This window comes from Streptomyces sp. JJ36 (assembly GCF_021696945.1).
Classification (GTDB): Bacteria; Actinomycetota; Actinomycetes; order Streptomycetales; family Streptomycetaceae; genus Streptomyces.
In genome coordinates, this window is sequence record NZ_JACYHE010000031.1 from 1 (window position 1) to 57,671 (window position 57,671).

Annotated in this window: 38 protein-coding genes, 1 tRNA gene and 1 pseudogene; 22 read left to right on the plus strand and 18 right to left on the minus strand. The window is 74.3% G+C overall.

From position 1 onward, the window contains the following. Positions 1–47: 47 nt before the first annotated feature. Entirely contained in the window at positions 48–1,124 is a 1,077-nt protein-coding gene (locus HOY81_RS14220; protein ID WP_237320717.1) for an iron ABC transporter permease, read from the minus strand. 304 nt (positions 1,125–1,428) lie between these two features. Here HOY81_RS14220 and HOY81_RS14225 point away from each other — a divergent pair, with 304 nt between their 5' ends. Continuing rightward, the gene (locus tag HOY81_RS14225; protein WP_237320718.1) at positions 1,429–3,255 is read left to right on the plus strand and encodes an ABC transporter ATP-binding protein; all 1,827 of its coding nucleotides are present in this window, start codon (positions 1,429–1,431) and stop codon (positions 3,253–3,255) included. Positions 3,256–3,428: 173 nt separating this feature from the next. Further along, on the plus strand, positions 3,429–5,249 hold the full coding sequence (locus HOY81_RS14230; RefSeq protein WP_237320719.1) for an ABC transporter ATP-binding protein: 1,821 nt from the start codon (positions 3,429–3,431) through the stop codon (positions 5,247–5,249). 263 nt (positions 5,250–5,512) lie between these two features. Here the strand turns inward: HOY81_RS14230 and HOY81_RS14235 are convergent, their stop codons facing one another. The 4 genes from HOY81_RS14235 to HOY81_RS14250 form a co-directional block, all read right to left on the minus strand. Continuing rightward, positions 5,513–5,722 carry an MbtH family protein gene (locus HOY81_RS14235; RefSeq protein WP_237320720.1) on the minus strand — a complete coding sequence of 70 codons (210 nt, stop codon included), beginning with the start codon at positions 5,720–5,722 and terminating at the stop codon, positions 5,513–5,515. 5 nt (positions 5,723–5,727) lie between these two features. Then, positions 5,728–21,030 carry a non-ribosomal peptide synthetase gene (locus HOY81_RS14240; RefSeq protein WP_237320721.1) on the minus strand — a complete coding sequence of 5,101 codons (15,303 nt, stop codon included), beginning with the start codon at positions 21,028–21,030 and terminating at the stop codon, positions 5,728–5,730. A 179-nt stretch (positions 21,031–21,209) separates the two neighbouring features. Continuing rightward, the gene (locus HOY81_RS14245; RefSeq protein WP_237320722.1) at positions 21,210–22,259 is read right to left on the minus strand and encodes an iron-siderophore ABC transporter substrate-binding protein; all 1,050 of its coding nucleotides are present in this window, start codon (positions 22,257–22,259) and stop codon (positions 21,210–21,212) included. 259 nt (positions 22,260–22,518) lie between these two features. Then, positions 22,519–23,871 (minus strand): lysine N(6)-hydroxylase/L-ornithine N(5)-oxygenase family protein, encoded by a 1,353-nt coding sequence (locus tag HOY81_RS14250; protein ID WP_237320723.1) that lies wholly within the window; start codon positions 23,869–23,871, stop codon positions 22,519–22,521. A gap of 249 nt (positions 23,872–24,120) precedes the next feature. Here HOY81_RS14250 and HOY81_RS14255 point away from each other — a divergent pair, with 249 nt between their 5' ends. From HOY81_RS14255 to HOY81_RS14265, 3 genes are all read left to right on the plus strand, one after another. Continuing rightward, on the plus strand, positions 24,121–25,068 hold the full coding sequence (locus tag HOY81_RS14255) for a methionyl-tRNA formyltransferase (RefSeq protein WP_237320724.1): 948 nt from the start codon (positions 24,121–24,123) through the stop codon (positions 25,066–25,068). Positions 25,069–25,610: 542 nt separating this feature from the next. Continuing rightward, a tRNA-Arg gene (locus HOY81_RS14260) sits at positions 25,611–25,686 on the plus strand. 278 nt (positions 25,687–25,964) lie between these two features. After that, positions 25,965–26,531, plus strand: coding sequence for a Uma2 family endonuclease (locus HOY81_RS14265; protein ID WP_237320725.1), 567 nt, complete (start codon positions 25,965–25,967; stop codon positions 26,529–26,531). A 258-nt stretch (positions 26,532–26,789) separates the two neighbouring features. Here the strand turns inward: HOY81_RS14265 and HOY81_RS27575 are convergent, their stop codons facing one another. After that, positions 26,790–29,384 (minus strand): helicase-associated domain-containing protein, encoded by a 2,595-nt coding sequence (locus HOY81_RS27575; RefSeq protein ID WP_237320726.1) that lies wholly within the window; start codon positions 29,382–29,384, stop codon positions 26,790–26,792. A gap of 319 nt (positions 29,385–29,703) precedes the next feature. On the opposite strand from HOY81_RS27575, the gene HOY81_RS14275 reads away from it, so the two are divergent. The 10 genes from HOY81_RS14275 to HOY81_RS14320 all read left to right on the plus strand — a co-directional run bounded on the left by HOY81_RS14275 (position 29,704) and on the right by HOY81_RS14320 (position 39,569). Then, the gene (locus HOY81_RS14275) at positions 29,704–30,591 is read left to right on the plus strand and encodes a DUF4231 domain-containing protein (protein ID WP_237320727.1); all 888 of its coding nucleotides are present in this window, start codon (positions 29,704–29,706) and stop codon (positions 30,589–30,591) included. Between the two features lie 19 nt (positions 30,592–30,610). Further along, positions 30,611–32,170, plus strand: a complete 1,560-nt coding sequence (locus HOY81_RS14280) for a PfkB family carbohydrate kinase (protein WP_237320728.1) — start codon at positions 30,611–30,613, stop codon at positions 32,168–32,170. Between the two features lie 196 nt (positions 32,171–32,366). After that, positions 32,367–33,767: a PfkB family carbohydrate kinase gene (locus HOY81_RS14285; protein WP_237320729.1), complete on the plus strand. Its 1,401-nt coding sequence runs from the start codon at positions 32,367–32,369 to the stop codon at positions 33,765–33,767. Positions 33,768–34,241: 474 nt separating this feature from the next. After that, positions 34,242–35,030 carry a hypothetical protein gene (locus tag HOY81_RS14290; protein ID WP_237320730.1) on the plus strand — a complete coding sequence of 263 codons (789 nt, stop codon included), beginning with the start codon at positions 34,242–34,244 and terminating at the stop codon, positions 35,028–35,030. 174 nt (positions 35,031–35,204) lie between these two features. Continuing rightward, a complete protein-coding gene (locus tag HOY81_RS14295) occupies positions 35,205–35,492 on the plus strand; it encodes a hypothetical protein (RefSeq protein WP_237320731.1) in 288 nt (95 codons plus the stop codon). An 87-nt stretch (positions 35,493–35,579) separates the two neighbouring features. Further along, the gene (locus tag HOY81_RS14300) at positions 35,580–35,984 is read left to right on the plus strand and encodes a VOC family protein (RefSeq protein ID WP_237320732.1); all 405 of its coding nucleotides are present in this window, start codon (positions 35,580–35,582) and stop codon (positions 35,982–35,984) included. Between the two features lie 219 nt (positions 35,985–36,203). Then, complete coding sequence (locus HOY81_RS14305; protein ID WP_308341030.1) at positions 36,204–36,482, plus strand: metal-sensitive transcriptional regulator; 279 nt, start codon at positions 36,204–36,206, stop codon at positions 36,480–36,482. Between the two features lie 237 nt (positions 36,483–36,719). Continuing rightward, a complete protein-coding gene (locus tag HOY81_RS14310; RefSeq protein WP_237320733.1) occupies positions 36,720–38,123 on the plus strand; it encodes an MBL fold metallo-hydrolase in 1,404 nt (467 codons plus the stop codon). Beyond that, positions 38,120–38,704 (plus strand): rhodanese-like domain-containing protein, encoded by a 585-nt coding sequence (locus HOY81_RS14315; protein ID WP_237320734.1) that lies wholly within the window; start codon positions 38,120–38,122, stop codon positions 38,702–38,704. Before HOY81_RS14310 ends, HOY81_RS14315 begins: the two co-directional genes overlap by 4 nt. 4 nt (positions 38,705–38,708) lie before the next feature. After that, positions 38,709–39,569: a sulfite exporter TauE/SafE family protein gene (locus HOY81_RS14320; protein ID WP_237320735.1), complete on the plus strand. Its 861-nt coding sequence runs from the start codon at positions 38,709–38,711 to the stop codon at positions 39,567–39,569. 111 nt (positions 39,570–39,680) lie between these two features. Here the strand turns inward: HOY81_RS14320 and HOY81_RS14325 are convergent, their stop codons facing one another. Next, positions 39,681–40,652 (minus strand): DMT family transporter, encoded by a 972-nt coding sequence (locus tag HOY81_RS14325; protein ID WP_237320736.1) that lies wholly within the window; start codon positions 40,650–40,652, stop codon positions 39,681–39,683. Between the two features lie 74 nt (positions 40,653–40,726). Between HOY81_RS14325 and HOY81_RS14330 the strand changes: the two genes are divergently transcribed. Then, the gene (locus HOY81_RS14330) at positions 40,727–41,629 is read left to right on the plus strand and encodes a LysR family transcriptional regulator (protein WP_237320737.1); all 903 of its coding nucleotides are present in this window, start codon (positions 40,727–40,729) and stop codon (positions 41,627–41,629) included. A 127-nt stretch (positions 41,630–41,756) separates the two neighbouring features. Here the strand turns inward: HOY81_RS14330 and HOY81_RS14335 are convergent, their stop codons facing one another. The 3 genes from HOY81_RS14335 to HOY81_RS14345 form a co-directional block, all read right to left on the minus strand. Further along, entirely contained in the window at positions 41,757–42,881 is a 1,125-nt protein-coding gene (locus HOY81_RS14335; protein WP_237320738.1) for a hypothetical protein, read from the minus strand. A gap of 112 nt (positions 42,882–42,993) precedes the next feature. Next, positions 42,994–43,485: a hypothetical protein gene (locus HOY81_RS14340; protein ID WP_237320739.1), complete on the minus strand. Its 492-nt coding sequence runs from the start codon at positions 43,483–43,485 to the stop codon at positions 42,994–42,996. A 279-nt stretch (positions 43,486–43,764) separates the two neighbouring features. Next, positions 43,765–44,193, minus strand: coding sequence for an ATP-binding protein (locus tag HOY81_RS14345; RefSeq protein WP_237320740.1), 429 nt, complete (start codon positions 44,191–44,193; stop codon positions 43,765–43,767). A gap of 147 nt (positions 44,194–44,340) precedes the next feature. Here HOY81_RS14345 and HOY81_RS14350 point away from each other — a divergent pair, with 147 nt between their 5' ends. Together HOY81_RS14350 and HOY81_RS14355 are read left to right on the plus strand one after the other, a co-directional pair. Beyond that, on the plus strand, positions 44,341–45,204 hold the full coding sequence (locus HOY81_RS14350) for a helix-turn-helix transcriptional regulator (RefSeq protein ID WP_237320741.1): 864 nt from the start codon (positions 44,341–44,343) through the stop codon (positions 45,202–45,204). Further along, the gene (locus HOY81_RS14355) at positions 45,201–45,398 is read left to right on the plus strand and encodes a DUF397 domain-containing protein (RefSeq protein ID WP_237320742.1); all 198 of its coding nucleotides are present in this window, start codon (positions 45,201–45,203) and stop codon (positions 45,396–45,398) included. The genes HOY81_RS14350 and HOY81_RS14355 overlap by 4 nt, the downstream gene beginning before the upstream one ends. A 24-nt stretch (positions 45,399–45,422) precedes the next feature. Here the strand turns inward: HOY81_RS14355 and HOY81_RS14360 are convergent, their stop codons facing one another. Then, complete coding sequence (locus HOY81_RS14360; protein WP_237320743.1) at positions 45,423–46,073, minus strand: GNAT family N-acetyltransferase; 651 nt, start codon at positions 46,071–46,073, stop codon at positions 45,423–45,425. 149 nt (positions 46,074–46,222) lie between these two features. Further along, entirely contained in the window at positions 46,223–46,552 is a 330-nt protein-coding gene (locus HOY81_RS14365) for a putative quinol monooxygenase (protein ID WP_237320744.1), read from the minus strand. Positions 46,553–47,104: 552 nt separating this feature from the next. Here HOY81_RS14365 and HOY81_RS14370 point away from each other — a divergent pair. Continuing rightward, the gene (locus HOY81_RS14370) at positions 47,105–49,156 is read left to right on the plus strand and encodes an acyltransferase family protein (protein ID WP_237320745.1); all 2,052 of its coding nucleotides are present in this window, start codon (positions 47,105–47,107) and stop codon (positions 49,154–49,156) included. A 102-nt stretch (positions 49,157–49,258) separates the two neighbouring features. On the opposite strand, the gene HOY81_RS14375 is transcribed toward HOY81_RS14370, so the two are convergent. After that, positions 49,259–49,492 (minus strand): hypothetical protein, encoded by a 234-nt coding sequence (locus HOY81_RS14375; protein WP_237320746.1) that lies wholly within the window; start codon positions 49,490–49,492, stop codon positions 49,259–49,261. Positions 49,493–49,703: 211 nt separating this feature from the next. Continuing rightward, the gene (locus HOY81_RS14380; RefSeq protein WP_308341031.1) at positions 49,704–50,633 is read right to left on the minus strand and encodes a helix-turn-helix transcriptional regulator; all 930 of its coding nucleotides are present in this window, start codon (positions 50,631–50,633) and stop codon (positions 49,704–49,706) included. A 515-nt stretch (positions 50,634–51,148) separates the two neighbouring features. Here HOY81_RS14380 and HOY81_RS14385 point away from each other — a divergent pair. Beyond that, positions 51,149–51,328 (plus strand): hypothetical protein, encoded by a 180-nt coding sequence (locus tag HOY81_RS14385; protein ID WP_237320747.1) that lies wholly within the window; start codon positions 51,149–51,151, stop codon positions 51,326–51,328. A 408-nt stretch (positions 51,329–51,736) separates the two neighbouring features. Continuing rightward, complete coding sequence (locus HOY81_RS14390) at positions 51,737–52,351, plus strand: SH3 domain-containing protein (RefSeq protein WP_237320748.1); 615 nt, start codon at positions 51,737–51,739, stop codon at positions 52,349–52,351. 267 nt (positions 52,352–52,618) lie between these two features. On the opposite strand, the gene HOY81_RS14395 is transcribed toward HOY81_RS14390, so the two are convergent. The 4 genes and pseudogenes from HOY81_RS14395 to HOY81_RS14410 all read right to left on the minus strand — a co-directional run bounded on the left by HOY81_RS14395 (position 52,619) and on the right by HOY81_RS14410 (position 57,196). Then, the gene (locus tag HOY81_RS14395) at positions 52,619–54,094 is read right to left on the minus strand and encodes a serine/threonine-protein kinase (protein ID WP_237320749.1); all 1,476 of its coding nucleotides are present in this window, start codon (positions 54,092–54,094) and stop codon (positions 52,619–52,621) included. Positions 54,095–54,119: 25 nt separating this feature from the next. Next, entirely contained in the window at positions 54,120–55,406 is a 1,287-nt protein-coding gene (locus HOY81_RS14400; protein WP_237320750.1) for an extracellular solute-binding protein, read from the minus strand. A gap of 276 nt (positions 55,407–55,682) precedes the next feature. Beyond that, positions 55,683–56,682 (minus strand): annotated as a pseudogene (locus HOY81_RS14405) (PP2C family protein-serine/threonine phosphatase). Between the two features lie 325 nt (positions 56,683–57,007). After that, a complete protein-coding gene (locus tag HOY81_RS14410) occupies positions 57,008–57,196 on the minus strand; it encodes a hypothetical protein (RefSeq protein WP_237320751.1) in 189 nt (62 codons plus the stop codon). A gap of 193 nt (positions 57,197–57,389) precedes the next feature. On the opposite strand from HOY81_RS14410, the gene HOY81_RS14415 reads away from it, so the two are divergent. Continuing rightward, positions 57,390–57,632: a DUF397 domain-containing protein gene (locus tag HOY81_RS14415; protein WP_237320752.1), complete on the plus strand. Its 243-nt coding sequence runs from the start codon at positions 57,390–57,392 to the stop codon at positions 57,630–57,632. The last annotated feature ends 39 nt before the right edge of the window (positions 57,633–57,671 follow it).

The window sequence follows — 57,671 nt, forward strand, 5'->3', positions numbered from 1 at the left end:
AGCACGAGACACCTTCCCCTGCGACACCGTGGCCTCACGCGCGTCGCTCACAGCATCACCAGCTTCCGGCGGCGGCACAGAGCGAGGAAGAGCGGTGCGCCGAGGAACGCGGTGATGATGCCGACCTGTACCTCGCCCGGGGAGCCGAGCACCCGGCCGAGCACGTCCGCGCCGACGAGCAGCACCGGCGCGATCAGCATGGAGTACGCCAGCACCCACCGCTGGTCGGGCCCGACGACGAACCGGGCGATGTGCGGCACGGCGAGCCCCACGAAGCCGATCGGCCCGGCCGCGGCGGTCGCGGCACCGCACAGCAGCATGACCGCGGCGCCGCCCAGCGCCCGGGTCCGGCCGACGTTCACCCCCAGGGCACGCCCCACCTGGTCGCCCATCCCCAGGGCGTTGAGTGCGGGGGCGAGCAGCAGCGCGGTCAGCAGCCCCACGGCGATGAACGGCAGGACGACCCACACCACTTCCAGGTAGCGCCCGGAGAGCGACCCCACCGTCCAGAACCGGAACTGGTCGAAGGCCTCCGGATCGAGCAGCAGCACCGCCGAGTTGAAGGCGTAGAGCACCGCGGTCACCGCCGCGCCCGCGACGACCAGCCGGTCGGGGGTGGCGAGGCTGCGCCCCGAGGAGCCCAGCAGGTAGACCACGGCCGAGGCGACGGCCGCCCCCAGGAAGGCGAACCAGACGTAGCCGAGGACCGAGCCGATGCCGAGGAAGGCGATGGCCACCACCACTCCGGCGGAGGCCCCGAGGCTGATGCCGAGCAGCCCGGGGTCGGCGAGCGGATTACGCGTCAGGGCCTGCATCAGCGCGCCGGAGAGGCCGAGCGCCATGCCGACGAGCAGCCCGAGCACGGTGCGGGGGATGCGGTACTGGTGGATGATGATCGAGGTCTCGGTCCCGTCCGGGTTCCACAGCACGCTCCAGGTGGAGGTGAACGGGATGCCGCGGGTGCCGACCCACACGCTGAGCAGCCCGACCAGGAGGAGAGCGCCGAGGGCCAGCAGCAGGCCGGCGCCCCGCAGGGCCGCTCCGGTCCGGCCCGCCCGGGGCGCGGCCGGAGCGGCGGCTGGCCCGGTCCGGCTTCCGGGCGCCGCCTGGGCTTCGACCGACAACGACAACTCCCCCTGGCGGCGGTGCGGATGTCCTGAGAGAAGGTGGGGTACGACCGTGGCGGGCGCACCGGTCACGGCCGGCGACGCCGGACGCGATCAGGACGATCACCACATAATACTTAGGTGAGGCTAACCGAAGGTCCCCGGCCGGTCAACGCACGGACCCCGGCCCGCGGAGGCGCAGGGGCACACCCGCGAGGAACGCCCGGAGGCCCTGGTGACGCACAGCACGACCACTTGATAAGAGTAGCCTTACCTAACTGTCTTCCGACCGTCCGACCACTGTCGCGGAGGGGCCCACACAATGTCCGCTGGAGGACCGACGGGGGCACACGTCCTCCGCAGAGCGATCCGAGGCCAACGACGCCGTGTCGTCGCGGCGTCGTTGCTGGGCATGGCCCATCAGGGCTGCGAGGCCATGGTCCCGGTGGTGATCGGCGCGGCCATCGACTCGGCGGTGGCGACCGGCTCCTCCGGCGCCCTGCTGCGCTGGCTGCTGGTGCTCGCCGGGCTCTTCCTGGTGCTCTCCACCTGCTACCGCACGGGCGCCCGCATCACCGAGGGGGCGGGCGAACACGCCGCCCACCGGCTCCGGCTGGAACTCGGCACCCGGGTGCTCGACCCGCGCGGCGGCGCGGACACCCACCGGCTGCCGGGCGCCCTCACCAGCATCGCCACCAACGACGCCCGCCGGGTGGGCGCCGCGACCACCGTGCTGCCGTACGGGGTCGCGGCGATCGCCGCACTGGTCGTCAGCGCGGTGGCGCTGCTGCGCATCTCCGTGCCGCTCGGCCTGCTCGTGCTGCTCGGCATCCCGCCGCTGCTGTGGCTCGGGCACCGGATCAGCCGGCCGCTGGAGCGGCGCAGCGAGACCGAGCAGGAACGCGCCGCCGACGCCTCCGGCGTCGCCGCGGACCTGGTCTCCGGATTGCGCGTACTCAAGGGCGTCGGCGCCGAGTCGGCCGCCGTCGACCGCTACCGCGGCACCAGCCGGGAATCACTCGGCGCCGCCCTGCGGGCGGCCCGCAGCCGCGCCGGGCACGAGGGCGCGGTCCAGGCGCTGACCGGCGTCTTCATCGCGCTCATCGGGCTGGTGGGCGCGTATCTGGCGATGGACGGCAGCATCAGCGTCGGCGACCTGGTCGCCGCGGTGGGCCTGGCCCAGTTCCTCCTCGGCCCGTTCCAGCTCCTCACCTACGTGAACGCGGAGTTCGCGCAGGGCCGCGCCTCCGCCCGGCGCATCGCGGAGGTGCTGACCGCGCCCGCCGCCCTGGAGAGCGGGACGGACGCGCCCACGGCCCCGGCGGCCGGTCATGTCCGGCTGCGCGGCACCACCCTGGGCGCACTGCACGACGTGCACCTCGACCTGCCGCCCGGCAGCGTCACCGGCGTCGTCGCCCGGGACCCGGCCGCCGCCGAGGACCTGCTGCGCTGCCTGGCCCGGGAGGCCGACCCGGAGGAGGGCGTGATCGAGCTGGACGGCGTGCCGCTGACCGCGCTCGATCCGGACGCGCTGCGCCGCGCGGTCCTGGTCGCCCCGCACGACGCGGACCTCTTCGAGACCAGCCTGCTGGAGAACGTACGGGCCGGGGCCCGCGACGAGTACGGGCACCCCGAGGACGACAGCCCTCCCACCGGAGCCCCCGGCGTCCCTCTCGACGGCGAAACAGCCGGCAGCACGGACGGCAGCCCCGGCCGCCCTCTCGACGGCAGCCCCCACCACGCCGCGGAAGGCGACGCCGTCACCGTCGCCCTGGCCGCCGCGGCGGCGGACGAGGTCGCCCGGCTGCTCCCGGACGGCGCGGACACCGTGCTCGCCGAACGGGGACGCTCGCTCTCCGGCGGCCAGCGCCAACGGGTGGCGCTCGCCCGGGCCCTGGCCGCGGACCGCCCGGTGCTGGTGCTGCACGACCCGACCACCGCCGTGGACACCGTCACCGAGTCGCGGATCGCCGCCCGGCTGCGGGAGGCACGCCGGGGCCGCACCACCGTGCTGGTGACCACCAGCCCCGCGCTGCTCGCGGTGACCGATCGCGTGGTGGTGCTGGAGGACGGCACGGTGACCGCCGACGGGCCGCACGGCGAACTGGTCGCCGCCGACGCGGCGTACCGCGCGGCGGTGCTCTCGTGACGGCCGCGCAGCAGCCGTCCGGGCCGGACCCGGGCGCGGCCCCGGGCGCGGACCCGGAGGCGACACCCGCCGACGCCGCCCCGGCACCGGACACCCCGGCGCCCGGCGCCACGCACAGGACACGAGCGGCGCAGGCGGCGCACGGGACACAGACGACGCAGACAAAAGAGACCATGAGCGGAACCAGCACGGAGCGCCCCATTCTGCCGACCGCCGGCGGCGCCGAGACCAGGGCGGCCCTCCGCGACGTGCTCCGCGGCCACCGGCCGCTGGCCTTCGGGGCGCTCGCGGTGCTGACCGCCGGTACCGGCATCGGCCTGCTGACTGCGCCGCTCCTGGGGCACATCGTCGACCTGGTGGTGCAGGACCGGGGCTCGGGCGCGCTCACGCTGCCGCTGGTGCTGCTGGTCGCCGTCGCCGTCGTCCGCGGCGCGGCCACCGCGGTCGGCAGCTTCCTGGTCGCCCGGCTCGGCGAGACGGTGCTGGCCGCCGTGCGCGAGCAGTTCATCGAACGTGCCCTCCGGCTGCCACTCGAACGGGTCGAGGCGGCCGGCTCGGGCGACCTGGTCTCCCGGGTCACCAGCGACGTCACCATGATCGCCAAGTCGGTGCGGCAGGCGCTTCCGGAGTTCTCCCGTTCCGCCCTGACCATCGTGCTGACGCTCGGCGGGCTCGCCGTGCTGGACTGGCGGTTCCTGCTGGCCGCGCTGCTGGCGATGCCCGTCCAGGTGCTGTCGGTCCGCTGGTACCTGCACCGTGCCGGGCCCGTCTACGCCGAGCACCGGATCGCCACCGGCGCGCTCCAGCACCAACTGCTGGACAGCGTCGGCGGGGTGCGGACGGTACGTGCCTTCCGGCTGAACGACGCGCACACCGCGCTCGTGGACCGGCGTTCGGGGGCGGCGCGGGACCTGGCGCTGCGCGGCATCCACATCGTGACCGGCTTCTTCTCCCGGCTGAACCTCGCGGAGTTCCTCGGGCTCGCCGCTGTGCTGACCACCGGTTTCGTGCTGGTCGGCAACGGCTCGGTGAGCGTCGGTACGGCGACCGCCGCCGCGCTCTACTTCCACAGCCTCTTCAACCCGGTCAACGCCGCGCTGTTCCTGCTGGACGACGCGCACCAGGCCGGTGCGAGCTTCGCCCGCCTGGTCGGCGTCTCGCACCTCCCCGCCGAGCCGCCCGCCGGGGAGCGGACCGCACCCGCCGACGGTTCCGTCACGGTGTCCGCGCTGAGCCACGCGTACGAGGGCGGCCGGCCCGTGCTGCGCGATGTGGAGCTGGAGGTCCGCGACGGGGAGCGGGTGGCGCTGGTGGGTGCCAGCGGGGCCGGGAAGACCACGCTGGCCAAGCTGATCGCCGGGGTGCACCGGCCCACCGCCGGGACCGTCACGCTGGGCGGGGTGGACGCCCGGGAACTGGGCCCGGCCGGGGTGCGCCGGGCGGTGACGCTCATCAGCCAGGAGGTCCACGTGTTCGCCGGTCCGCTGGCGGAGGATCTGCGGCTGGTCCGGCCGGAGGCGACGGACGAGGAACTGCGCACGGCCCTGGAGCGGGTGGGCGCCCTGGGGTGGGTGGACGCGCTGCCCGAGGGCCTGGACACGGTCGTCGGCGAGGGTGGCCACCGGTTGACGGTCTCTCAGGCGCAGCACCTGGCGCTGGCCCGTCTGGTGCTGGCGGATCCGCCCGTCGCCATCCTGGACGAGGCCACGGCCGACGCCGGCAGCGCGGGCGCCCGGGTGCTCGAGGAGGCCGCGCTCCGCGCCCTGGAGGGGCGCACCGGCCTGGTGGTGGCGCACCGGCTGCCCCAGGCGGCGACCGCGGACCGCGTGGTCGTACTGGACCAGGGCCGGGTGGTGGAGACCGGCACCCACGAGGAGCTGGTGGCCGCGGACGGGCCGTACGCGGCGCTCTGGGCCGCCTGGTCGGACAGCCGCCGGGAGCCCGCCGGGAAGGTGCCGCACCCGGCGACCCCCGCCCCCGCCCCGGCCGGCTGACAGCCGGGCGGGGGCGAGGGCGCGGCTACCGGCCAGGCGCGGCTGCCAGCCAGGCGCGGCACCCGCGCCCGCAGCATGAACGCGCCCCAGCAAGGCACCCCTCCCCCCGTAGCCCGCCAAGCAGTGACCGTAACCACCCACCGGCCCGCACCCGGCCTCCGCGGAGGCAATCCCCTCCGCGGAGCCGCACAGCGTCGCGCCGGCGGATGGCCGCACCGCGCGGCCGCCCGCGGCGCGTCCTCCGGGCGCCCGGTGAAGCCGGCTCAGCCCTGCCGGGCCACCAGGCTCGCGGGGCGCAGGTCCGTCCAGTGGGACTCCACATAGTCCAGGCAGGCCTCGCGGGTGTCCTCGCCGAAGACGGTCCGCCACCCGGCGGGAACCTCGGCGAAGGACGGCCAGAGCGAGTGCTGGCCCTCGTCGTTGACCAGGACCAGGAAGCGGCCCTCGGCGTCCTCGAACGGGTTGGTGCTCATCGGTGTCACTCCTCGTGGACGGTGTTCTGGGACGTGGCGGAGGTGGCCGGGCCGGCCGACCCGGCCGACCCGCCGGACCCCGCGGACCCGGTCGGCCCGCCGGAAGCGGCCGGCATGGCGGTGGACAGCTCGGAGAGGGTGCGTCCGGGGTCGGCGGTCGCGGCGCGCAGCAGCGCCTCGATCTCCCCGGCGAGCCGCCGGGCCTTGGCGGTGCCGAGCAGTGCGGTTGCGTAGGTCAGGGCGCAGTGCACCGGCCCGTCGCCGCGCGGCTCGTGGAAGCCGAGGGTGAGGTCCGCCCGTGCCGAGCCGGTCGGCAGGGCCTGGAGGGAGCCCATGCCGCCCTCCAGCCGCTCCAGGTCGGCCTGTTCGTGGTGGATCACCATGACCTGCGGCCCGTGCGGGGAGAGTCCGGCGGCGCGGGCCACTGCGTCGTACGGGACGTCCTGCCCGTCCAGCGCGCTGAGCACGGTCTCCCGTACCCGGGCCAGTAGTTCGGCGAAGGACGGGTCGCCGCCGGTGTCGGTGCGCAGCACCACGGTGTTGAGGAAGCAGCCGACCAGGTCGGCGAGGCGGTCGTCGGTACGGCCGGCGACCATGGTGCCGATCGGCAGGTCGGTGCCCGCTCCGTGCGCGGTGAGCAGGGCGGACAGGGTGGCGTGCAGCACCATGAACATGCTGGTGCCGGTCTCCCGGGCGAGCCGGTCCACGTCGGCGTGCAGCCGCTCGTCCAGCACGAAGCCGACGTGGCCCGCTTCCCCGCCCGGGTGCCGGTCCGCAGGGTGCGGCCGGTCCGTGGGGAGCGCGAGCTCCCGCGGCGCGTCCTGGAGGGTGTGCCGCCAGCGGGTGAGCTGCCGGCCGCCGTGGCTCTCCGGGTCGGCGAGGTCGCCGAGGACCTGGCGGGCCCAGCGGGCGTAGTCGCCGTAGCCGACGGGCAGCGGCTCCCACTCGGGGGCCCGGCCCTCCGTACGGGCGGCGTAGGCCGTGGTGAGGTCGCGGAAGAGCGGGACCACGGACCACTCGTCCGCGGCGAGGTAGTGCAGGGTCAGCAGGACCGCCTGCGCGCCGCCGGGGCCGGTGAGCAGCCGGGCCCGCAGCGGGGCTTCCCGCTCCAGGTCCGGTGTCGCGGCGGCGAGTTCCGCCAGCCGCGCGTCCAGGTCGGCGCACTCCTCCACGGCGAGGGCCGGGGCCTCGGCGGGCCGCCGGAGCAGTTCCCCGTCCCGTTCGGTGAAGGCGGTGCGCAGCGGTGCGTGCCGGGCCGTCACATCGGCGAGCGCCGCGGTCAGCGCCTCCGCGTCCAGTCCGCCCGGGGAGCGCAGCGCCAGCGCGTGGTCGAAACCGGCCCGGCGCCGGTAGGCGTCCCACTGCGGGCGCTGGACGGGCGCCGCCGGCTGTGGCACGCCCTCCTGCTCCGGCTCCGCAGCGGGGCGCAGCGGCGGCCGGGCCGCGGCCGCGCCGTCGAGCTTGCCGGCGAGCCCGGCGACGGTGAGCGCGTCGAACACGTCCCGGATGCTCAGTTCGACGCCGAACTCGGTGCGGATGCGGCCCAGCAGCCGCATGGACGCCATGGAGTGGCCGCCGAGCGCGAAGAAGTTGTCGTGCACGCCGACGCTCTCCAGCCGCAGGATCTCGCAGAACAGCTCCGCGAGCCGGGCCTGGGTGGGGGTGGCCGGGCGGGCGTCGCCGGTCATGGCGGACCAGTCCGGCGCGGGCAGCGCCTTGCGGTCCAGCTTGCCGTTGGGCGTGAGCGGCAGCGGGCCGTCCAGCGGTACGACGAGCGCGGGCACCATGTACTCCGGCAGCACCCCGGCGACGTGGGCGCGCAGCTCCTGCGGGTCGAGGGGCCCGTCCTCGGGCACGGCGTAGCCGGTCAGGCGGACGATGTCGCCGTCGCGGTCGGGCACCACGGCGGCCTGGGCGACGGCGGGGTGCCCGGCGAGGGCGGCCTCGATCTCGCCCAGTTCGATCCGGAAGCCGCGGACCTTCACCTGGGTGTCGGCGCGGCCGAGGAAGTCCAGGTTGCCGTCCGGGCGCCAGCGGGCGCGGTCGCCGGTGCGGTACATGCGGCTGCCGGGCGGCCCGTACGGGTCGGCCAGGAACCGTTCCGCGGTCAGCCCCGCCCGGCCGAGGTAGCCGCGGGCGAGGCCGCGCCCGGCGACGTACAGTTCGCCGGTCACGCCTGGCGGGACCGGGCGCAGGCGCTCGTCCAGCACGTAGCAGCGGGTGTTGGGGTCGGGCCGGCCGATGGGGGCGCGGCCCGGGGCGCGGCCGCCGTGTTCGCGGGCCACCCACAGCGTGGAGTTGACGGTGGCCTCGGTGAGTCCGTACGCGCAGACGAGGTTCGCCGCGGCGAAGCGCGCGAAGAGGTCCGGCGGCACGGTCTCGGTGCCGACCAGCACGGTCGCGTCAGCGGGGAGTTCGCAGCCCGGCGGCAGCGCCGACACCAGTGACGGCGGCAGGATCATGTGGGTGATCGCCTGCTCCGCGAGGAAACCGGTGAGGGCCGGCCCGGCGACCCGGGCCTCCTCGGGGATCAGCACCAGCCGGCCGCCGTGGCACAGCGCCATGGACAGCTCGAAGACGAAGACGTCGAAGCCGGTGGAGGCGAACTGCAGCACCCGGCTGTCGCGTTCCAGGCCCATCCGGTCGACCGCGGTGGCGACCAGGCTGGCGACGCCCTCGTGCGGCACCACGACGCCCTTGGGGCGGCCGGTGGAGCCGGAGGTGTAGATCACGTAGGCGGCCGCGTCCAGGGCGGGCGCCGGTCCGGCCGGCGGCGTGGCGGGCAGGGCGTCCAGCTCGGCGGCGGTCTCCGGGGCGTCGAGCAGCACCAGGGGCACCCCGGCGGCCGCGGGGATCTTCCCGGCCACCGGTTCGGTGCCGACGACCAGCGCCGCGCCGGAGTCCTCGATCATGTAGGCGAGCCGGTCGGCCGGGTGCACCAGGTCGAGCGGCAGGAAGGCGGCGCCCAGCTTCATCGCGGCGAGCACGGTGGCGACGGTGTCCACCGAGCGCGGCACGGCCACGCCCACCACGCTCTCGGTGCCCACGCCGCGGGCGGCGAGCAGCCGGGCGATGCGGTTCGCGCGGGCGTCGAGCTGCCCGTAGGAGACCGTGCGTCCCCGGTCCACCACGGCCGGGGCGTCCGGCCGTTCGGCGAGCCGCCGGGCGAACAGGCCCGTCAGGGTGTCCTCGTCGACGGTGCGCGGGGTGCCGTTGAAGTCCTCCAGGACCAGCCGCCGCTCCTCGGGCGCGAGGATCTCCGCCTGCGAGACGGGCCGTCCGGGCGCGGCGGCGAGCGCCGCGACCAGCCGGCGGAGCCGGTCGCCGAGCCGTTCGGCGGTCTCCGGGTCGAACAGTTCGGTGGCGTACTCCAGGCGGCAGTGGAGGGAGCCGCCGTGGGCGTCGGTGCCGTCCGCGCCGCCGGTGCCGCCTTCGGCGGCGAGCTGCTCGGTGAAGCTGAACACCAGGTCGAACTTGGCGGAGCGGGTGCGGAAGGGCACGTACTCGGCGCGCAGCCCGGGGAGTTCCGGGCCGTCGCCGGTGCGGGCGTGGTAGCCGACCATCACCTGGAAGAGCGGGTTCCGGGAGAGTGAGCGTGTCGGGTTGAGCTCCTCGACCACGGACTCGAACGGCACGTCGGCGTGCGAGAACGCGGCCAGGTCGGTCTCCCGCGCCCGGGCCAGCAGCTCGGTGAAGGAGGGGTCGCCGGACAGGTCGGTGCGGAGCACGAGCGTGTTGACGAAGAAGCCGACCAGGTCGTCCAGGGCCTCGTCGCTCCGCCCGGCGATGGGCGCGCCGAGCGGGATGTCCGTGCCGGCGCCCAGCCGGTGCAGCAGCGCGGCCACGGCCGCGTGCACCACCATGAACATGCTGGCGCCGGTCTCCCGGGCGAGCCGTTGCAGCCCGCGGTGGACCTCGGGGCCGAACTCGACGTCCAGATCGGCGCCGGAGAACGCCGGGCGGGCGGGCCGCGGCCGGTCGGCCGGCAGCTCCAGCTCCTCGGGGGCGCCCTCCAGCGTGCCGCGCCAGTGGGCGAGCTGCCGGGCGGCCAGGCTGCCCGGGTCGGCGGGGTCGCCGAGCAGCCGCTGCTGCCAGAGCGCGTAGTCCGCGTACTGCACGGGCAGCGGCTCCCAGCCGGGCGCGGTGCCGGCGCGGCGTGCGGCGTACGCGGCGGACAGGTCGCGCAGGAACGGCCGGTCGGACCACTCGTCGGTGGTGATGTGGTGCAGCAGCAGGACCGCCACGTGGTCCTCCGGGCCGACCCGCACCAGCGTGGCCCGCAGCGGGAGTTCGGCGGCCAGGTCGAACGGGCGGTTCACCGCCAGGTCGACGATGCCGGGCACCTCCTCCTCGGCGGCCTCCAGGACCTCCACCTCGGGCCGGGCCTCCCCGGCGGGCAGCACCCGCTGGTACGCCTGGCCGTCGCGCTCGGCGAAGACCGTGCGCAGCGCCTCGTGACGGTCCGCCACATCGGCGAGCGCGGCGCGCCACGCCTCGGTGTCCAGCGGGCCGCGCAGCCGCATGACCAGCGGGAAGTTGTACGCGGCCGAGGTGCACTCGATCTGCTGGATGACCCACAGCCGCTGCTGGGCGTGGGAGAGCGGCAGTTCCGCGGGGCGTTCCCCGGCGCTGAGCGCGGGCCGGGCGGCGCGGCCCGTACGGGCGGCGCGCTCCACCAGCTCGGCGACCGTGGGCGCCTCGAAGAGGTCGCGGATCGCCAGCTCCGTGCCGAGCGCGGTGCGGGCCCTGCTGACCAGCCGGGTGGCCAGCAGCGAGTGGCCGCCGAGCGCGAAGAAGTCGCCGTCGATCCCCACGCTGCCCGCGGGCAGGTCCAGCACCTCGGTGAAGAGCCCGCAGAGCGTCTTCTCCTCCGGGGTGCGCGGCGGGCGGCCGGCTCCGGCCGCCCCGAAGTCCGGGGCGGGCAGCGCCCGGACGTCCAGCTTGCCGTTGACGGTCAGCGGCAGCGTCTCCACGGGCGTCAGGGCGGCGGGCACCATGTAGTCCGGCAGCCCGGCCTTCAGGTGGTCGCGGAGCCGCCGCACCAGTTCCTCACCCGGCTCCACACCGTCCTCCGGGACGACGTACCCGGCCAGGGCCTTGCCTCCCGGGCGGGCGGCCGCGACCACGGCGGCGTGCGCCACGTCGGGATGGCGGGCGAGGACCGCGGAGACCTCGGCGGGCTCGACCCGGTAGCCGCGGATCTTGACCTGGTCGTCGGTGCGGCCGAGGAAGTCCAGCAGCCCGTCGGGGCGCTGCCGCACCAGGTCGCCCGTGCGGTACATCCGCTCGCCGGGCTCCCCGAACGGGTCGGCGACGAACCGCTCGGCGGTCAGCCCCGGCCGGTCGTGGTAACCGCGGGCGAGCCCGGTGCCGGCGATGTAGAGCTCGCCGGGCGAACCCGGCGGGACCGGCCGCAGCATCGCGTCCAGCACATAGGCCCGGGTGTTGCGGATGGGCCGGCCGACGGTGGGTGTGGCGCTGTCGGTGGTGGAGCCGCCGAGGGTGTTGATCGTGTACTCGGTCGGGCCGTAGAGGTTGTAGCCGTAGGTGCCCTCGGTGTCGCGCAGCACGCTCCACACGGTGCCGGAGACGGCCTCGCCACCCAGCAGGACCAGTGCGGGGCGGTGCCGACCGGCGCCTTGCGGGGCGCCGGCGGCGTCCTCGGGACGCCCCTGCTCCAGCAGCCCCTCCTCGACGAGGAGCTGGGCGTAGGTCGGCGTCACGTTGACCACGTCGACCCGGTGCCGGTCGCAGTAGGCCACCAGCGCGGCGGCGTCCCGGCGCAGCTCCTCGTCGCAGACGTGCACCTCGTGGCCCTCGACGAGCCAGAGCAGCTCCTCCCAGGACATGTCGAAGGAGAAGGAGACGGTGTGCGCGATGCGCAGCCGCCGCCCGCCGGCCGCCGCGATGGCCGGGTCGAAGATCTCCTTCTGGTGGTTGAGCTGCATGTTCGTCAGCCCGCGGTACGGGGTGACGACGCCCTTGGGGCGGCCGGTGGAGCCGGAGGTGTAGATGACGTACGCGGGATGCTCCAGCCTCCCCGGCAGGCCGCGGGCGAAGCGGGGCCGCTCGGCGTCGGCGAGGTCGCCGCCCGGGAGGGCCGCCAGCTCCGCGGTGAGGTCCGGGTCGTCCAGCAGGACCTCCGGTGCGAGCGGCCCGTCCTCCCCGTGCAGGGCGGGGGCGACGGCGCGGGTGGAGACCAGGCACAGCGGCCCGGTGTCCGCCAGCATCAGCCGCAGCCGGTCGGCGGGGTGGTCGAGGTCGAGCGGCAGATAGGCGGCACCGGTGCGGAGCACGGCGAAGAGCGCGGCCACCGTCTCCACGGACCGCGGCAGCGCGAGCGCCACCACCCGCTCCGGGCCCGCACCCCGGGCGAGCAGCAGCCGGGCGAGCCGGTTGATCCGCGCGTCCAGCTCGGCGTAGGTGAGGGACTGCTCCCCGCACACCAGCGCCACCGCGTCCGGCGTACGGGCCGCCTGGTCGGCTAGCAGGTCGGCGATCGTGTCGTCCGGCACCGGCTCCCGGCTGGTCTCCCAGCCGGCGCGCAGCGCGGCGCGTTCGTGCGGCAGCAGCAGATCGACACCGACCGTACGGGCGGCGGCCGGGCGGTCGCCCGTACGGGAGGCCGCACCGCCGTCGCCGCCGTCCTCACCGCCGTCGCCGCCGTCGCCGAGGGCGTCCGCCAGCCGCTCCAGCACGGTGGTGAAGCGGGCGAGGACGGCCCGCGCCTGCTCCGCGCCGAACACGTCGGGCCGGGCGGCCAGGGTCACCCGCAGCCGGGTGTCCGGCGTGACGATCAGGGTGAGCGGGAAGTGCGTGCCGTCCACGTTGGACACCCCGGTGACGCCGTGCCGCTCCCGGAGCGCGCCGGCCCGGTCCTCGCCGTCGGCGGCCCGCAGCACGAACAGGGTGTCGAAGAGCCGGCGGTGGCCCGTCTCCTGCTGGAGGGTGCCGAGTCCCACGTACTCGTACGGCATCACGGCAGCCCGCTCGGACTGCATCCGCCGCAGCAGGGCGGGCAGCGGCTCCTCCGGGGAGAAGGCGACCCGGGCCGGCACGGTGTTGAGGAACATGCCGATGATGCCGGCCACCTGCGGCACCTCCGCGGGGCGCCCGGCGACCGCGGTGCCGAAGGCGACGTCGTCGCGGCCGGTGAGGGCGGAGAGCACCATGCCCCAGGCCGCGTTCAGCACGGTGTTGAGGGTGAGTCCGTGCCGGCGGGCGAGGGCGCGCAGCCGGTCGCTGGTCTCCGCGGTGAGCTCCGCGTCGTGGTCCTCCGGGATCACCGGGCCGGTGTCCCGGCCGGACGGCGCGACCAGGGTCGGCTCGTCGAAGCCGGAGAGCGCCCGGCGCCAGGCCTCCACGGCGGCCGTGGTGTCCTGGCGGTCCAGCCAGGCCAGATAGTCCCGGTAGGAACCGGGTGCGGGCAGGCCCGCGGGGTCGCCGTTCCGCTCGTACAGCGCCAGCAGCTCCTCCAGGAACAGCCAGGCGGACCAGCCGTCCCAGAGGATCAGGTGGTGGGTCACGACCAGCCGGTCCCGGCCGTCGCCGAGCCGGATCAGCAGCAGCCGGCACAGCGGTGCCGCGGTCAGGTCGAAGCGGCGCCGGCGGTCGGCCGCCAGCAGCTCCTCGGTACGGGCCCGCTGCTCCTCGGCGGGCAGGCCGGAGAGGTCCGCCTCCTCCAGCGGGATCTCCGCGTCCGCCACGATGAACTGCACCGGGCGGGGCAGGCCGTCGCTGCTGAAACCGGCCCGCAGCCCGGTGTTGCGCTCCAGCAGGGTGCGGCAGGCGGCCCGCAGACGGCCGGCGTCGACCCGCCGGTCGAAGTCCAGGGTCTCCTGGGAGAGATAGACGTCGAGGGCGTCGCCGGCGTCGTAGGTGGCGTGGAAGTACATGCCCTCCTGGAGCGGGGAGAGCGGCCAGACGTCCGCGACCGGACGCCCGGCGACGGCCGCCACCCGCGCGGTCTCCTCCGCGGTCAGCTCCAGGCCGCCCAGCGGGGGGAGGGCCGCTGGGGCGGCCCCGGCAACGGGCTCGGGTGCGGCGTGCCCGCGGCCGTCCGCGGAGGCGTGCCCCCGGGCCTGCCCAAGCCCGCCCGAGGACGCACCGTCCACGGCGCTCCCGGGCCCGTCCGCAGAGACACGCCCCCGCGCACGCCCGGCGGCACTCACCGGTGACGCGCCGGACGCGCCGGGCGCGTCACCGCCCCGGGCGTGCCCGGGGGCGCCCGGGGAGGCGGTCCCGGGGGCGTCCGCAACGGCGCTCCCCGAGGCGTGTCCGGGACCGTCCGTGGTGGCGTGCCCCTCAGCGCCTGCGGACGCGTCCGGGAAGGCGTTGCCCCGGGCGTGCCCCGAGCCGTCTGCGGGGGCGTGTCCGGGTGCGTTCCCGGAGGCGTCCGGCGCGGGCTGCGGCGCGGACGCCCGGTCGGTTCCGGCGGCGGCGGTGAGGCGGCCGAGGAGCGCGCGCAGCGCGGGGTCGGCCTCGCCGCCCCGCCGGCCGTCGAGCAGTGCCTGCAGCGCCGCGGCGGCCTCCCCGGCCTCCGCGGCGGAGACGGTCACGCCCCCGGCGTCCGGAGCGGCGGACGGAGCCCCGTCCCCGGCGTCCTGCGGAGCCTCCGCCGGGCCCGAAGCGTCTCCCGCGGTGGCTCCGGCACCTCCGGAGGAGCCGCCCTCCGCACCCGCCGCGGCGCCGGCGGAACGGGGCCCGGAGTGCCCGGAAGGGGCCTCCGCCGACGCGGTGCCGACGAGCGGAGCGCGGGTGCCCGCGGCCCCGGCGACCGGTTCGGCCGCCTCGCCCCCGGCGCCCGTGGGCACCGCACCCGCCGCCGCGGCGAGCGCGGCCGGCGTACGGCACTCGAACACCTCGCGCGGGCCGAGGGCCAGCCCCCGCTCCCGGGCGCGGGTGGCCACGGCGATCGAGGTGAGGCTGTCGCCGCCCAGCACGAAGAAGTCGTCGTCGGCACCGACCCCTTCGACGCCCAGCACCTCGGTGAAGATCGCGCACAGGGCCCGTTCCCGCTCGTCGCGCGGGGCCCGGCCGCCCTCCCGTGGCGCCGCCTCGGGGACGGGCAGGGCGTTCTGGTCCAGCTTGCCGCTGGGCGTCAGCGGCAGCGCGTCGAGGGCCACCACCGCCCCCGGCACCATGGTGTCCGGCAGGGCGCCGGCGAGCGCGGCGCGCAGCGCGCCGGTGTCCGGGGCGTCGGCGCCGGGGGCGGGCACGACGTACCCGACGAGCGCACCGTCGCGGACGACCACCGCTGCACGGGCGACCCCGGGCTGCGCCGCGAGGGCGGCCTCGATCTCGCCCGGTTCGACGCGGTTGCCGCGGATCTTCACCTGCCGGTCGGTGCGGCCCAGGTACTCCAGGGCGCCGTCGGCGCGGCGCCGCACCAGGTCGCCGGTGCGGTACATGCGGCTGCCGGGCGGTCCGAACGGGTCGGCCACGAAGCGTTCCGCGGTCAGTCCCGGCCGGTCGTGGTAGCCGCGGGCGAGCTGGACGCCGGCGAGGTGGAGCTCGCCGGGCACCCCGTCCGGCACCGGCCGCAGGAAGGGGTCCAGCACGTGCAGCCGGGTGTTCCACACCGGCCGGCCGATCGGCACGGTGGACCCGGTGGGCTCGGGGCCGCCCTCGTAGGGGTGGTAGGTGACGTCCACGGCCGCCTCGGTGGGCCCGTAGAGGTTGTGCAGCGGCACCGGGCCGGTGCCGGAGCGGGCGGTCAGTTCCGCCCAGCTCCGGGCGTCCGCGCCGGTCAGCGCCTCGCCGCTGCAGAACACCCGGCGCAGGCTGGCCGCCCACGCGGCGGACTCGCCGCGCTGGGCCTGCACGAAGGCGGCCAGCATGGACGGCACGAAGTGCAGCGTGGTGATCCGCTGTTCGCGGATGAGCCCGGCCAGGTACGCCGGGTCGCGGTGGCCGTGCGGGCGGGCGAGCACCACGGCCGCCCCCCGGGTCAGCGCCCAGAAGAACTCCCATACGGAGACGTCGAAGCTGGACGGGGTCTTCTGGAGTACCCGGTCGTCCGCGGCGAGACCGTAGGCGCCCTGCATCCAGGCGAGCCGGTTGACGATCGCCCGGTGGGTGACGGCGACGCCCTTGGGGCGGCCGGTGGAGCCGGAGGTGTAGATCAGGTACGCCGGGTGGTCCGGGCCTGCCTGCGGCGTGCCCTCCGCGCCGGGGCGCACTCGCCGGTCGGTGTCCTCGCCCGGTGCCTGCACCGGCTGCGCCTGCTCGTGGCGCGGCTCGCGCGGGTCCTCCTCGCCGTCCAGGAGCACCCGGTCCGGCCCGGGCACCCCGGGCAGCCGCTCGGCGGCCTCCGCGGTGGTGACGACCGTCCGCGCGCCGGAGTCGCGCAGCATGAACGCCACCCGGTCGGCCGGGTAGTCCAGGTCGACGGGCAGATACGCGGCCCCGGACTTGAGGACGCCGAGCAGCGCCACCATCAGCTCCGCGGAGCGCGGCACCGCGACCGCGACGTACCGTTCGGGGCCCGCACCCCGCGCCCGCAGCCGCCTGGCCAGGGCCTCGGCCCGCCGGTCCAGTTCGGCGTAGGTCAGCGTGCTGCCCTCGAAGACCACGGCGGTGGCCTCCGGGGTGCGCGCCGTCTGGGCGGCGACGAGCGAGGCCAGGGTGGCCTCGGGGACCGGCCGGTCGGTGGTGTTCAGCTCCGCGAGGTGCTGCCGCTCCCGCTCGGAGAGCAGGCCGGTGCGGGCGACCGGGCGGCCGGGGTCGGTCACCAGCGTCCGCAGCAGCGACAGGAAGCGCTTGGCGAGCACGGCGACGGTCACGTGGTCCAGCCGCGCCGCGTCGTGCTTGAAGCGCAGCAGCAGCCGGCCGTCGTCCGGCTCCACGACGAGCGCCAGCGGGTAGTGCACGGCGTCGAACACCTCGGTGCCGGTGAGGCGCAGCCCTCCGGGCTCCCGGCCGGAGCCCGGGTCGGCGGCGGGCTGGTTCTCGAACACCACCAGGGTGTCGAAGAGTTCCCCGCCGCCGGCGAGCCGCTGGATGTCGGCGAGGCCCAGGTGCTGGTGGTCCAGGAGCGCGGCCTGCTCGTCCTGGACGCGCCGCAGCAGCCCGGTGAGCGACTCGCCGGGGCGCAGGACGACCCGGGCCGGGACGGTGTTGATGAACAGGCCGACGGCCGCGTCCAGTCCCTCGACCTCGGTGGTCCGCCCGGAGACGGTGGTACCGAAGACGACGTCCTCGCTGCCGGTGAGCCCGCCCAGCAGCAGGCCCCACAGGCCGTGCACGACGGTGCTCAGGGTGAGGCCCTCGGCGCGGGCGTACGCCGTCAGGCCCGCGGCGAGGTCCTCGGGCAGCCGGGTGTCGACCCGCTCGGGGCGCGCCGGTGCGCCCGCCCCGCCGCCGGGGACGGCAGCGGAGCCGGAGGCGGAGAGCGCGGGAAGCCGGGTGGGCCCGTCCAGGCCGGCCAGCGCCCGCCGCCAGGCGTCGCGCGCGGCCTCCCGGTCCCGGCCGGCCAGCCAGGAGAGGTAGGCGTACGGGTCGGGGGCCTGCGGCAGTTCCTCGTCCCGGTAGGCGGCGGTCAGCTCCCGCAGCAGGACGGAGACCGACCAGCCGTCGGCGACGATGTGATGCAGGGTCAGCAGCAGGCGGTGGCGCGCTCCGTCCCGCAGCAGGGCGGCGCGCAGCAGCGGCGGCCGGGCGAGGTCGAACGGCTCGTCCCGGTCGGCACGGAGCACCTCCTCCAGCGGCGTGACGCTCAGGTCGGTCTCCCGCCAGGGCAGCGTCACCTCCTCCGGGAGCCGCTGCACGACCTCGCCGCCGGGGAGCTGGCGGAAGGAGGCCCGCAGCAGCGGGTGCCGGTCGAGGAGGCGCTGGAGCGCGCGGCGCAGCCGGCCGGGGTCCACGGTCCCGTCCAGGTCCAGCAGTTCCTGCACCACGTACGCGTCGGCGGAGGCCGGCTCCCCGGTGCTGTGCCCGGCGTGCCCGGCGTCGTATGCGGCGTGGAAGAAGAAGCCCTCCTGGAGCGGGGAGACCGGGAGCGCGTCGGGGTCGAGCTCCGCCCGGGGCGCCCGGGCGGGCGCGGGCCCGGCGGGGCCGGCCTCGGCCACGGTGCGGGCGAGCGCCGCCACGGTCCGCTGCCGGAAGACGTCGCGCGGGGTGAGCGCGAACCCCGCCGCGCGGGCGCGGTTCACGAGCTGGAGGGCGACGATGCTGTCGCCGCCGAGCTCGAAGAAGCTGTCGTGGACGCCGACCGAGGGCAGGCCGAGCACCTCGGCGACGAGCCCGGCGAGCGCGGACTCCTCCGGGGTGGCCGGCGCGTCGGCGCCGCTCAGCGCCGTCCAGCGGGGCTCGGGCAGGGCGCGGCGGTCGAGCTTGCCGTTGGGCGTCAGCGGGAGCGGGCCGCCGAGCACCACCACCGCGGACGGCACCATGTGGTCCGGCAGGGCCTCCGCCACCCGGGCGCGGGCGGCCGCCACCACGGCGTCGGCCCCGCCCGGCCCGGCGGTCCGGCCCGGCTCGGCGGTCCGGCCCGGCTCGCCGGTTGCGCCCGCGGTGGGCTCCGGCGTCCCGGGCTGCACGGGCCCCGCGGCCGCGCCGCTCTCCCCCGGCGCCGCGGTCCCCGCGTCCGCCCCGGGCACGAGATAGGCCACCAGCCGCTTGACGCCCCGGTGGTCGTCGCGCGCCAGGACGGCCGCCTGGACGATGCCGGGACAGGCCATGAAGGCGCTCTCGACCTCGCCGGGCTCGATGCGGTGACCGCGGACCTTGAGCTGGCCGTCCGCGCGGCCCAGGAACTCCAGGTCGCCCTCGGCGTCCCAGCGGACCCGGTCGCCGGTGCGGTACATGCGGCTGCCGGGCGGCCCGTACGGGTCGGCCACGAACCGCTCCGCGGTCAGCCCCGCCCGTCCCAGGTAGCCGCGCGCCAGGCCGCGCCCGGCGACGTACAGCTCGCCCTCGGCGCCGGCCGGCACCGGCCGCAGCGCCGCGTCGAGCACGTAGCAGCGGGTGTTCGGGTCGGGCCGGCCGATGGGGGCGGGCCCGGGCCGGTCCGGGTCGGCTCGCCAGAGGGTGGAGTTGACGCTCGCCTCGGTGAGCCCGTAGGCGACGACCACGCGGAGCCGCCCCGCCCAGCGGGCGATCAGCTCGCTCGGCACCGCCTCGGTGCCGACCACCAGCACGGCGCCCTCGGGCAGCTCGCACTCCTGCGGCAGCGCGGAGACCAGCGACGGCGGCAGGATCATGTGAGTGGCGCGGTGCTCCGTGAGGTACGTGGTGAGCGCGGGCCCGGCGACGCGGCGCTCGGTGGGGACGAGGACGATCCGGCCGCCCACGCACAGCGACATGATCAGGTCCCAGACGGCCACGTCGAAGCCGACGGAGGCGAACTGCACCACGCGGCTGCCGGAGTCGACGCCCAGCCGGTCGGTGGCGGTGGCGATGAGGCTGCCGACGCCGTCGTGGGAGACGACGACGCCCTTCGGGCGGCCGGTGGAGCCGGAGGTGTAGATGACGTACGCGGCGTCGTCCAGGGCGACCGGCACCCCGGGGTCGGTGTCCGGCTGCGCGGCCCGGGCCTCCGCGACGTCCGGGTCGTCGAGCAGCAGGCGGGTGACGCCGGGGGTGTCCGGAAGGGCGCCGTCGTACTCCCGCACGGTGAGGACGGTCCGGGCGCCGGCGTCGGCGAGCATGTAGGCGATCCGGTCGCGGGGGTGGTCGGCGTCCAGCGGCAGGTAGGCGGCGCCGGACTTCAGCACCGCGAGCAGCGCCACCACCAGCTCCGGGGTGCGGGGCAGCGCCACGCCGACCACGCTGCCGCTGCCCGCGCCGCGGTCCACGAGCAGCCGGGCGAGCCGGTTGGCCTCCGCGTCGAGCCGGGCGTAGGTCAGTTCGCGGTCCTCGTACGCGAGGGCGACGGCGTCCGGCGTACGGGCGACCTGCGCGGCGAAGGCGGCGGGCCAGGAGAGTTCGGGGACCTCGCGTGGCGCGGTGCCGAACTCCTCCAGCAGACGGGCGCGCTCGGCGGCGGAGGTGAGGTCGAGGCGGCCGAGGGGGCGGTCCGGGTCGGTGGTGAGGGCGAGCAGCAGGGCGCGGAGGCGCCGCTCGTGGTCGCGCAGGGTCTCCGGGTCGCAGGCGCCGGCGTCCGCGTCGAGGTGCAGGCGCACGCCGTCGCCGCCGCGGCCGTCGGAGAAGGTCACGGCCAGGTCGTGGACGGGGCCCAGCCACTCCGGGTGCAGGTCGAACTCGTGGTCGGCGAAGCGTACGCCCCGGGGCCGGGGCAGCACGTTCACGGTGGGGCCGGTCAGCCCGGGCACGCCGTCCGCCACGCCCAGTTCCCGGGCCAGGTCCTCGGCACGGTGACGCCCGTGCTCCACCGCCTCCTCCACGCCGTCGCGGACCGCGGCCACCAGCTCCGCGCCGGTGGTGGCGGGGCGTACGGTCAGGCGCAGCGGGACGATGTTGGAGACCATGCCGGGTACGCGCGCGGACACCGCGTCCCGGCGGGCGGCGACGGGCAGCCCGAGCACCAGGTCCTGCTCGCCGGAGACCCGGTGCAGGTAGGCGGCCACGGCGGCGATCAGCACCCGGGACGGCCGTACGCCGGCGCGCTCGGCGGCGGACCGCAGCGCGGCGAGTTCCTCGCCGGTCAGGTCGGCGGTGCGCCGCAGGCGGCGGGTGGTGGGCGCCGCGGGGCGCTCGACGAGGCGTACGGGCTCGGGCCGGCCGGCCATCCGCTCCCGCCACCAGGCGCGGTCCGCGTCGTGCTGCGGGGAGGCGCGGTAGGCCCGGTCGGCCTCGACCAGGTCGCGCAGGGACCAGTCAGGGGGTTCCGGGGCGTCCGCGTCCTGCACGGCCGCGGTGTAGAGCTCGCCGGCCCGGCGGGTGAGCAGGGCGACGCCCATGCCGTCCAGCACGATGTGGTGGTAGCGCTGGTACCACCAGACCCGGTCGTCGGCGAGCCGCAGCAGCGCCTGGGCGAAGAGCGGGCCGGCGGCGAGGTCCACGGGGCGGTCGCGTTCCTCCGCCGTCCACGCGGCGGCAACCTGCTCGGGGTCCGCGGCGTCGCGCAGGTCGACGACGGGGACCGCGCAGGGGGCGGGGGCGGGCGTCTGCCGCGGGGCGCCGTCCTCCTCGGAGAACGCCACCTGGAGGCATGCGGCCTCCTCCACGGTCTGCCGGACGGCGGCGGCGAGGCGGTCGAGGTCGACCGCGCCGCGGAGTTCCAGGGCGAACACGATGTTGAAGGCGGAGCTGTCCGGCTCGATCCGCTGGGCGAGCCAGACGCCGGATTGCCCGCCGGTGACGGGTATCCCGGAGGCGGGGGTCCGGTCCGACGCGACGTCACACATCGTTGGCAGTGGCCTTTCCCTGGTGGTCCGTGGGGTGGTGTCGTTCCGCCCGGCCGGTGCGCGGGCCGGGCGGCGGCGGGGGCCGCCGCGGCAGGCGGACCGGGCGGCGGCGTGGCGGCTTCCGCTGCACGCCGCCGCCCGGTCACCGTTCGCCGGGGCCGGTCAGCGGCCCCGCACCGTCACTTGATCTTCTCCAGCATCGGGACGATCTCGTCGATGGCGTACGGGATCGACAGCACGGTGTTGAAGGAGAACGCGGCACCGATGTCCGGGTCCTGGTACGGCACGAACAGGTCCCGCTTCTCCTGGTGCACCTTCAGCTTCGCGTACAGCGGTTCGTCCTTGATCCGCTCGTTGGCGTCGGTGCTGGAGGTGACCCACACCAGCCGGTCGACGTCGAGCACGTTCAGCTTCTCCGCGCTGAGCTCGGCGACGTTCCAGCCCGGCTTGGCCATCTCGTCGATCTTCGGGTTGAGCTGGAAGCCCAGCTCGGAGAAGAAGATCGACTTGGGGTCGGTCCCGGTGAAGGCCGAGTACTTGCCCGCCTCGAAGCTGTCCGCCACCGTCAGCGTCTTCTCGGCGAACTCCGGGTGCTCCTTGCGCACCTTCGCGAACCGGGCGTCGACGTCCGAGATGAGCTTCTCGGTCTCCGCCTCCTTGCCCAGCGCCTTGCCGATCTGGCGGGTCATGACCTGCCACGGCGCGGCGTAGTCCTCGTGGCCCTTGGGCTGGGCGACGACCTTGGTGAACTCGGAGAGCGTCTCGTACTGCTCCTTCTTCATGCCCGAGTACTGGGCGATCACCAGGTCCGGCTCCAGCGCGGCGATCTTCTCGATGTTGTACTCGTCGCGCTCGCCGACGATCTCCGGCGTGTCCGAGCCCCACTTCTCCTTGGTCCACGGCCACTTGCCGTACGGGCGCTCCTTGAACCAGTCGACCGAGCCGACCGGCTTGACGCCCAGGGCCAGCACCGCGTCCTGGTCCGAGAGGCCCAGGGTGACGACCTTCTCCGGCTTCTCCTCGATGGTCGTCTTGCCGTACTTGTGCTCGACGGTGACCGGGAAGGCGCCGTCACCGCCCTTCCCGGACGACGCGGGCTTCTCCTCGGAACCGGAGTCGTCGTTCCCGCCCCCACAGGCGGACAGGACGAGGGCTGCCGCTGCGGCGACGGCCACCTGGGGGACGTTTCTGACGAACCGCGCGAACGCGGGACGTGCACCAGTGGACACGGGACTTCCTTTCACGGGGTTGCACAGTGCGGTCCGCGCCGGCCGGGTACGGCGCCGTCGGGGAACGACGCCTCCGGACGGGCACGGCACAGGGGTGTGGGGGGAGGGTCTGGATGCGGGGCGGCCGGGGGCCCGGGGCTCACCGGGCGGGCTCCGGGGTGCTCACCGGGCGGGCTTCCGGCAGCTCCGGGTGGCTCCCTGCGGGCTCCGGGCCGCCGCCGTACGGGGCCGGGACCGGCTCCGGGCGGCCGCCGGGGCGCTAGCGGGCCGTACCGATGCCGTCGGCGACCGGACGCACTGCGTCGGGCGCCTCCTTCAGGCCCCGCTCCAGGACCGAGTCGAGGATCTCGCCGACCCGGACCGCGGTGTTGGAGAGCAGGGAGGAGGTGATGCCGTGGGTGTGCTCGGTGCCGCCCTGGAGGTAGATGCCGCAGCGCAGCGCGGGGTCGGTGGCGATCCGGTAGTCCCGGCCGACGCGGAGCCGGCCCTGGTCGTCCCGGTGGCAGCGGCCGGCGACCTCGCCGAGGAGCGCGGTGGCGTCGGCTGGGCGGTAGCCGGTGGCGTAGACGACGACGTCGGCGTCGAGCGTGGTCTCCTCGCCGGTGACCAGGGACTGCACGGTGGCGCGTACGGTGTCCCCGGTCTCCTCGACGCGGGAGACCCGGGAGACGTTGAGGAAGCGCAGCCGCTCGGTGCCGAGCACCTTCTCCTGGTACGCCTGCCGGTAGAGGTCGTCGATCAGGTCGATGTCCACCACGGAGTAGTTGGTGTTGCCGTGGTACTCCATCAGCTTCCGCTTCACGTCCTCGGGGGCGGTGAAGTAGTCGTCCACCGCACCGGGGTCGAAGATGCGGTTGGCGAAGCCGCTGTCGTCGGAGGGGCTGTAGCCGTAGCGGGAGAAGACGGCGCAGACCTCGGCCTCGGGGAAGCGGCGGTGCAGGTAGGCCACGTTCTCCGCGGCGCTCTGCCCGGCGCCGACCACGACGAACCGCTTCGGGTCGGTGCCCTCCAGTCCCTCCACCTTGGCCAGCAGCTCGGAGTTGTGCCAGATGCGCCCGGACCGCTCCACGCCCTCCGGCATCCGCGGCCGCAGCCCGGTGCCGAGGACCAGGTTCCGGGCCCGGTGTGTCACCAGCTCGCCGCCGGAGCGGGCGGTTACGTCCAGGTACTCGATCGCCCCGTCCCGGAGCACCGGCTCCACGGCGACCACCTCGTGGCCGTAGGAGACCATGTCGTCCACCTTGGCCGCGGCCCACTCGAGGTAGTCGTGGAACTCGATGCGCAGCGGGAACAGGTTCTTGTGGTTGACGAAGTCGATCAGCCTGCCCCGGCTCTGCAGGTACGACAGGAAGCTGTACTCGCTGGCCGGGTTCCGCAGCGTCACCAGGTCCTTGAGGAAGGACACCTGCATGGTGGCGTCGTCGATGAGCATGCCGCGGTGCCAGCCGAAGGAGGGCTGCCGCTCGAAGAAGTGGGCCGTGACCGCGTTCTGCCTGCCGACGCGGGCGTTGTGCTCGCTGAGCGCGATCGCCATGGCCACATTGGACGGCCCGAAGCCGATGCCTATGAGGTCGTGGATCAGAGGTGCGTCGCCAGGAAGAGCCTGTGCCATGTCACTCCCATCGTGCGGGGCGGTCGCCTGTCGGGCGGGCGGGGACGGTCCGCCGGGCACACCGGTGCGCGTGCCGGCCGAGCGAACTTAGGTAAAGCTAACCTGACTGCGGCGCCCTGTCGACGGGACGAAACGGACAAGCAGTGGGGTAAGACGGCGAACACGCCCGAGAATCCGGCCCGTTGCACCCGTTAGGTAAGCCTTGCTTTACTGGGGCGCCGGTCCATCGCACTCCGAGGAGGAACCTTCATGCGGGTCGTCATGTTCGGCTATCAGACCTGGGGCCACCGCACCCTGCAAGCGCTCCTGGACTCCGAGCACGACGTGGCGATGGTCGTGACCCACCCCAAGAGCGAGCACGCGTACGAGAAGATCTGGAGCGACTCCGTCGCCGACCTCGCCGAGGAACACGGCATACCCGTCGTCCTCCGCAACCGGCCCGACGACGAGGAACTCTTCGAGCGGCTCAAGGACGCCGACCCGGACATCATCGTGGCCAACAACTGGCGCACCTGGATCCCGCCGCGCATCTACGGCCTGCCCCGGCACGGCACGCTCAACGTCCACGACTCGCTGCTGCCCGCCTACGCCGGCTTCTCCCCGCTGATCTGGGCGCTCATCAACGGCGAGCCCGAAGTCGGCGTCACCGCCCACATGATGGACGAGCAGCTCGACGCCGGCGACATCGTGCTGCAGCGGGCGGTCACCGTCGAACCGACGGACACCGCGACCGACCTCTTCCACAAGACCGTCCCGCTGATCGCCCCCGTCACCACCGGCGCCCTCGACCTGATCGCCTCCGGGAAGGCCGAGTACACGAAGCAGGACCGGAGCAAGGCCAGCTTCTTCCACAAGCGCGCCATCGAGGACAGCCGCATCGACTGGAACTGGCCCGCCGAGGACCTTGAGCGCCTGATCCGCGCCCAGTCCGACCCGTACCCGAGCGCCTTCACCTACCACAAGGGCAAGCGGCTGGAGATCGTCAGCGCCGTCGTCTCCGAGGGACGGTACGGCGGCACCCCGGGCCGCATCTTCTACCGCGAGGGCGACGGCGTCGTGATCGTCGCCGGCGCCGACGCCCGCACCGGCCGCAACCACGGCCTCGCGCTCACCCGCGTCCGCACCGAGGACGGCCGCGACCTCCCGGCCACCGAGTACTTCACCGCCATGGGCGGCTACCTCACCAGCCACGCCTGAGCGGGGCCCGGGGCGGGGGGCCGGGCCCGGCCCCCCGGCCCCCTGGACGGGCCACGGAAACCCCGGATACCGGGAGGGGCGAGCTCGGCCCCTCGGCGCGTTGGCCCGCGGGCCGCTCCGGCTGGGCCGACAACGCGGAACGGGCCACGGAAACCCCGGATACCGGGAGGGGCGAGCTCGGCCCCTCGGCGCGTTGGCCCGCGGGCCGCTCCGGCTGGGCCGACAACGCGGAACGGGCCACCGATGCCAGCCCGGCCCACCCGGCGCGCCGCAAACCGCGGGTCCGGGGCGCGTGCCGGGCGCCCCGGACCCGCCCCAGGGCCGTGGCCGCCCCGAACCCCCTGCTCACCCCGTGATCGCACCGCGGGGTGACAACCAAGACCACCGACGGAGAGGCATCCGCTACCCTGTCAGGGGTCGGCCGGGCCTCTCCGCCACGGCACCCGCCCCGTACCGGGGCGAACCGTACGGAACCCCGCCCGGCCTCCGGGTTCGCCGCACGGCCCAGGCCCCACCGGGCCCGCCCTGCACAGCGAACCCCCGCCTCCGTAGCTCAGGGGATAGAGCACCGCTCTCCTAAAGCGGGTGTCGCAGGTTCGAATCCTGCCGGGGGCACCAGCGCGAACGCCCCGGACCGAGCAAGGTCCGGGGCGTTCGACATCCAGCCCCGGCATCAACGGCGACGGTCGTTGCGCCGCGTCAGCAGCCGGGCCATGTGGCTGATCGCTCACCGCTGGTCCGAGGCAGGGAACCACGCCGGCCGCCATCAGCAGGGTCGCGCAGCAATGCCGGGCATCGTGCAACCGGACGACGCGGAGAGCGTGCCGGACGGACGGCAGACAGTACGCTGAGGCCAGGGGGATCAGGTCCGCAGCACAGCGTCCAGGAGGTGCTTCATGACGGCCGAGATGACGGCCCCGGCGTGGATGCATGAGCAGATCACGGCGGAGGAGTACGAGTCCTGGTCCGAGGAGCAGTGCGCCGGTATCGAGATCGTGGACGGGATGGTCGTCGTGAGTCCGAGTGCGTCCAAGCGACACAACCGGCTGGCCCGGATTCTGGCGAACGCCCTGGACGCCGCCGCGGGCCTGGAGTGGAACGCCGACACGGACTTCGACGTCCGGCTTCAGGACGTCCCGCTCACCAACCGCCGTCCGGACGTCATCGTGTACCGCGCAGACACTCTCGACATCACCCCCACCCGCCCTGAGCACGTACTGCTTGTCGCGGAGGTGGTGTCGCCGGGCTCGGAGACCACCGACCGGATCGTGAAGGTCGACCAGTACGCCAAGGCAGGCATCAGTTTCTACTGGCGGATCGAACAGGCCGCGACGGGCGTTCCTCTCGTGTACACCTACGTTCTCGACCCCGCGACGAAGACCTACCGGGACGGAGACGTGTTCACCGGCGTACTCAAGGTAGCGGCCCCCTTCGCGGTGGAGATCGACCTCGGCCAGGTCTGACCCACGCGCAGCATTCGGCAGCACGTGAGCGATGCGGAATCGGACTGCCCGGTGCAGGGGGAAGTAAGCCTGATCAAGTGCTCCCCAGGCTTCCCCGGGTGCGGCGCGTGACGCCACGCAGCTTCCGCCGGGCGAGCCGGGGCCGGCAGGTCGAGCGCGCCCTGCCGACCGGCCTTGGGCGAGCACCTCCCGGCCGGCGTCGCCACCCGCAGTGCCGGTCTCGCCGGCCGGTGCCCTGCCCCGCGCAACCCGCGCCCCTCAGCCCCCGCCGGTCAGCGCCCGGGCGAGGTCGTGCGCCGTGGCCGGGCCGCCCGGGACGAACGGCCCGTCCGCCCGGTGGGCTGCGTCCAAGGCGGGGGTCAGGCTGCGGGCCCGCTGGGCGGGTACGCGCTCCAGCACGGTGGTCCCGGTCTCGGCCTCCAGCGCGGGAGCGTATCCGGCGGCCCGCAGGGCGGCGAGGGTCTCCTGCTCTCCGGCGGTGGAGATGAGCACCGTGGGGGCGATGCGTCGCAGCCGCAGCCTGGCCAGTCCGCGGGCGCGTACGACCTCCTCGAGCAGGCTGGTGTCGTCGGAGCGGACGCAGCACGGCGATCGCACGACGCGGAGCCGCCCGTGGCTGCGCGCGGTGTCCTTGAGGGTGTAGGCGAGCGGCTGCGGCAGTTCCCCTCCTTCGGCGACCTCGCGGAGGCGGGCGTGTACCTCGTCGGCGTCCCATCCGGCGTCGTACGCCCGGCGCAGCGAGGCCGGGGTGATGCGCCAGACCACGGCGTGCCCCTCGGACTCGATGTCGCCGACGGCGGAGAGCAGTTCGCTCAGCCCGGGCGCGGGCGTGCCGGTGACGGTGGCGGTGGAGTCGGCCTGGAAGCGTGCGGTGGTGGCCGGAGCCGGCAGCATGCGGTGCAGTGCGGCGCGGACGCCGGCCAGCGCTTCGGCCAGCCTGGGATGGGAGGCGAGGTCCGTCCCCAGCCCTTCGGTGCCGGGCACTCCGGCGACCGAGGGGTCGGCGTACGCGCCGGGCACGGCGGGGTAGTGCCGGGCGGCGCCGGCGTCGAGGAGCCGGGTCACCGCCCGGCCGGCGTCGGTGAGCGCGCCGTGTGCCACCAGTCCCAGGAGTCCGGCTTCCGCGAGGGTGGCGTCGAGCCGCCGGTGCAGAGCCGCACCGAAGGGCGGCAGGCCGTCTGCGCCGCTGCCGTCGTCCCCGCCTTCCGCGTCCCCGCCTTCCGCGTCCCCGCTTTCCGCGTCCCCGCTTTCCGCGTCCGCGCCTTCCGCGTCCTCGCCTTCCGCGTCCTCGACCAGCGTGTGCAGCACCGGCTCGAACCAGGCCGCGCAGGCGAGCAGTTCCTCGCACGCCGCCCGGTCCTGCCGCAGACCGTGGCCGTCGGGCAGGGTGGCCAACGCCCGGAGCACGCCGTGCCGCAACGGCACCGCGAGCGGATCGTCGGGGGCGACCAGGGCGACTGGCGTGTCGCCGTCGTCGGGCCAGTGGCTGAGGGTCTCCGGCAGCACAGCCCATGCGGAGATCAGCGGCAGCAGTTTGGCCGCGGGCCCGGCTGCGGACCAGGCGTCGTATCGCTCGGTGGGCAGCACCCTGGCCGGCGGCCGCCGGCTGCCGCCGCGCGCTCCGCCGCGTCCCCGGTCCCGTGCCGGTTCGTCCGCCTCGGCCTCCTGCGGAGCGGCGAGCCCGGCGTGCGCCGCCAGGTCCAGCCACAGCCGGGCGTGCGCTTCGTCAGCCCCGGCCGCCTTGGCCAGCCGCCGGGTGTCGCGCACCGCGACACCACCCGCCTTGCGTACGGTGACGGGGCGCGCTGCCAGCTCGCGCAGCACCAGCTCCGCCCGCCAGGCGGCGGCCCCGGCGGCGACCGCCCCCTGACCGTCCCACTCGCGCGGCAGCGGCACGGTGCGGGTGAGCGGCTCCGGGTCGAGGCGCAGCACCGGTGTCCACCCGTCCCGCAGGGCCCGGCCCACCTCGTACGGCAGCTCCACCAGGTCCTCGTCGACCGGCACGACCATGCCGTGGGCCGCCAGCCAGTCGGTGCCCTCGTCACCGCTTCCGCCGTCCCGGAAACCGAACTTCGGCTTCGAAGCGCCGTACGGGCCGCCGTAGAGGCCGCCGCCCAGCCGCTCGAAGCAGTGCGTCAGCATCCACGGCGGGCCCGGGGCCAGTCGCTCCAGCAGGTCGTGCGCCGCCGGGGGTGCGGCGGTCAGCAGGTCCCGTACGAGGTACGGGTCGCCGAGCATCCGGCAGATGTGCTGCTGTGCGGCGTCGCGGGTACGTGGCTCCTCCGCACCGAGCACGGTGGCGATCTGCTTGATCTCCGGGGCGTTGAACGAGCGTGTCAGCAGGGTGTCGACCGGCCGGCCGTACGCCGCGAGGTCGGCGGCCTGCGCGTGCAGCGCCGCGGGCAGCGCCAGCCGGCCCGCGGGGGCGGGCAGCAACAGCGCCCGCGCCCGCAGGCGCTCCGTCACCTCGGTGAGACGCTCCCGGGTGACCCCCTCGGCCTGGGCGAGGTAGTCCAGCACCTCGGTCTCGGGCAGCAACCGGTCGTACGGTTCCACCTCCGGAGCGGGTGGCGCCCCTCCCGCGTACGCGGAGAAGGGCGGCGGCGGCAGCGGCCCGTGCCGTTCGAGAGCGAGTTCGGTGAGGGCTGCGAGCAACTGCAGTTCACCGGCTGTCAGGTGGTCCAGGCCCCGCGCCACCGACGCGTCGGTCAGGAGATGGCCGGCCAGCGCGTCGAACGAGGTGAGCCGTACGTGTCCGGCCGCTTCCGGCAGCCGGCGCTCCTCGAGGAGCTCGGTCAGGCGGGGCTCCGGGAGGTCCCGCAGCCACTTCTTCAGGGCGGTTCGCGCATGCACGATCTCCGAGCGTAGAGCAGGAGGGGATACGGCATGCCGGTCCTCAGCCGCTCGGCCACCGGGCAGGGGAGGGAGCCGGACCCGTTGCCTCCCGAGGGCCGGCGCACCCCGGCCGTGCGAGCAGGCACTGCTGCTCCCTGACTCCGTCGACAAGGCCGGGACGGCTGATGATCGCCCCAGCCGTATGGGGGCCGGACCGGAGCGGCGAGGCCGACGGGAGCTGGGGCGCGACAGGGGAGCGTCCGCGCGCCAGGGGGCCTGTGTACGCCCTTGCCAGGCGTGAAGCGGACACGTCACTCTTACTGTCATGCCGGGGGGAGTGGACACGCGTGGGCTGGCGTTGTCGGGCAGCCACTTACCGGCGATGTTCCGGTCGGCGGATCAGGCGTCGCTCAGCGGGCAGAGGGACACCGTGCGCTGGTCGGCAGCGCAGTTGTCGTTGCTCATCGCCGCTGCCGTGCTCAGCGCGACAGACCTCCGCGCGGGTGAACACCTGAATGTCGGCGACCTGTTGGCAGCCGCGGCGCTGACGGGCTCGTTGCTTCCCGCCGTGTGGCTTGCGTCGAGCGTTCCCCAGCGGCGGTGGTATCAGGGCCGGGCGGCAGCAGAATCGGTGAAGACGCTGGCCTGGAGGTATGCCGTCCGAGCGGAGCCGTTCACCGACTCCGAAACCGCGGACGAGAAGTACCTCGGCAGGCTCGAGGAGATCCTGCGGAGCTTACGGGACCTGGACTGGGCACCGGCCGCCGGCGAGCCGGCCGAGATCACCGCACGCATGCGGCGGCTCCGCAGAGCACCGCTGGAGGTGCGGCAGAAGGTCTATCTCCAGGGTCGTCTCGATGACCAGTACGCCTGGTACACGCGAAGGGCACGCCGCTTCGGCCGGCTGGCGCGGGTCTGGTCGACGGCAGCGGGCGTGACCACGGCGCTGGGTCTCCTTGCGGGTTTTCTGCAGGGCTTCGGCCTGCTTGCCTTCGATGTGCTCGGCACGGCGTCCGCGATGTCCGCAGCAGCAACCGCCTGGGTGCAGCTGAAGCAGTTCCAGCCCCAGTCCACCGCCTATCTCCTGACCAGCCACGAGTTGCTGCTCGCCCGGACCCGGCTCACTCCTGACTGCAGCGAGGAGTCATGGGCCCGGTTGTGTGGAGCGACGGAGGACGCGATCTCCCGCGAACACACGATGTGGCTGGCGCGGAGAGTCGTATGACGTCAAGGAGGCCGATCCGTTGAGAGACGTCGAGCAGGACGCCGGGAGACCGGACATCGTGGGATTCGGCGCACTGAACGTCGATCTCATCGCGGGTTCTTCCGGGCTGAGCGCCCACGCTGCCGAGCACGTCACGGAGTCGATAGCGCGCTTCGAGTGGAACAGGGAGACCCCCGTCGACGAAGGGACGATCCTGGAAGTGGTGGACCGCCTGGACGCAGCCTCGTTGAGCGCGTCACTCGGCGGATCCGCATGGATCACGCTCTTCACATTGGCGCAGATGCGCGCAGGTCTCCGGCTCGGATACGTGGGAGTGGTGGGACGCATGGTCAAGCCGGGGCTGTCCTTCACCGGGCAGATGGACAGGCTCGCCATCGACCGGCGGTGGGTGGCGCAGGTGTCGGGGCGCTCGTGCGGGATCTGCCTTTCCTACATCGACGACACCGACCGCGTCATGCTGACCCACCCGGGCGCCAACTTCGAGATGGGGGCGTATTTACGGCGCCACTCGGTGCAGATTGCGGAGTACCTGGCGTCAGCGCGGCACGTGCATGTGACCTCCTTCCTCGACGAGGAGACCCCGGGCGAGATGGTGCGCATATTACGCAAGGCCAAGCAACTCGACCCGCTGCTGCGGGTCAGTTTCGACCCCGGCTACGACTGGGCGGTGCACAGAAGCCGCGACATCGCAGGACTGCTGGAACTCGCCGACCTGGTGTTCGTCAACTACCGCGAGTTCAAGGCACTGGGAGAGTACGCGCACGGGGAATCCGACGAAGCGATAGCCGACAAGGCTCTCGGCCGGTGCGCACCGCGGTGTGTCATGTTCGTCACCAAACGCTACGACCTGGTCCAGGTGTTCCGGCGCGGGCCAAATGGCATCTCTGCGCGCAAGTTCCACTTGGAGAGACCGACGCGGGAGACCGACATCGAGGACGCGACAGGAGCCGGCGACGTCTTCGCCGCCGGAGTTCTCGCCTCGGCCTCGTCGGCCCGCCTCCGCTTGGAACTCGGTGCTTACCTGGGTCTGAGCCTCGCTCGCTACAAGGCCCAGCAGAGACCCGGCCGGCCCGTCGTTCTTCCCGACCTCTCGAACGGATTTCTGCAACAACGTGAGTCGCTGCCGCCCAGCGGCCGACGCCCCCCGGGCGTGCTCCTGGTGCACGACGGTCATCCCCAGCGGCACGAGCTCCGTCACTTCATCGAGCGACGCTGTGGGCTGCGCCTTTACGAACTCACGTCGGAAGTGGCATGTGGCCGGGAGGCCGAGTCGGCATTGCGTGACCATCTCGACCGCTGTTGCTTCGCCGTGTGTCTTCTCAGCTCGCAGGAGTCGTTCCCCCGCAGTGAACGCTACCGATCCGATCAAAGCATCATCCACCAAGCTGGTTTACTCCACGGGCGCTACGGATTCGATCGCGTGGCCATCCTCGCGGAGCACGGGTGCGACACTTTCTCCAATATCGCCGGACTGATCCGTCTGGACTTTCCGAAGAACCGGGTACACAGCGTCTTCCTGGAGCTGGAACGCATGCTGGCCAGGGAAGGAATGTTGCGAGGAGGCAGGAGTGATGGATGAGGCGCAGGAGAGATCCGGCCCCGGGTCGGACACGGCAACCCCCACGTTGGACGTCGTCGGCATCGGCGCCCTGAATCTCGATTACATCGCCCATGCCACAGCCGTTGCACAGGACCCCGACGCCTCCTTGACCGCGCGTATCGCGGCTACCGTCGAACGTTCCGGTACGCCGCTGGAACTGGGCACGGAAAGCCACGTGGACGAACAGACGATGGATTCCGTTCTCGAACTCGTCGGAGGCGTGACCTCACCCAGTACGGTGCTGGGCGGTTCCGCCTTCAACGCCATTCACGCCATCGCCGAGACACGCGCCGGCTTACGCCTGGGCTACGTGGGGGTGGCCGGGCGCGTGCCCGTGCTGGGAATGTCCGCGCTCCGTCAACTGGAGGCGCTCGGAGTGGACGCCGAGCACGTGCTCAGCGACGCGCACAGCCTGTGCGGCGTCTGCTTCTCCTTCGCCGAGGGCGGCGAGCGGACGCTGCTGACCCACGCGGGAGCGAACGCCCGCATGGCCGACTACCTCAGAGAGTCGTTCTCCAGCATCGTGGCGTACCTGGCGCGCGCCCGCGTCATCCATGTGACGTCCTTCCTCGACGACGAGACCGCGGGCCGCCTGCTGGACGTACTCGACGCAGTGAAGGCCAGAAACCCTCTCACGCGCATCAGCTTCGACCCCGGTCACGTCTGGAGTACCGCGCCCCCTCCGGAGATCGACGGCCTGCTGGCCCTCAGCGACTACCTCCTGGTCAACTACCGGGAGTTCCGGGAACTCGGGGGAGGTGACGAAGGAGCCACCGACGACGACGTCGCGTCCCGTCTGCTCGGCAGACTGCGGGCGGACCAGCCCGCCGTCCTCGTGAAGCGGCCCTCCGGTGTGCACGCCTACCGCGTCGAACGGGGGAAGGCCGTCGGGGACTTCTACCCACAGCTCCCGCTGGCCCAGGACGAGATCGAGGACGCCACCGGAGCAGGCGACGTCTTCGCGGCCGGCCTCCTCACGGTTCTCGCCAGCGACCGGCTGCAGGTGGAGCTGGGATCGCTCCTCGGAATGCGCCTGGCCAGACACAAGCTGCGCTATGTCGGCAGTCAGGGCACCCGGTTCGAGGCAGTGGCCCACGACTTCATCGCCTCGCTGGACTCCCAGCGCAGAGTGGACGCCTTACCGCGAGGCGTCTTCATCGCCCACGGCGCAAGCCCGGAGTGGGTGGCGGCCAAGCTGTTCATCGAGGAGCGCCTCAACATCCCGGCGTACTCCTTCGAGTCGAGCAGCTGGGGCGGTCACCAGGTGACCGAAGCCCTGACCGACTGCCTGGATCGCTGCAGCTTCGCGATCTGCGTGCTCACGGCGGAAGACCTCACCGAGGACGGGCGCCGGCTGGCCCGGCGCAACGTCGTTCACGAAGTGGGGCTCTTCCAGGGCCGGTACGGGTTCGACCGGGTGCTCATGCTGGTGGAGGACGGCTGCGACTTCGTCCCCCCGGTCGCCGAACCCTACGCACTCCGCTTCCCGCGGCACGCCGTTCAGCACACCTTCTACCAATTGGAGGCCGCTCTCGCCGAAAAAGGGCTGGGGCACCGGGAGTGGAGCGGGTCGTAGCCGTCCTGTCCGCCCGCAGCCGAGTCGGCCCGCCGTCGGATCATCACGCCGGGTGACTGTCACGTCGTCAGAGCGTCACCGGCGGTGTACGCTGCCGGTGCACGGGTTGCCTCAGACCGGACACGAGGCGGCCCCCGGAGGTGCTACCAACACCGGCCGAGGGCCTACACCCAGAGGACTTACGGCAAGGAGTCCCCGGAATGCTTCGGCATGCTATCGCGCCTGCGCGCGCCTTCGCGCAGACCCCGAACGCCATCCTCCGCCACCCGCGCCTGTCGCCGGACGCGAAGACGCTGCTGACCTGGCAGCTCTCCCTCCCGGCGGGCGAGAAGCAGTGTCTCAGCACGACCGCGGAGAAGGCAGGGATTCAGGAAGGGCCCGTTCCAGCGCGCCAAGAGCCAGCTCCGCGAGGAGGGTTACCTTCACGAGTGGCGCCTCCAGGCCGCCGGCGGACGGTTCCGCACGGTGCAGCTGGTGTCCAACGTGCCGCTCAGCGCCAAGGAGGCGCTGGCCGTACGGGACGGGCGGCGGGCGGCGCCGGACGGCGCCCGGCTCGCGGCCGGCCCGCGTGCGGGCGAGCGCGGCGATGCCCCGCGTCAGGGTTCCGTGCCCCCGAGTGCCGCCCGGCCGACCGCCGGTGAGCCGACGGGCCGGTCCACCGGCCGTCAACCAGAGAAGAACACCGGAGAGAACACCCTCCAACCCGCCGCCGAGCCGGAGGTGCGGGAGGAGGACTCGTCGGCACGGGTCGGCGGCGCAGGCCGTCGCCAGGCGGGCCCGCCCGCTGCGCACTCCGCCGCGGAGCTGTTCCTGCGGTCGCTGGTGCACGACGGCCCGCACCTGGCCATGTCGACCACGGTCGTTCGCCGCCTGGCGCCCCTGGTCGAACGGTGGCTGGCGAGCGGACTTCCGCTCGACCAGATCCGCAGGACCCTGACGCAGGGGCTCACCACCGGTGTCCGGTCGGCGGTGGCAGTGCTGAGCTGGCGACTGGAGCACACGCTGCCCGCGGTGCCGCCGCCCGCTCCCGCAGGGCACCGGCCGGAACCGCGCGTCTTCCGGATGAGGGAGTGCGCGCGGAGCGCGTCGCACACGCAACCGCGGCTGTTCACTCCGCCGCCGGGTTCCGGCGAGCTGCTCTGCCCCGACTGCCGTGCGGACCCGCCTGCGGCGGCCCCGGCAGACGCGACGCCGGAGGCACCGCACGCGGGCCCGGGCTTCGCACGGTTCCGCGCGGCGCGGCGCCGCCGGCGCACGGGGTAGCGCCCACGGGATAGCGCCCACGGGGCACGCGCGTACCGGCACGCCGCTTGTGGGTGACGGGCGCCGTCCGTCCCCACGGCGAGCCGCGCGAACGCGCCCCCGCCGGCAAATCCGGTGCTCACCGCGCCCGAGGTGCCGTAGCGTTCCACGCACCGACCGCTCGGAAGGGAACGTATGACACTGCAGGACGGGGACGAGATCCACTGCCGCATCTGCGGCTACAGCGACGAATCGCTGCTCTGGGAAGACGGCTGGCCGAACCACGTGATCTGCGACTGCTGCGGCAACGAATCCGGGCTCGGCGACACGGGGACCCCCGGCGACTGGAACGGCCTCTCGGGTATCCGTGCGTACCGCGGCTACTGGGTGGCCAGAGGCGCACAGTGGAGCGCCTCGACCAGAAGGCCGGCCGACTGGGACCTGCTGGAGCAGCTCGGGAACATTCCCCCGGAGTGGCGGTAGGCGCGCCGCGCGGCGGCGCAGGGTGTGCGGTCACGGCGGAGGGCGGTCACCGTCGCCCTGTTTCACGGCCCGGGCATAGTGGTGCGCATGGCTTCCCTGGTGAGACACGTGACCATCGACTGCGCCGACGCCTACGCCCTCGGCGGCTTCTGGGCCGCGGCGCTGAACTCCTCGCTGGCCGAGGACGACTATCCGGGCGACCCGGAGGCGACCGTCGAGTCGCCGGGGGCCACGCTGCTGTTCGTCACGGTCCCGGAGCGTAAGGCCGCCACGGTCAAGAACCGTGTGCACCTGGATCTGCAGCCGCAGGACCGCACCCGGGACGAGGAGGTCGAGCGGCTGCTGGCCCTGGGAGCGACCCTCGTGGCCGACCACCGCCGCCCGGACGGCACCGGCTGGGCGACACTGGCCGACCCCGAGGGCAACGAGTTCTGCGTCGAACGCAGCGCCGCGGAGCGTGCGGCCGGCGCAGGACAGGTCCCGCGGCCGTGAACGACTCGAGCAGCGCCCTCTTCCCGGCACCCGGGCTCCCGCAGCGCACGTTCGGCTCCCCGCGGTGAGGTGGGCGGGGCCCGGCGAGAGGCTCTCGCCGGACCCGCCCACCGGGGTCGCCGGGGCCCGGGCGGCCCAGGCAGGCGGGGGCGACGTCCGCGATGCGGTGCACCGCGCCCGGTATCATACCCATGGGGGTATGTAACGAGGAGGAAAGCCGTGGAGCTGGACATGACCACCGACGACCTCAAGGCGGCGGTGAACCGGCTGCGCCGCGCCCAGGGGCAGCTCGCGGGCATCATCCGCATGATCGAGGAGGGGCGCGACTGCGAGGACGTGGTCACACAGCTCGCGGCGGTCTCCCGAGCGCTGGACCGGGCCGGTTTCGCGATCATCGCCACCGGACTGCAGCACTGCCTGACCGAGCAGAACTCGGACGCCGCCGACCAGCAGGAACTGCGCGCCCGACTGGAGAAGCTCTTCCTGTCACTGGCCTGAAGCAGCCCCGGGAAGCCGCCGGAGGGCCGCCGCGCCTCCGGCGCACCCGCACGCCCGGACCGGAACGACCCGGCGGCGCCCGCGGGCGGGGTGCGCCCCCACTCCGCGCGCGCCGCACATGTGTGACGCATCTCACCCTTGATACCCCCGGGGGCATACAGCCACAAGCGTTACGGTGACAGCACGATACCCCCCTGGGTATCTGCAGAACCGAGCTCGCTCCACCGAGGAGAGCAGATGATCACCGTTCTTCCCCTCGACACCCCGGGGCTGGGGGACCGCTCCTATCTGGCGCACGACGGCTCCGTGGCACTGGTCGTCGATCCGCAGCGCGACTACGACCGCATCACCGCGCGGGCCGACGCGGCAGGGGTCCGCATCACCCACGTGTTCGAGACCCATATCCACAACGACTACGTGACCGGCGGCCTGGCGCTGGCCCGCGCGGTGGGTGCCCGGTACCTGGTGAACGCCGCGGACGAGGTCTCCTACGAGCGCACCCCGGTCCGCGACGGCGAGGTCGTCGAGGTCGGCACGATGCGGGTCCGCGCCCTGCACACCCCCGGCCACACCCACACCCACCTGTCCTACGCGCTGGAGGCGGACGGCACTCAGGTGGCGGTGTTCACCGGCGGTTCACTGCTGTACGGCTCCACCGGCCGTCCCGATCTCCTCGGCCCCCGGCACACCGGTGTCCTCGCCCGGGCGCAGTGGCGCTCGGCGCGCCGGCTGGCGGAGGAGCTGCCGGACGAGGCCGCCGTCTACCCCACCCACGGGTTCGGTTCCTTCTGCTCCGCCACCCAGTCCGGCGGGGTCTCCAGCAGCATCGGGGCGGAGCGCGCCACCAACCCCGCGCTGACCAGCGACGAGGAGACTTACGTCGAGCGGCTCCTGGCCGGCCTCGACGCCTACCCCGCCTACTACGCGCACATGGGCCCGGCCAACGCCGCGGGCCCCGGCGCCCCCGACCTGTCGCCCCCCGAGGCGGCCGACCCCGCCGAACTGCGCCGCCGGATCGAGGCCGGCGAGTGGGTCGTCGACCTGCGCGACCGTACGGCCTTCGCGGCGGGCCATCTCGCCGGAAGCCTCAACTTCGGCCTGGACGGCCAGTTCGTGACCTATCTGGGCTGGCTGATCCCCTGGGGCACCCCCGTCACCCTCCTGGGCGAGAGCCGCGAACAGGTCGCCGGGGCCCAGCGCGAGATGGTCCGCATCGGCATCGACCGCCCGGCCGCCATGGCCACCGGCACCCCCGCGGACTGGACGGGCGGGCAGCCGCCGGCCGTCCTCGACCGGGCCGTCTTCGCCGACCTGGCCGCAGCACTCGACGGGCCCGACGCCCCGGTCGTCCTCGACGTGCGGCGGGACCAGGAACGCGCCGAGGCGCACATCCCCGGCTCGCTGCACATCCCGCTCCACGAACTACCCGGCCGTCACGACCGGATCCCCGCCGGCCGCACGGTCTGGGTGCACTGCGCGGGCGGCTACCGCGCCTCCATCGCGGCCGCGCTGCTCCAGGCGCGCGGACACCGCGTCGTCGCCGTCGACGACGGCTTCGGCACCGCCCTCGACCTGAGCCTGGCCACCGTCCCCCAGAACACCGCCACCGAAGCCGACACCGAAGAGGAGATCCCCGCATGACCGCCCCCGCCACCCCCCGCGGCCTGGACGCGGCCGAGCTGCGCGAGCAGCTGGCCTCCGACCGCCCGCCCCGCCTGCTCGACGTCCGCTCCCCCGCCGAGTTCGAGGCGGCGCACATCCCGGGCTCCTACAACGTCCCGCTGGACACCCTGCGGGAACACCGCGAAGAGCTGACCCGTCACCTGGACACCGACGTGGTGCTGGTGTGCCGCTCCGGCAACCGCGCCGGTCAGGCCGAACGCGCCCTCGCCGAGGCCGGGCTCCCCGGGCTGAGCGTCCTGGAGGGCGGCATGACCGCCTGGGAGAAGGCCGGCGGGGCGACCAACCGCGGCCGGGAACGCTGGGACATGGAGCGGCAGGTCCGCCTGGTCGCCGGCTCCCTCGTCCTGGCCGGGGCACTCGGCAGCTTCCTCGTCCCGGGCTTGCAGGCCCTGTCGGCGTTCGTCGGCGGCGGGCTGGCCTTCGCCGCCCTGACCAACACCTGTGCCATGGGAGTGGCGCTCTCGCGGATGCCGTGGAACCGCACCCCCTCGTACGACCCGCACAAGGCCGTCATGCAGCTCGCCGACAGCGGCCGGTGACGTGATGACCCTGACACTCGTCCTGGCGCTCGCGCTCCTGGTTGGCGTCTCGCTCGGGCTGCTCGGCGGCGGCGGGTCCATCCTGACCGTGCCGCTCCTGGTCTACGTCGCCGGGATGGACGCCAAGGAGGCCATCGCGACGTCGCTCTTCGTCGTCGGGGTCACCTCCGCCGTGGGCGCGATCGGCCACGCCCGCGGCGGCCGGGTCCGCTGGCGGACCGGCGTCCTCTTCGGTGCGGCCGGCATGGCGGGCGCCTACGCGGGCGGCCGGATCGGCGGCCACATCCCGGAGGGAGTCCTGCTGGGCGCGTTCGCGGTCATGATGATCGGCACCGCTCTCGCGATGCTCCGGGGCAGGCGGCGCACCGACCCGGAGGGGGCGCACCGGCAGCTCCCGGTCTTCCGCGTGCTGCTGGACGGAGCGGCCGTGGGCCTGGTCACCGGCCTCGTCGGTGCGGGCGGCGGGTTCCTCGTCGTTCCCGCGCTGGCGCTGCTGGGGGGCCTTCCCATGCCGGCGGCCGTCGGCACCTCCCTCCTGGTCATCGCGATGAAGTCCGGAGCCGGATTCGCCGGCTACCTGGCCACCGTCCCGATCGACTGGGCTCTGACCCTGGCCGTGACCGGCGCGGCCGTGGCCGGCAGTCTCGCGGGCGCCCGGCTGGCCGGACGCGTCCCCGCGGCGCTGCTCTCCCGGATCTTCGCCTGGTTCGTGCTGGCCATGGGCGCTTTCGTCCTGGTCCAGCAGGCCCCCGAGGAGCTTCGGGTCCCCGCACTCCTCGGAGCAGCCTCGCTCGCCGCCACGGCCGGCCTCTGCTACGGCCTCGTCAGCCGGTGTCCGCTGCGCCGCGTCGTGCACAGCCCGTAGGGCTCCGGTCCGGGCGTGCCCCTGGCCACGCCCGGACCGGCGACCGCTGCGGAAGCGGCGCCGTGGTCGCCCGGCACGATCGTTGCCTCGGGGCACGGGCGCCGCCATGGCTCATCGGCCCGGAGGCCGGTCGGTCACGGTCGCAGCCGGCCTGCGAGCAGGCGTACGGTTGGCGATCCAGACGGTGCCGATGACGAGGGCACAACCGCACAGTTGGGTGACCGAGGGCTCCTCGCCGAGGACGATCAGCCCGAAGCCGATCGCCATGACGGGCTGCAGGAGGAGCAGCGCGGCCGCGGTGTCCGGCGCCAGGCGGGGGCCGGCCTTACTGATCAGCAGCCAGGCCGCCACCTGGCCCAGCAGCGCCAGCGCGGTGATCCAGCCCCACGAGGCGACGGGAACGCTGAGCGGCAGGCCGGTGGTCGGCAGGCTGATGAGCCCGGCGGCGACGGCAGCCGACGCGGTGGAGAGGCACACCGGGCTCGCGACGTGCTCGGGCGAGTGACGTCCGGTGACCCGCATCAGACACAGGTAGCAGGCGTAGGCCACACCGGCGGCGACGCCGAGGACGGCGCCGCGCACCGGATGCTCGGCCCGATCGCCGGACTCCAGCGCGCCGGCGGCGAGGGCGATGCCGGTCAGCATCAGCGGACTGGCGTACAGGAAGCGGGACGGGATCGGTGTCCCGCTGAACAGGCGGGCCAGCAGCGGGAAGACGAGCACCTGTACGTTGATCAGTACGGTGGCGATCGCCGCGCCGACGTCCAGGATGCTCATCGTCCACATGACGTAGTCCGCGCCGAGGAAGAGGCCCGCCAGTAGGGCGTAGCCGTGCAGAGGCCTCCGCAGCGGGCCCCGGCGCCGGGTCTCGTGGACCAGCATCGGGACGAGCGGCACCAGGGCGACCGCGCAGCGCAGGAACGCCGCGGTGCCGGCGTTGACGTCGGCGAGCTTGACGAACATCGCGGAGGCCGACAGGCAGGCGGCTCCCCCGACGACCAGTGCGACGGCCGTCGCGGGCACCGCTGCCTTCGCCGGCGCAGCGTGCTCGGCCGGAGTGCTCGTCTTCGGTGCCACGTCCACGCGCCTCAGCATCGCAGCGCACACCCGACAGCACTACTTATCGTTGATGCGCCGTGATGTGTAGTATCCCTTAGGTGTTGTCGTGGGAGAGGCTGCGCGTGTTCGAGGCGGTGGCCCGGCTGGGATCCGTCCGGGCGGCGGCCGAAGAGCTGTACGTGACGGGTTCGGCCGTCTCGCAGCACCTGCGCCGCCTGGAGCGCGAGGCCGGCTGCCGGCTGGTCGAGGCCGACGGGCGGGGCATCAGGCTGACCCACGAGGGCCGCGTGTTGTCCGTCTCCGCCCATGAGATGGTGGCCACCGCCACCCGGGCACGGCAGGACCTGGCAGCGATCAGCGGACTGGTCGCCGGCCCGCTCCGGGTCGGGGCCGTCGCCTCCGTCCTCCGAGGTCTGCTGCCGCAGACGCTCGTGGCTCTCACCCGTAGGTTCCCCCGGCTCGAACCCCGGGTCCGGGACGGCGAAGCAGCGGACATGCTGCCGGAACTCCGTACCCGGCAACTGGACGCCGTCGTCATGGAGAGCTGGGCCCACGCCCCGACCACCATGCCTCCCGGCACGCACACGCACACCCTCGCCAGGGAACAGGCCCTGCTCGCGGTCCACGAGACCCACCCGTTCGCCGGCCTGGAGGAAGTGCCGGTCAGCACGCTTCACGAGCAGATCTGGACGAGTTGCGCGGCGGGAAGCGACGCCCACCACTCGCTGCTTCAGCTTCTGCGCCAGCACGGAGTGACCGACGCCCAGGTCCGCTTCTGCGTGGCCGACTACGCCACCCAGCTGCAACTGGTGGCCGCCGGGCTCACCGCCGCACTCATCCCTCAGATGGCCGTCCCGGCCACGCACGAAGGGGTACGGCTCATCCCGTGCCGGCCGGCGGTGACCCGTACCCTCGCCGTGGCCACCGCACCTGCCACGGAGACTCCCGCGGTCCACGCCTTCGTCGCCGAGATGAGCCGCGCCGCACACGATCTTCTCTGAGAGGGGCCCAGGTTCGAGGCTGCGGTGCGGGTACGGCTCGCCGGCCGCCCCGCGCCGGCCGGCCCGAGGAGGCACCGTGCACGCACCGGGCGCCCTCCGGGCCCGTCTGACCTCCAACCACCCCGGCTCATCGGCGGGGACTGCCGCCGGCGTCGGCGGCCCCCGTGGCTGACGGCGCACCGGGGCATGCGGGGAGCAGCGCGCCGAGGACCGCGGGGGCGTCGCGCCGCCGGGTGCCGACAAGGACGGTGCGGTCGCCGTCCCGGCATTCGACGACCACGCAGTCGTGGTTGTAGGCGCCCATCCAGCCGTCGGGGTCCCCGGGCTGCAGCGCCCGCACGTCCCGGACGGTCAGTGTCTCCGGAAGCGTCCGGCAGGCGATGCGCCCGTCCGGATCCGGGGTGGCCGCCGGGCGCCCGTCGCCCAGTACCAGGTGTCCGAAGCCCGCCACGCTGTACGGGACGTCCCCGTGCACACCGGCACGCACCACCCGCCTCCCGTCGGGCGGCACCGGCACGATGCCGCTGGTGTCCGCGACCCGCCGCGCGCGCCGCCGCAGCCACCACGCCAGCAACACCGCGAGGCACCCGACCGGCGGCACGCCGGCCAGTGCGATGAGCAGAACCTCCGGTACGTCGTCGCCCGCCAGGGCGGCGAAGAACCCGACGCCGCCGTGCGCCATGCCGGTCAGGAAGCCCACGCTGAGCTGCCAGGCGTCGGCATACGGGGCGGAGGGATAGCGGTTGTGCTGCCACCAACTCGTCCACAGCATCCCCAGTCCGAGGGACACCAGAGCGAGACCGGCGCCCAGCGATATGCGCCAGTCGTCCACCACCGACGCCTTGGTCTCCTGGACGACGCCGCCGAGCCCCACCCTGCGGATCTCCCCCCGCCAGTACGTCACGGTGATCTCGTCACCGGCGCTCAGGCGTTCGTACACCGGGTCCGCGTCGGCCATACGGATACGCTGCACGGAGTCGTCACCGCGCTCGGTGAAGTGCAGCCAGTAGCGGACGCCCTTGCCGTAGGGCTGGGTCTCGGTGGCCTCGACCGTCGCGGGGACGGAGTTCGTACACGCGTCCGCGTGTGTCCCGGCCGGGCACGCGGACGCAGCGCGGTACGCGCGCTCGTCCGCCAGGTCGTCCCGTGCGACGAGGAACAGCACGCCGGACCCCAGCAGAAGCAGCACGCCGATACCTGCGGGGACGAGCGACTTCCACGCGGGCAGCGCCTTCCGCCTCCGGTCCGCCATGTCCCCACCCCCGTGCCGCAATCGCTCGTCCTCGTGCACATTCTGCCGTGGGGCTGACCGGAACGACGCAGGCAGGCGCTCCGTGTCCGCGCGTCTGGGCGGCCGACGGGTGCTACCGCATACGCCGCCTACCGGCGTCGGTGCGGGCGCGGCGTTCGGAGGCGAAGCCGGCGGCGATGGCGAGGCTCGCGGCGGTCAGGGCGAGGGACGCGGCGGCCGGGTTGACGTAGCCGGGGACGTCGTGCGTGGCGTAGCCGCCGCCGTCGCTGGTCTCGCAGAAGAAGCGCAGGGGCACGAAGTCCACGGTGTAGTCGATGACGTGTCCGACCTCCTCCTCGCGGCCGGCGATGCGGCAGGGCGGCAGCGGCGCCGACCCCGCGCCGCCGTCCTCCGCCTCGAGGACCGCACCGGCCACGTAGAGCGTGCCCCACAGGTAGACGGCCGTCGCGACGGCTCCGGCGAACGCTGCACCGGCGCGCAGGACGGGGACGGCGCCGGAACGCCGGACGCCGTGGCGTACGAGTGTCTGGATGCCGTAGCCGAGGAAGCCGAGGACGGCGGCCACGCCGGCCAGGAAGACCGCCGGGAAGAGGAACAACATCATGGTCACCACCCGCCCGGGACGGAGAGTTGCGCGGCGGGTGGATCGGCGGGAGCTGGTGGGGGCATGGAGCGAGTCGAGCAGGGCTGATCGCGGGCTCGCTGTGGTGGAGCCCACACTTCCGGCAACAGGGCTGTCACAGCTGCCGGGTTGCCGTGCGGTGTCGCGGCCGGGGCAGTGGCGGGTGCGTTGCCGGGTGCGGCCGCTTCCGCCGCGACACCAGGGCCACAGGAGAACCCGGCAGAGGTCGGGCACAGGCGGGCACCCGGAGGGCCGGTGGACTCACAGGGGGCACTCGGCCCAGACCGTCTTGCCGGGGCCGTTCCGCTCCCGTACGCCCCAGCGCACGGCCAGTGCCTCCACCAGGAGCAGCCCGCGCCCGTGCGCCGCATCCGAAGCCGGCGGCAACCGTACGGGCGGCGCCGGATGTGTGTCGGAGACCTCGACGCGGAGGACGCCGCGGTCGGCGTCGTGCGCGAGCCGCAGGGCGAAGTCCCGTCCGGGCACCCGGCCGTGGAGCACGGCGTTCGAGGCCAGTTCGGCGACGACGAGCGTCGCGGCGTCGTGTGCCGCCGTGCCGCGCGGCACGCCCCACTCCGTGAGCTGGTGGGCGGCGAGCAACCGGGCGAGGCGGGCGCCGCGCCTGGTGGCGGAGAGCCGCTGGACGAACGTACGGACGGGAGTGGGGGTTTGGGGATGTGGTGCGGTCATGCCGAGCAGCGTCGCGGAGGGAGGGGCGCGCGGGAAGGAACGGCACCCATACAGCTTCCGCTGTATCAGTTCCTCCGCTGGACTGGGCGGATGACCGCGCGTGACCATGGAGACACGGAACGGGACTGCGTGCGGAAGGCGGGTGCGATGGGGACGGACCACCACGGCGGCGGGGTGCCCGGATGCGGGGGCAACGGCGAGCCGGAACTGTCGGACAGTCTCAAGACCTTCGGGGCGGTCCTCAAGGCGCTGCGGGACGAGGCGCGGCTGACACAGGAGGAGTTCGCGCCGCGGGTCAGCTACTCCGCCGCGTACGTCGCCAAGATCGAGCAGGGGAAGCGTTTCCCGCCTCGCGACCTCGTCGACCGGTGCGAGGACGTCCTCGGCCCGCCGGCCGCCCGCGTGCTCGGCGCCGCGGCCCGCAGCCTCACCCGGAAGGTCGGCCTCGCCTCGTGGTTCCAGCACTGGGCGGCGATCGAGGAGGAAGCGGTGTCCCTGTACGCCTACGAGTGCCGGGTGATCCCGGGGCTTCTCCAGCCCGAGTGCTACATCCGGGAGTTGTTCCGGCGACGCCTGCCCCCGCTGAGCGAGGACCAGTGCGAGCGCCAGGTGGACGGACGGCTCGCACGTCAGCGGCTCCTGGTGGAGCGGCCGAACACGGAGTTCTGCTTCCTGGTCGAAGAGGCTCTGCTCCGGCGCGGTTTCGGCGGCCCCGGAGTGTCCCGGGCACTGCTGGAACACCTTCTGGTACAAGGAGACCGGCGCAACGTCGAGATCCAGGTCATGCCCCTCGAACGCCCCGATCACTACGGCTTCGAAGGACCCATGTACCTGGCCGAGTCCCCGGACCACCGCTGGGCCGGCTACGTCGAGGGCCACGAGAACAGCATGCTGATCACTGCCCCGAAGTCGTCCAGCGCCATGCTCCAGCGCTATGGAAGGATGCGTGCACAGGCTCTGAGCCACCAGGACAGCATGAGCCTGCTGGAGCGGATGCGAGGGGCACTATGACGACGACGGACCTGGTCTGGGTGAAGAGCACCTACAGCGGAGGCGGCGGGGACAACTGCGTCGAGGTCGCGGTACGCCCCGGGGCCGTGCTCGTCAGAGACACGAAGGACACGCGGCGGCCGCCGCTCTCCGCGAGCCCCGAGGCGTGGTCGGCCTTCGCCGCCTACACGGCGGCCGGACGCAGCGCGCACTGACCTCGCGCCCGGCCCTGATGGGCCCTACACCTCCTGCACTCCGAAGAGTTCGCGGCAGGGTTCCAGGCCGGTGAGCTGGACGGGGACGGTGCGGTGGGAGTCCCAGTCGGCGCGGGAGAGGCGGAGGCGCTGCACGGTACGGGCGCGACCCTGGACGGAGGCGGTGACGATGCCGTCCGGCCGGTAGCCGAGCTTCCGGGAGACGGCCAGGGAGGCGGCGTTGCCGGTCATGGCGCCGGAGGTGACGTGGCGGGCGTCCAGCCCCGCGAAGGCCAGGTGCAGGACGGCCGCGCGCATCTCGGTGCCGAGGCCCTGGCCCTGGTGGGCCAGGCCGAGCCAGGACCCGGTCTCGCCCTCCCGGGTCACGGCGAAGTCCTCGGTCGAGAGGTCCTGCCGGCCGACGACCTTCCCGTCGTGCAGCACCGCCAGGGTCAGCGTCCACTTCTCCGGGTGCCAGCCCGCGACGGTGCCGAGCACGTGCTGGAAGGTCCCGCGGGCGCGGGTGGCGGGGCCGCCGTCGGTCCAGGGCACGGTGAAGGGCATGTCCCCCTCGGCGTGGACGCCGTCGGCGGCGACCGCACAGAGTTCGGTGAGCAGCCGCATGCCCGGGAGGCGCAGCTCCAGGCGCGGGGTGGTGAGGCGGAGCCCGTACAGGGGCCAGACATCGGCTGTCATGCAGGGAGCCTGCCGGAGCGGGCCGCGGCCGTCGAGCGAATAAGACGGCCGTCGCGGGGCCGCGGTGCGGTGCCGGTCCGGGCGCAGGCGCCCGCGCGAAGCGCGGCGGCGCCGCACCGTGCACGCACGGGCTCCCTGCGCCCGGCCGGTCACTCTTCGGGCACGGCCATCTCGCCGAGCAGGGACCAGTCGTCCTGCGGGACGGTGGTGTTGATCACCCGCGGGGTCTCGGCGAGGTGCTGCGGAAGGTGCTGCTGGGCGGCGCGGAAGTGGTCGGACTGCACGTGGGCCGCGCCGGCCTCCTCGTCGCGGAAGGCCTCGACGAGGGTGTACTCGGCGGGGTCGTCCACGCCGCGGGACCACTCGAACCAGAGGCAGCCGGGCTCGGCGCGGGTCGCCTCGGTGAACTCGGCGGCGATCTCCGGCCAGCGTGCGGCGTGCTCCGGGCGGACCTTGAACTTCGCGGTGATGAAGATCACGTTCTGGGCTCCTTCGTCGGGCGGTGTTCCCATTCTGCGCAGGCCGTACGGGTGCCGCGGCGGCGGGGCGGCGCGGGCGAGTCCCCGGGTGGACGCGGCCTGCGGGTGCCGCGGTTGCCCGGCCCCGGACCGTTTCGTCCGGCGCCCGGAGCCGTATCGCCCGGCCCGGCGCGTACGCGCCGGGCTCCGCGCGCTCCCGGCGTCGCTCCCCTCGCTCGGCGCCGCGCGGCCCCGTCGTCCGGCGGTGCCCGGCGGCACCGGAACGACGCGCGGACGTCTCCGTATGGTCACGAGCGGATAACAACGCTACCCTGACGCGGCACCCCCGCTGACCACGGGAACGGACAGGCCGACGCGCGAGCTAGGGAACGGATGAGTACGCGAGAGCCGACACAGGGTCAGGTACGCAGGTCGGGCGGCGGGGCGCCGCACCGCTCCCCGGGAGCCGGCGCGGAGGCGGGCCCCGGGCCCCGGCCGGACCCCGGCGCCAGAGCCGGAGCCGCAGCCGGAGGAGGAGCGGCGGCCCACCGGGGCCACGGCTTCCGGCCCGATGTGGAGGGGCTGCGGGCGCTGGCGGTGGGCGCGGTGCTGGCGTACCACGCCGGGGTGAACACGTTCGGCGGCGGCTATGTCGGCGTGGACGTCTTCTTCGTGATCTCCGGCTTTCTCATCACCGGTGTGCTGCTGCGGGAGCTGGAGCGCAGCGGCACCCTCTCGCTGCGCCGTTTCTACGCGCGCCGGATGCGCCGGCTGCTGCCGCTGACGGTCGTGGTGCTGAGCACGGTGGTGCTGCTGGCGTCGTGGCTGATGTCGCCGGTGCAGCGGAAGGGCGTCTTCGAGGACGTGATCGCGTCCGCGCTGTACGTCGTCAACTGGCAGCAGGCGCAGCAGGCCGTGGACTACTCGGCGGCGGGCACCGAGGCGAGCCCGGTGCAGCACTTCTGGTCGCTGGCGGTGGAGGAGCAGTTCTATCTGGTGTGGCCGCTGGTGCTGCTGGCGGTCTGCTGGTGGTGCCGTCGCGGCCGGCGCCGTGAGGATCACCTGGACGGCCGGACGAGTGAGCGGCTGGGCGCCGGCCCGGGTTTCCGCCGCCGGCTCGCCCTGGTGCTCGGGGCGCTCACGGTGGCCTCCTTCGGGTACGCCGTGCTGCTGACCGCGCGGGAGGGCGGCGCGGCCTACTTCTCGACGGCGGCCCGTGGCTGGGAGCTGGCCGTGGGCGGGCTGCTGGCGCTGGTCCCGGCGCCCCGGCTGCGGCCGCGGCGGGTGTCCGCCCGGTCTGCGGCGACGGTGCTGGGCGCGGCCGGGCTGGCCGCGGTGCTGGGGGCGGTCGTCTGGTACGGCGAGGACACCCCGTTCCCGGGGACGGCCGCCCTGCTGCCGGTGCTCGGCACGGCGGCGGTGATCGCGGCGGGGGCGGTCGCCGCGGACTCCCCGGTGGGGCGGCTGCTGACGCTGCGGCCGGTGCGGTACGTGGGGCGGATCTCGTACTCCTGGTACCTCTGGCACTGGCCGGCGCTGGTCTTCGCCACGGTCTGGCTGGGTGATCTGCCCACCTCGCTGGCGCTGGCGGTGGTGGTGCTCTCCTGGGTCCCGGCGGCGCTGACGCACGAGCTGGTGGAGAACTACTTCCGCGGCGCTCCGCGGTTCGCCCCGACGGGTGCCGCGCTGCGGCTGGGCATGGCCTGCACCCTGGTGTCGGTGCTGGTGGCCGCGCTGCCGTGGAGCCGGGTGCCCACGGTGCCGCTGGCCTCGCCCGAACAGGTGAAGGGCGCCAAGGCACTGGAGGAGGACCCGACGCCGCAGCAGCGGGCCGACGCGCTGCGGCCGGTGCCCGCGGAGGCGACGAAGGACAAGGGGAAGGTGCACGCGGACGGCTGTCTGGTGCCGCAGCGGGACACGGAGTCGCCGGACTGCGTCTACGGGGACCCCGCGTCCGGCACCACCGTGGTGCTCTTCGGCGACTCGCACGCGATGCAGTACGCACCCGCCCTGGAGCAGGTGGCGGAGCGGCGCGGCTGGCGGCTGGTGGTGCTGACCAAGTCGGCGTGCACGCCTGCCGAGACCACGACGTACAACCCGCAGTTCAAGCGGGAGTACACGGAGTGCGGCGAGTGGCGGTCGCGTGCGATGGAGCGCATCGAGGAGGAGAGCCCGTCGCTGGTGATCACCGGTAACCGTGCCACCACGAAGGCCGCGGAGGCCGGCAAGCCGCTGGACCGGAAGCGCAGCGCCGAGGCGGTGCGGGACGGCTTCACCACGACGCTGCGGGCGCTCCGGGACACCGGCGCCTCCGTGGTGACGCTGGCGGACAACCCGCATCCGCCGGAGGACATCCCGTCCTGCGTGTCCAACTCACTCGAACGGCTTACGGAGTGCGCGTTCGACGAACGCGTCGGACGAGGCTTCGAGCGGGTCAACGCCGAGGCGGCGGAGGAGTTGCCGGACGTGGAGCTGGTGGACCCGCTACCGGTGCTGTGCCCGGACGGGACCTGTCCCGCGGTGATCGGCAACGCGCTGGTCTACCGCAACGGCGCCCACATCACCGCGACCTACATGGAGACCCTGGGCGACTGGCTGGACGAGGCGCTGCCGCAGACGGTGTGACGCCGGGCGGTGTGACGCCGGGCGGTGTGACGCCGGGCGGTGTGACGCGGGGCGGTGGGCACGCGCGGTGACGGCCGGCCGCTCGCGTCACCCGGACGGCCCCTACGGCACCGCGGGCGGCAGCAGGTGGTCGAGGGCGCCCGACTTGGCCTCGGCGACGAGGGACCCGAACTGGTCGGCGCTCATCTGCACGCGCTGACCGAAGTCGTCGGTGAGCAGGACCCGCTTCTCCGCCGCCGCCGACGGGTCCACGAAGAGCTGGGGGCACCCGCAGTCGCAGTTGCCGCAGAACGTGGCCACCGGCTCCGGGTGCGAGGGCTGCGTCCCGTGCGTCATGGTCGTGCCGCCTTCCGTCGTCTGTCGGTCGTCCCCGCCGGCGCGCGGGCGCGCCGACGGGCCGGCGACAAGGGGTTACCCGGGCAGGCGGGGCGGGAAGCCGCGCGGGGCCCCAACGCGGGGGCGCATCGCGGCACGTACGCACATACCCGCGCTCCCCCGTGCCGCCTCCGCGCCGGCGGAGCGCCCCCGGGAGCGGGCGGCGCCGGGCTCAGAGCCGGGCGCGCATCCGGGTGAGCAACGCGGGCGTGGCCGACGCCGGTTCGGCGTCCACCGCCAGGTGGTTGAGCAGGTCCCAGTAGCGCGCCACCTCGGCCGGGCGGTCGGGGTAGACGGCGGTGGTGAGCTGCTCCAGGTAGACGACGTCGGGGAGTTGCTCCCCGGGCGGCCGCAGCATGGTGACCGGCCCGCAGAGCGCTCCGTGGCCGCCCGCCGCGAAGGGCAGGATCTGCACGGTGACATGGGGCAGGGCGGCCATGGTGCGGAGGTGGTCGAGCTGCGCACGCAGCACCGCGCGGCCGCCGACGGGCCGGTGCAGCACGGCCTCGTCGAGCACCACCCACAGGTGTGGAGGGTCGGGGCGGCTGAGGACGCCCTGGCGCCGCACGCGGAGTTCGACGCGCCGGTCGAGCTCCGCGGGAGGTGCCTCGGGGTGGCCGAGGCGCGCCACCGCACGGGCGTAGTCGGGGGTCTGGAGCAGCCCGGGCACGAACTGCGACTCGAAACCGCGTATCACCTCGGCCGCCTGCTCCAGGCCGAGGTAGTCGTGCAGCCAGGACGGGATGACGTCGCTGTACTGCTGCCACCAACCGGGGGTGTTGGCCTGCCGGGCGAGCTCCCGCACCATGGCGCGCTCGGTCTCGTCCCCCGCGCCGTAGAGCTCGAGCAGAGCCTCCACGTCCTGCTGTTTGCAGCCCGTACGGCCCAGCTCCAGGCGGCTGATCTTGGACCGGGAGACGCCGAGGGCCGCGCCGGCCTCGTCACGGGTGAGGCCGCGCTCCTCACGAAGTCGCCGCAGCCGCGCCCCGAGTGCCATCCTGGGCACGGTCGGTCCCGCCTGCCGCAGGTCCAGCGCGTGGCCGCGCGGCGGGCGTCGGCTCGCGGTCGGGCTCTGGTCGCGCACGATCCTCGTGGTGTCCACGTGTGCTCCGTCGTCGATGCGGGGGGCTGCCGGGGCACGCCGTGCCGCCCCGGGTTCCGCAAGTTTCCCATGGCACTTGCGAAGTGCACGAGACCGCACAACGGAACCCCGGCCGGCCGGCACTCCGGCGCGGTGCTCCGGGGCCCGCCGGGGCAGCCGTACCGGGGCCCGTACCGGGACCGGTTGAGGGAGCGGTCCGGGGCGGCGTGGGGCGCTCCGGGCGCCGCGGGGCGGGCGTCACGGGGTGCCGGACGGCGGCGTACGCCGGTGAGATGCGCCACGGTTCGGACGGAACCGGGAGCGCCGATCGCGTCGCCGTGGTGGCCTTGTCCCGGGGCACATGCCCGGTGAACGCGCCGCACCGACCCTTCCTGAGCTGCGAGTTCGGGCGGAACGGACGCCGGGGCACGTATCGGCGCGTTCCCGGGGCGGGCCCCTCGGGGGGCGTATCCGGGGCGTCCTGTTCCGAACGCAGTGGGTGAGAGAAGTCGGTCGCCTCCTCTAACCTTGCACACATGTCCACTCCCCCTTCACCGCCTCCGTCCCGCTTAGCAGCCGAGGACGCGAACGCGGCGATCCGTGCCTTCGTCGCGGGCCGCAAGGTGTGGACGCCCGCGGATCTGGCCGAGTTGGCCCGGCTGCGACGCGCCTGGATGGACGCCGTCCGCTACGGCGCGGTGACCGAGGCGGCCTGAGAACCCCCTGGGGCGCGGCCCGTTGAGCGCTCCGGCGCCGCAGGGGGCCCGCCGCCCGGGGCTCCTCCGCCCGCCGCGCCGCCCGTCCCCCGCACCTTCCGGCGCCCTTCCGCGTGCGCCCGCTCCGCGCCGACCCGTCCGCCGCTCTCGCTCCTTCCCCCTCCCCCTCCGCCTGCCGGCACCTCCCCCGGGCCCGCTTGTCCGCGACGGCCTTACACAGGGTGACAAGTTGCGTGCCCAAATGGGTCTATTTACGGTGAATCACACGCCGGGGTGGCAGGTTCACCACGCATCGTGATGCCCCGGCGGCGCCGGAGAGGGCCTCGGCCCGCTTTCCTACCGGACCGGGCCGAGGCCCCGGTCGACCGACACCGGCGTGACCATCGACTCCTCCTCGGGAGGTGGCAGATGCTTCCGCAGTCCACTTTCGGCAAGATCGCCCTGACCACCGCGACCGGCGTGCTCGCGGCCGGCACCGCGGCGGGTCCCGCCCTCGCCAACCAGGCGGTGCCCGACGACGGCCCGTACAAGGGCCGCGTGATCGCGAAAACCGGTCTCAACGTCCGCACGGGTCCGAGCACCCGCTTCCGCGTCGTCGACGTGCTGCCGTTCGGCACCGTGGTGGGTATCCGGTGCAAGGTCAGAGGCGAGGTGATCGACGGCAACCCGCGCTGGTACAAGCTGAACGACGGCCGGTTCGTCGACGGCTTCTCCGCCGCCCGCTACATCACCAACATCGGCCCGGCACCGCGCTGGTGCCACGACAAGGGCCGCGCCAAGTTCAAGGGCCAGGTCATCGCCCGCTCCGGTCTGAACGTCCGCTCCGGCCCGAGCACCCGCTTCCGCATCGTCGACACGATCCCCTTCGGCACCATCGTGGGCATCAAGTGCAAGGTCAACGGCCAGGTGATCGACGGCAACCCGCGCTGGTACAAGCTCGACGACGGCCGGTTCGTCGACGGCTTCTCCGCCGCCCGCTACATCCGCAACATCGGCCCGGCGCCCACCTTCTGCCGGCGCTGACGGGGACGGGACTCCCCCGGCGTCCCGCACGCCGTACGGACTGACGCACCGGTGAGAACCGGACCGCGCAGTGCACGCACGCCCCCGGACGGGTCACGGCCCGGACGGGGGCGTGCACCCGCGCGGTTCTGCCGCGGCCCCACGAGGGCGAGCACGGCCGGACGTCCCGCCCGGTGGTGAAGTGCAGGTGCGGCGGCACCCGGCGACGCCGCGTGCGGGTCTTGCGGCACCCGGCGGACGGGCAGCCGACGCGCGGACGCGGGCCCGTCAGCGGTCGGCCTTGCCCGGGGGTTCCTCCGGCCCGGTCTGGAAGGGCTTTCCCTTCGGGTCCCCCGGGGGCCCGCCGGGCTCGTCCTCCGGCTCGGACGGGGAGGCGGCCACGGCCCCGGACGGCGAGGGCGCGGCGCTGCCGTCCGTCGCCGTCGCACCGGGAGCGGGGTCCTCGTCGTCTTCCGCCGCACCGGGAGACGTGGTGGCCGCGGGCTCGGCGGCCGGGGACTCCCCGGCGCCCGGCGTTGCGGAGCCACCGGCGGCGGGCGCCCCGGATTCCCCGGTCCCGCCCGGCAGCGGTCCGCCCGGCAGGGAGGGGGTGACCGGGGCGACCGGGTCGGCCGGGGAAGGGCCGGTTCCGTCCCCGCCGGCGAGCCGGCTGACCGCGAGGAGGGAGAGCGCCAGCACGGCGGCCGCCACGGACCCCGCGAGGACCGGGCCACGGCGGCCGCGCCGCCGGCGGCGATGGGAGGGCGGCCGCCCGGCCGCCGGCACGGGCGCCGTGTCCTCCTCGGGCAGGGGCCCGCCGGGCGACGGTGCGACGCCTGCGACGGACGGTACGGGTCGCCCCGTACCGGAAGGCCCGTCTGCGGAGGCAGCGGCGGGCGCGCCAGCCACGCCTTCGCGGCCCGCCGCTCCCTCCCGGCCCGGGGCCCCCGGCGCCTTTCCCAGGGCGCCCAGGCGGTGTGCCACCTCTCCTGCGGTCGGCCGGTTCCCCGGCTTCTTGGCCAGCATGGCCAGAACGAGTTGCTCCACCTCCGCCGGGACCTCCGCACGGAGCCGCCGGGGAGCGGGGGGTGGGGTGTGCACGTGCTGGTACACCACGGCCGCCGGGTCGTCACCGGTGAAGGGCGTCCGGCCGCAGAGCAGTTCGTGGAGCACACAGCCGAGCGCGTAGACGTCGGCGCCCGGCTCGGCGGGACGGCCGAGCCCGCGCTCCGGGGCGAGATAGGCGCCGGTGCCCACCACCTCGCCGGTGGTGGGCAGGGTGGTGCCGGCCGCGCCCGAGACCTGGGCGATGCCGAAGTCGGCGACCTTCACGCCGTCCTCGGCCAGCAACAGGTTGCCGGGCTTGACGTCCCGGTGGACCACGCCGGCCCGGTGGGCGGCGTCCAGTCCCTGCGCGGTCTGGCGGACCAGTCGGCAGGCCTCCTCGATCGCCAGCGGCCCGCCCCGGGCGGCGAGGGCGTCCCGGAGGCTCGGGCCGGGCACGAACTCCATGACCAGATAGCCGCGCCCCTCCTCCACGCCGAAGTCGTGAACGGCCAGCAGGCGGGGGTGGTTGAGGCGCGCGGCGGTCAGCGCCTCCTGCCGGAAGCGTTCCACCGCCTCCGGCCCGGCGGCCGCCTCCCGCAGCAGCTTCACGGCCACCTCGCGCTGCAGCGAGGTGTCCTCGGCCCGCCACACCTCGCCCGTACCGCCGCGGCCCACGATCTCCCGCAGCCGGTACCGGCCGGCGGCCAGCGCGTACACCCGCACCACCTTCCGTACCGGCCGGTTACTCGGCCTCGGCCACGTCCCGGGACATCGCGTCGCGCTGGAGCCGGCCGAGGACGGCCTTCGGGTCGCCCTTCTCCAGCACCGCGCTGCCGATCCCGGTCTTCAGGTCGTGCAGCACCGGCCCCCAGGAGGTCTTGCCGACCGGGTAGAAGCGGGCGGTGTCCAGCGCCTCGAGGAACTTCCAGAGCGGCTTGTACTGCGCGTCGTCGCGCATGGCCTGGGTCGCGGGTGTGGTCACCGGGAGCATGTCGTAGGTGTCGGCGTAGGAGGTGACGTACTTCTCGCCGTAGACGAAGTCGAGGAAGCTGCGGACGTGCTCCTCGCGTCCCTCGCCGTTGTCGAAGGCCATCAGCCAGTCGGCCACGCCGGTGGTCGTCTCGACCGGCCCGTCCTTGCCGGGCAGGGGGGCGGTGCCGAAGTCGATGCCGTTCTCCAGGGCCAGGCGCATCAGCCCGGGGTGGCCGTTGAGCATGGCCACATCGCCCTGGGTGAAGGCGGCGTAGGCGGCGTCGCGGTCGGTGGTGGCCGGGTCCTCGTTGGTGAGGCCGGCGCCGACCAGGTCGTCCCGCAGCCAGGTGAAGGTGGCGACGTTCTGGGGTGAGTCCAGGTCGTAGGCGCCGCCGTCGTCGGTGTAGTTGCCGCCACCGCCCAGCATCCAGTTCAGCGTCTCGGCCTGCGCCTCCTCCGGGCCGAGCGGCAGCCCGTACGGGGACGGCACCCCGGCGGTCCGCAGCGCGCGGGCCGCCTCCAGCAGCTCCTCCCAGGTGCCCGGCGGCTCCTCGACGCCGGCCTCGGCGAAGAGCTTCTTGTTGTAGAAGAGCATGCGGGTGCTGGCGGAGAACGGGATGCCGTACTGCACCCTCCCGACCGTGCCCGCCTCGGCCAGCGACGCGACGAACGAGCCCTGGGTGAAGGTGGAGAGCACGTCGCTCGCCCGGTGCAGCTTCTCCCGCTCGGCGTACTCGGCGAAGGTGCCGGAGGTGATGGCGATGTCCGGCGGGTTCCCGGCCTCGGCCAGCTCGGCGACCTTCTGGTCGATGCGGCTCCGGTCGTAGACGTCGACGTCGACCTCGACGTCCCCGTGGTCGAACTGGTACTCGCCGATCAGCTTGTCCCACCAGCGTTTGGAACTGTTGCCCGAGCGGTCACCGTGGTCGATCGCGACCACCTTCAGCGTGGTCCGGTCGCTCAGCGGGCCCGTGTCCCCGCAGGCCGTGAGCGTGGCGAGGAGGCCGGTCACCAGCCCCGCCGCGACCAGGCCCGCGTACCGTCGTCTGCGCTGCACTGCCAGTACCGCCTCTTGCTCTTCGCGTCGTGCTCCAGCGCCGGCCCACCGGGGGCGCGGCGGAGCGGAGTCTTCCGCGCCCGGTGCGTGACGTCCAGATCACCGCACGTATCGCTTCGGTATCGTCTGCTCCGTGTGGTCACGCCTTCACCCCAGGTTTCTCACCGTGAGGGCAGGGCGGGGGCACACCGGGCGGTACGACGGGCAGGGGGGAGGCGCGCCGGGACACCCGTCCGGCGTGCGGAGGGCCGACGGCCGTGCGCGGGCCGGCGGCGCTCAGTCGCGGTGGCGGAGCAGCAGCATCGCGGCGTCGTCGCGCAGCGGCCGCTCCACATGCGCGAGCAGATCACGGCGCATCGCGTCCAGGGCGCTCTGCGGGTCGGGGTCCTTGAGCAGGGAGGCGCGCTCCGCCAGCGGATAGAAGCGGTTGGCCGGGTCCCGGGCCTCCGTCACCCCGTCCGTGTAGAAGAGGAGCTGGTCCCCGGCGGCGAAGCGGACCGGGTGCGGCTGGGCGGTGTAGCCGCCGAGGGCGCCCAGGCCGAGCGGCGGCGCGGGGTCGGAGGGCTCCACGAAGCCGGTGTCGCCGTCCCGGCGGATCAGCAGCGGCGGCGGATGGCCGAAGGTGAGCAGCGTCGCCGTGCCGTCGGCGTGCAGTTCGGCGAGGACCGCCGTCACGAACTTCTCGTCGGAGAGGTGCCGTCCGAGGGCGCGTTCGAGGCGCTCACCGACCGAGAAGAGGTCCTTCTCGTCGTACGCCGCCTCGCGGAAGGCGCCGAGCACCACCGCCGCGGTCTCCACCGCGTCCAGGCCCTTGCCCTGGACGTCGCCGACGATCACCCGCAACCCCGCCGGGCGAGGTGACCACCTCGTACAGGTCGCCGCCGATGCGCGCCTCGGCCACCGCCGAGGTGTACGAGACGGCGACGCGCAGATGACCCGCGGTCAGCGGCACGGGGCGCAGCAGGACACGCTGGGCGGCCTCGGCGATGTCACGGACGCTGGCGAGTTCCGCCTCGCGGCGCTTCCGCCCCGCGGTGGCGAGCAGCCCCGCGAGGGAGACGCCCGCGACACCGATCAGCGCGGTGTTGCCGCGGCGGTCGGCGAACTGGCCGTTGAAGACGCTGAGTCCCAGGCAGAGCAGCAGGGCCAGCGCGCTGATGGCCACCGTGCGGCGGAACCCTCCGGTGAGCCCGGCGAAGGCGGGGCCGAGCGCGATGAGCGGCAGGAAGCCGACGTCCGGGCCGGCCGTGAGGTCGACGCAGGCGACCACGGCCATCGCCGCGAACGGAAGCCACGACAGCACACCCCGGTTGAGGCGGGATACGTCGGCCAAGGGATGCTCCGGCGGGTCGGCGAGTGCCGCGGTGGCGGCCTTCGCCCACCAGCTTTGCAGCGTTGGTGTGCCACAGACAAAGAAATCCCGTACTCGCCCCCGTCCACGGGCAGTCGTCCGGCACGCGGAGCCATGGCGGGACGCCGTCGGCGACGGATGCGCACCCCCGACCGGAATCACCCGATCGAGTGAGGGCGCCGGGCGGTGAGGGCGGTTCCGGCCGGTGCTCGACCGGTGCCGGCCGCCCCGCGCGCCGGGCCGCGTGCCGTCAGCCGGCGCCGCCGCCCTCCGCGGGACGTACGGCGTGCGCCGCCGCGGCCTCCCGCAACCACTCCGGCTCGCGCGCGATCTCCAGCAGCAGGAAGAGCCGGGTGAGCGGGTCGTCCCAGGTGCGCTCCACCGGTGGGCCGGGGGCGGGCGGGGCGGCGCCGGGCCGCGGGGAAGGTGGTGCCGTCATCACGGACTCCGCGAGGGGTCGGAGGGCCGGCCCGCGCCGGTCGGGCCGGCCGGGCCGCGGGGGACGGGGCACACGGGGGTGCGTGCCGGTAACTGCCGCCATCATCCCCGGGAGTTCGGTCCTCTGCAAGGACATCTGTAAGAACGCATGCAAGTACAGGTGCAAGTACATCGAGGTGTGTCATGGTGGTGCCATGCACATCGACCACGCAATGCAGGATCCGCGGCTCCAGGGCGTCGCCTGGCGCAAGAGCCGGCGGAGCAACCCGAGCGGAAACTGCGTCGAACTCGCGGAACTGGAAGGCGGCGGAGTGGCCGTCCGCAACTCGCGGCACCCCTCCGGCCCGGCGCTCATCTACACGCCGGCGGAGATCACCGCCTTCATCCAGGGCGCGAAGGACGGCGACTTCGACGACCTGCTGCTCCCCGGGAGCTGACGCGGAACACGACACGGACGCACCGGACACACCCGCAAC

Excerpts from the sequence above, each read along its gene's own strand:
- HOY81_RS14225 (WP_237320718.1), top strand. The coding sequence starts at position 1,429 with ATGTCCGCTGGAGGACCGACGGGGGCACACGTCCTCCGCAGAGCGATC.
- HOY81_RS14230 (WP_237320719.1), top strand. The coding sequence starts at position 3,429 with ATGAGCGGAACCAGCACGGAGCGCCCCATTCTGCCGACCGCCGGCGGC.
- HOY81_RS14235 (WP_237320720.1), bottom strand. The coding sequence starts at position 5,722 with ATGAGCACCAACCCGTTCGAGGACGCCGAGGGCCGCTTCCTGGTCCTG.
- HOY81_RS14240 (WP_237320721.1), bottom strand. The coding sequence starts at position 21,030 with ATGTGTGACGTCGCGTCGGACCGGACCCCCGCCTCCGGGATACCCGTC.
- HOY81_RS14250 (WP_237320723.1), bottom strand. The coding sequence starts at position 23,871 with ATGGCACAGGCTCTTCCTGGCGACGCACCTCTGATCCACGACCTCATA.
- HOY81_RS14255 (WP_237320724.1), top strand. The coding sequence starts at position 24,121 with ATGCGGGTCGTCATGTTCGGCTATCAGACCTGGGGCCACCGCACCCTG.
- HOY81_RS14265 (WP_237320725.1), top strand. The coding sequence starts at position 25,965 with ATGACGGCCGAGATGACGGCCCCGGCGTGGATGCATGAGCAGATCACG.
- HOY81_RS14295 (WP_237320731.1), top strand. The coding sequence starts at position 35,205 with ATGACACTGCAGGACGGGGACGAGATCCACTGCCGCATCTGCGGCTAC.
- HOY81_RS14300 (WP_237320732.1), top strand. The coding sequence starts at position 35,580 with ATGGCTTCCCTGGTGAGACACGTGACCATCGACTGCGCCGACGCCTAC.
- HOY81_RS14310 (WP_237320733.1), top strand. The coding sequence starts at position 36,720 with ATGATCACCGTTCTTCCCCTCGACACCCCGGGGCTGGGGGACCGCTCC.
- HOY81_RS14315 (WP_237320734.1), top strand. The coding sequence starts at position 38,120 with ATGACCGCCCCCGCCACCCCCCGCGGCCTGGACGCGGCCGAGCTGCGC.
- HOY81_RS14320 (WP_237320735.1), top strand. The coding sequence starts at position 38,709 with ATGACCCTGACACTCGTCCTGGCGCTCGCGCTCCTGGTTGGCGTCTCG.
- HOY81_RS14335 (WP_237320738.1), bottom strand. The coding sequence starts at position 42,881 with ATGGCGGACCGGAGGCGGAAGGCGCTGCCCGCGTGGAAGTCGCTCGTC.
- HOY81_RS14340 (WP_237320739.1), bottom strand. The coding sequence starts at position 43,485 with ATGATGTTGTTCCTCTTCCCGGCGGTCTTCCTGGCCGGCGTGGCCGCC.
- HOY81_RS14345 (WP_237320740.1), bottom strand. The coding sequence starts at position 44,193 with ATGACCGCACCACATCCCCAAACCCCCACTCCCGTCCGTACGTTCGTC.
- HOY81_RS14350 (WP_237320741.1), top strand. The coding sequence starts at position 44,341 with ATGGGGACGGACCACCACGGCGGCGGGGTGCCCGGATGCGGGGGCAAC.
- HOY81_RS14355 (WP_237320742.1), top strand. The coding sequence starts at position 45,201 with ATGACGACGACGGACCTGGTCTGGGTGAAGAGCACCTACAGCGGAGGC.
- HOY81_RS14360 (WP_237320743.1), bottom strand. The coding sequence starts at position 46,073 with ATGACAGCCGATGTCTGGCCCCTGTACGGGCTCCGCCTCACCACCCCG.
- HOY81_RS14375 (WP_237320746.1), bottom strand. The coding sequence starts at position 49,492 with ATGACGCACGGGACGCAGCCCTCGCACCCGGAGCCGGTGGCCACGTTC.
- HOY81_RS14385 (WP_237320747.1), top strand. The coding sequence starts at position 51,149 with ATGTCCACTCCCCCTTCACCGCCTCCGTCCCGCTTAGCAGCCGAGGAC.
- HOY81_RS14390 (WP_237320748.1), top strand. The coding sequence starts at position 51,737 with ATGCTTCCGCAGTCCACTTTCGGCAAGATCGCCCTGACCACCGCGACC.
- HOY81_RS14410 (WP_237320751.1), bottom strand. The coding sequence starts at position 57,196 with ATGACGGCACCACCTTCCCCGCGGCCCGGCGCCGCCCCGCCCGCCCCC.
- HOY81_RS14415 (WP_237320752.1), top strand. The coding sequence starts at position 57,390 with ATGCACATCGACCACGCAATGCAGGATCCGCGGCTCCAGGGCGTCGCC.